The following is a 57,671-nucleotide window of genomic DNA, read 5'->3' as shown; positions in this document are numbered from 1 at the left end:
AACAGCTTTTGGCCTTTTGGCTGTTACTAATTGACAAAGTTTTACAAATTCATCCGGGAGCTGTTGAGAATTATGCATGACACTCCACAACAGTAAACTGCTTTTGTGCCTTGCTAACATAGTTGTCTAAATTGGAGGCGTACTTATTCAGCAAAGCTGATGACAAGTACAATGATTCTACTGTAATTTCTTTTTTACCCAAAAGAGTTGCTTGGGATGAGCGCCCCACTTGAATTTCAATTTTCTTGAGACCTAAAGATCTGGGCAATTCATTACCGAAAGTTTTGTTTCCTCTTTTGCCATCGTAACTAACTGCAAACGCTATCCCTTTTCGATTTAATCCTTCGAGAGATAGTACAAAATCTTCAAAGTTAATTCCAGCGAAATATCTCGAATCTCTCTGACCACATACGCCCTGATAGGGAGGATCTATGTAGACAAAATCACTGTTTACAACTTCAGATAAAACATCCCTATAATCAAGCCGTGTAAATATACAGTTACCCTTTAGAAGTTTAGAGACTCCTTCTATATTTTTTCTCATTTTTTCAGGCTGCGTTCCTTTTCTCCTTTTATCTGGACTTTGATTAAAGAGTCCATCAGAGTTATAGCGAACCGCGCCTTTTACACATCTAGCTAGTAAATATAGAAAAAGACTAGGCTTATTAGTGCGATTAAATTTTTCTCTAATTTGATAGTAGTGTCCTACAGAATCATCATGTTGTTCGTTCCATATATATGTGTATAAATCTGCTATTTCATCTGGATTTTCCACTATCAACTCTAGTAAATCAACTAAAGGTTTGTTTAAATCATTAATCCAAAAAACTTGAGAAATTTGTCTTGCAGAAGCAGCAACACTAATTGCAGCAGTCCCAGCAAATGGTTCCACTAACCTGTTAACTTTATTAGGTATAAACTTGAGGATTTCTGAGGACAGGTTTCTCTTACTTCCTTGATACTGAATTGGGTGCGGAAGACAAGCCATTTTAACTGAACACAAATTATATAAATGATTTTATCAAAAATCTACAGCCGATTCTTAGTCGGGATAACAATCATAGAAAAATAAGGTACTTGCTCCGGATCAACTTCATCCAAGGGGACAATTCTTTGCTGTGCCATTGTTGCCCGCTCAATATATAATGCTCGTGATGCCAACCCTAATTGATGTAAAATATCTCGCACTTTTGTAAAATGGCGCCCCAGTTTCATAATCGCTGCGGCATCGGTTGCTAGTAGGTGCGTAATCAGTTCTTCTGCTGGCATGGGAGCAGGTAGAACAGTCATAATGTCGTTGTAATAAGTGAAAGGTACACTCAAAGCTACCGGACAAGCCATCAGTGAGGAAACTCCTGGTACCACTTCAGTTTTGTATTGTTCAGACAGACGTGTAAAAACATACATAAAAGAGCCGTAAAAAAACGGGTCACCTTCACATAACACCACGACATCCCGCCCGGCTGCTAAATGTTCGGCAATGGGTTCTACTTCTTTGTCATAAATTGCACTTACTGTTTCTGGTTCCAAGGCACGGGGGAGGTGAAATAAGACCTCAATTTGATTGCCTGTGAGATACTGTGAGACGATCGCCCGCGCTATACTTTCTCTATCTACTGCCGATTGATAAGCCACCACAGGTGCCGCTTGTAATAGTCGCAAAGCTTTCAATGTCAATAGTTCTGGATCACCAGGCCCTACACCAATTCCATAGAGACGGCCTTTGGTTTGCATGATTATTCTTCCTCTGTTGCTAGGGCATTAACTGCGGCGGCGGCGATCGCACTCCCACCACGCCGACCATGTAATGTTAAAAATGGTACACCTCTGCTATTGGCTGCCAGGGCTGCTTTAGATTCGGCTGCACCGACAAAACCCACCGGAAAGCCCAAGATAATGGCAGGCCTCGGCACTCGTCCATCTAACATTTCTAGCATTCGGAACAGTGCTGTAGGCGCATTGCCAATGGCTACCACTGCCCCTTCGAGATGCAAGCGCCATAATTCTAGAGCCGCTGCCGATCTTGTATTCCGCAAACGTTTAGCTATTGCTGGTACTTCCGCATCATAAAGGGTGCAGAGAACTTGGTTATTTGCAGGTAATCGGCTTCTGGTAATACCTTCGGCAACCATGCGGCAATCACACAAAATTGGCGCTCCTGCTGCTAGTGCTGCGCGTCCAGATTTTACTGCTGCTGGGGAATACCCTAGGTCAGTGACTATATCCGTCATTCCACAGGCATGAATGAGGCGCACTGCAACTTTGGCGACATCGGGTGGCAGCACATCTAGATTAGCTTCGGCTCGAATAATCGCAAAGGAAGTTTTGTAGATTTCGTTAGCGTCTCGGATGTAGTCAGGCATTGGAGATTAGGGATTGGGGACTGGAGATTAGAAACAAATTTTCTAGCTGTAATTTGAAGAGAATAACTGTTTTAATTGAGCAATTTCATAGCGATTGACAAATTTCCCAAAGGTTTCATCGGGATTTGGGCATTGTATTTTATACACTTGTAGCATCTGCTTGATCAGTCTAGGGAGTTCGGCAATGGTTACATTTTGATAAATTTCCCGTCCAAATTTTTGGTTGCTGTCACCTGCACCAATATAAATGTGATAAGTTTCCACAGTTTTATGATCTGACTCTAGGCTGACACCGACTAAGGTAATATCACTGTTAGTATGCTGGGCGCAGGATTTTTTGCAGCCGCTAAAGTGAATATTAATTGGGTGATTCAGGGTAACTCTAGTTTCGAGGTATTTTGCTAATGTCAACGCATCAGCTTTGGTATCTGTAGCCGCAGCCGCACAACCTTTGTTACCAGAACAGGCTACTAAGGCACTTTTGAGGTTACTGGCTGAGAAATCTAATCCTAAGTTAACTAGTTCACTTTTGACATGAATCAGCCATTGCTGGGGAATATCAGTTAACAGCAAATTCTGCCAAGGTGTCAGTCTGAGAATACCACTGCCGTATTTTTCTGCTAAATCAGCCAAACCTCGGATTTGCTTAGTTTCTAGCCTACCCAGAGGCAGAACTACACCAATATAAAATAAACCTGCTTGACGCTGGGGATGAATACCAAGATGCCCATACTTATTTTCTACTGGCACAGGAGTGAAGTTAGTCTTCAATAAAGGAAAAGACAGTCTTTGTGCAACTTGCTGAAGATAATTTTCACAACCCAAATTATTCACTACTTCTCGTAGACGCTGTTGACGCTGACTATGAGGATCACTATGAGTGAGATAGACTTCAGCTAAAGCTGCCAAAACTGATAAACATTTATCTGGTGATAACAAAATTCCCAGATCAATGGGTGGCTTTCCTTTAGGGCCAATGCTGAGAGCAAGACGAAAGTAAACGCTATCTGCCACTAAGACCGCTGCCAACATGATATCGTTGAGGCGATCGCGCACTGAAACTTTACCACCACCATCAAAACCCACGCTAAATTTGGCCGACAGTCCTGATAACTCTGGATGCTCGACGATGTAATTATCCCAAGCTTGCACAAATGGACGAGTATCAATTAATTCTTGCGAGTCAATACCAGCCGTGGGACTGGTCATAATATTGCGGATATGATCAACAGCAGCATTGCGAGAACCTATACCCATATCCTGTAAATGCTTCAGAACTGCGGCATCGATCCCGGTGCGAATTTCCCTGACTTGTAGGTTAGCACGATTAGTTACATCCACATAGCCACCCCCACACTGATCTGCTATGTCTGCGATGGCATGACACTGTTTACTATCCAGAATCCCACCTGGTATTCTGATGCGAGATAATATCCCATCTTGGGCGCGTGTATCATAAAACAAGCCAGGACAAGTGGCAAAACCGGACAGCAAAACAGCAACTCCTTCCCCGTGCGACGCAGGGAGTAGATATTTATCTAGTGTCTTGAGGACACGGCTGAAGTTGGCATTCTGACTTGGAAAGTAAAAAAGGGAATTTTCTGCTTTTGCCTTACCATTACAGCTGCGGCACAGTCCCGGAATCTCACCGGACTTTCCCAACTCTCAGCTTTTGTAATTTAACATGAGTAGGCGTTGAGACTAATTCGTAATTCGTAATTCGTAATTCGTAATTTAGACAGTAAATTCTATGTCAGGGAAGTGGCTTTCTGTTGTGGGTGTTGGTGAAGATGGGTTACAGGGTTTAAGTGCGATCGCTCGTTTGCTTATCGATCAAGCAGAAGCGATTTTCGGAGGCCATCGCCATTTAGCTATGTTATCCCCACATGACCAACGCCAAAAAATAGCCTGGACATCTCCCCTCAGCACTTCCATTGCCGACATTATCCAACGTCGGGGTCAATCAATCTGCGTTTTAGCCAGTGGTGACCCCATGTTTTATGGCATTGGTGTGACTTTAACCCGACAAATTCCCATTGACGAAATCACGATTATCCCTGCACCTTCTACCTCCAGCCTGGCCTGTGGGCGATTGGGATGGTCTTTAACTGAAGTAGAAACCTTAAGTTTGTGCGGTCGTCCAGCCTCGCTGCTTCAGTCTTATATTTATCCTGGAGCCAAACTATTAATTTTGAGTGAGGGTCAAGATACGCCGACAATTGTGGCTGAGATATTGACAAATCACGGTTATGGTGATAGTAAAATCACCTTATTAGAACGCATGGGTGGCATTGATGAACGGATAGTCAAAGGTGTTGCTGCAACGTGGAATCAAACAGAAATTGCTCCTTTGAATGCGATCGCAGTTGAATGTATTGCGGCTCCTGGGGTGATACCTTTAGCTAGAGTCCCAGGATTACCAGATCACGCCTATCACCATGATGGACAGTTAACCAAGCGGGAAGTTAGGGCCGTTACCCTGTCAACCTTAGCACCCAACCCAGGACAATTATTGTGGGATGTGGGTGCAGGTTGCGGTTCCATTGGTATTGAATGGATGCGGACTCATCCTCGATGTCGCGCGATCGCCATTGAACAAAATGCTTCTAGAATCAAATACATTGCCGATAATGCCACGGCTTTAGGAACGCCCCATCTGCAAATCATTACGGGGAAAGCACCCCAAATCCTCAAAGACTTGCCCCCACCAGATGCCATATTTATTGGTGGTGGAGTCACAGCCGAGGGACTGCTTGATATCTGTTGGCAAACATTACGTCCAGGTGGAAGATTGGTTGCTAATGTTGTCACCGTAGAAGGCGAGCAAACCTTATTTCAATGGTATGAAAAAGTTGGCGGTCATTTAACTCGCATTGCCATTCAAAGGGCAGAACCCATTGGTAAATTTTTAGGTTGGCGGGCAATGGCTCCTGTTACCCAATGGATAGTCATCAAAGCGTAAGACTTTAGCCAATAAAATTTCCCATAGCATAAGGGGCGAGATCACTGAGTGCATATTGCTGATAAATAGCTCTATCCGAAGTTATCAGCACGATCCGTCCGTAGTTTTGTCGCTTCATAATTGGAAAAGCAGCTTGAGCCAGCCATGTTAGTGACTCTAAATTAATGCTGATGGCGCGCTGTAGAAAAGCAGGCGTCAGTTTTTGCACTGACTGATAGGTGACCAAATCAATCAACTCATACATATCGAATTGTATGCTCATGATGGACAAAGTCTCTTATAAACAGACTGAGTTACCCTTGAATAATGGACAACTGAGTTTAAACCTAGATTTTGGGGGTTAATAACTGCTTATGTTCAACTACAATCCTTTAGAGTGCCTACCTTCATCAGCAGAATTACCAGATTCAGATGATACCCCTGTGGATAACGAACTGCAAATATTAATTCCCAACTTATTGTTAGCCATCTTAGCCGCGATTTGGCAAAACCGCGATGACTGGTTTTTCGGCATTAACATGGGAGTTTACTATACACCCAATATAGGAGCCATAGTTCCTGATGGTTTCTTGAGTTTGGGTGTTGAACGTTTTGTGGGAGAAAATGGACGTTCTAGTTATGTTTTGTGGGAAGAAGAGGGTATTCCGCCAATTTTAGCTTTAGAAGTTGTTTCTCAAACTTACAATGGCGAATATGAACAAAAAAAAATTGATTATGCAGAATTAGGCATTTTGTACTATGTCATTTATGCACCAACACGGCTACGTCGTAAGCGTCAACGTTTAGAAGTTTATCGCTTAATTAATGGTGAATACATTTTACAACCAGGGGCTAAAATTTGGATGCCCGAAATTGGTTTAGGTATTGGAAGGGAACAGGGTACTTATCAAGGAAGAACAAGAGAATGGCTGTTTTGGTATGACGAAAATGGTAACAGATACCAAACTCCAGAAGAACAATTACAAAATTTATTAGCCAGATTACAACAGCAAGGAATTGACCCAAATACACTTTAATTGTGTTGCCGGTGAACAGTTAAATATTATTTACCAAATATTAGGAGTAAATAGCAATGAGAATTAGAGGAGTTAAGCGTGGTAAAACTATAGAATTATTAGAACAAATCAACATTTTTTGCACAAAAGCTTTACCAACACCAAAGTTTACAGCTTCAAACTCCGTGCAAAAGCGATCGCCTGTTCTGGCGTAGTAATTTTTCCTTCGGCTCGTGCTATGGCAATCTCTGTCAGCAATTCGCCCACCACTGGCGATGCCGGAATATTTAATGCTATCATTAGTTCTTTACCACTCACTATTTGAGTGGCATGAGCAACCAGATCATCAGGGTTTAGGTAGCGGCTGATCAACGGTGCGTAGGCGCGTAACAGCCTGTGTCCTGGCATCACCTCTACCAAAATATCATCTACTAAGGCTAAAAGCACTGTAGCCGCAAATACATTCCCTGTCTCTTGAAACAAAAAATACTGTTCTCGAACAGTCATGGTAGTTGATTTTAGCTGCGGTAACAGTTTAAGAGCAGTGGTAACAGCACGAATTTCTGCACGACTATAAGTTAGTGCTTGTAATTCTATTTCTGCAACTTCTGGATTGGGGTGAACCAGACAAGCAAGTTTGGCAATACCCAGCCAAGTGGTTTTCACTGTGTCGCGGACATATTGTTGCAATTCTTGTCCTAGTTGCGGCCAATTTTCTGCCAATAAAGCTGCTGCTGTATCAACGGCCGTTAATTTTTGGAAACTAGGGCGTGTAGCATTTTTGAAGAAAGGTGTAAGTAAATTATCTTCACCAGCTGTTGTTATCCAAGGCGTACCCTGGGGACTTGCCAACATATAACCAATTTCTACTCGTACTCTTTCGGCGGCTACTTGAGTGATTTGTGATGCCAAAGCGCGAATTGTGGTTTGAGTAGTTGACTCAATGGTAAAACCAAGTTGAGCTGCTTGGCGATAAGCTCGTAATAATCGTAAAGGATCATCTTCAAGGTTAGCTGGTGAGATCATTCGCAACAAACCTTGTGCTAAGTCACCATAGCCGTGTAATGGATCGATGATTTCTTGAGTATGGGGATTATAGGCGATCGCATTAATTGTAAAATCTCTTCTATGCAAATCAGTTGTTAAACTATCTCCTTCTTGCTGGGCAAAGTCTGCTGTCGCCTGGGGAAACACCACACGGGCAATTTGTCGTTGGGGATCGAGTAACACAAAACCAGCTTGATAATCACGTGCAATATCTCTGGCCACCTTGACAGCATCAAATGGAATCACAAAATCTAAATCTAAATATTCACGAGTTCTGCCCAGCAATGCATCCCGCACCGCACCACCGACAATATAAGCAGGTTGCGGCAAGTATGCCAAACTAAAGGGCCAATTTTCGGGAACTAAGGTAGGATATATTGAGCCATACATTGTCATAAAAATCAACCCAACAACTAGTGAATAAAAGTTAGGCTTAAGCTAGAGTAACAATAAAGGTTCCTGGAGTTGGTTCTATTATGTGTATTTGCGTGAACTGCCACTATGTAGACCGCTGTGAAACCTACCATGCCGTAGAAGCACAGCACCAACAGCCTCATTTGACTGAAAACCCGAATTTTGATCCTAACGAACCCTCGATCAATGTCAACATCCGTACCCAAGAAGACGTGATTGAAATGGAATGGGATGTTGTCGGTTGTCTCAGCTTTAAACAAGAAACGGGCAAGTGGTCAAAATTACGTCCCGGTGAATTAGTCCCCACTTGACAAGTCAAGCATTTGGTGATTTTGTCTGACCCATCCATCACAACACCTTGGCAATTAAATTTAAGGTGGATCAACACAAATTCAGTATCTGCTGGAAAAACTCCTCGACATTAGTCAGGGGAGTATATCAATTATGTGCTTGAATAGATAAATCCAGTTGACTTAGTTGACTTAATTAACTTTGACCCAGGAACCACAACACCTTGCAGCCACAAAATATGCCTTATCGCTGCACACTACTACTCCCGAACTAGGACTAGCAATTAGTAATTTTGCTGGCGAAACTCGCTCTCAAGTATGGAATTTAGGGCGGGATTTATCCAGTTATGTACATCAATATTTAATTGAATTTATTTCACCCCATACTTGGGCAGACTTGGCATTTATTGCCGTAGCTAAAGGGCCTGGTGGTTTTACGGGTACTCGCATCGGTGTTGTGATTGCCCGCACCTTAGGACAACAGTTAGAGATTCCTGTATTTGGCATATCTACCTTAGAAGCAGTAGCTTGGGCGCAATATATTTTGCCTTCCCCCACCAGTAATTTTGACAAAGACAACGAAAATAAAGATACTCCAGCTATTGCTGTGGAAATGCCGGCACAACGAGGTAAAGTTTTTGTAGCTATTTACCAACCAATATCAGCAGTTACCGGATTCACACCTTTATTGGCAGATACAGTCATGACACCAGAAGCTTGGCAAGAAACTTTAGCTAACTGGAATACAACTTATCAACTCATCACTGCCAAATCAGGGTTAGCTGCAACGGTGACAAATGTTTTAGAACTAGCTATTCTCAAATGGCAACAAGGCAACCATCCTCACTGGACAGAGGCATTGCCGTATTATGGGCAACATCCTGTAGAAACGCCTCCACCTTCAGGATCTGCAACATAGCAATAAAACTTTTACGTGACGCTGATGTTATTAGTTTCAGGGGTTGTGAACCCAAGTTGATTATTAGGCACAAAAAGTTTAAATTTTATCACTGTTGATGCTTATTTACTAACAATTTCTAACTTTTGGTAGTATTCTAAAATGACAAATTAAATTGTCAGTGTTGAGTTTGCAAGAGGATAATTTATGACAAGGACTATTTGGGTAAATGAGCAAATTGATCCGTCTGGGATGATTCATGCTTGCATTGCTTGTTGTGATGAGTCTCAAGCTAAAGATTGTCATGAATCATTTCAAGGCAACTTAACCGATATTCAAAAGTCAGCAGGCTGGGTAGCACAATTGCGGACAGTCAGTTCTTGGGATGAAGTGCCAGTTAATGCTCTCAAACTTGATTAAGTTAGCTTGTTGGCGACATTTCCACGCCCATAGTCTATAATTCGGCGTGGAATGCCAGCCATTAATTTAGGCACATTTATTATGGGTCGAGATACTATTTTTTAGTGATTTACAAATATTGATAATTTACCCATCTCAAAATCTCGAACAAAGCGATATTCGTCCTAGTACTCTTTCAAAATAGATGTTGATTGCAACTGGGCGCTAGGGATATCTGCAATAAAATTATTACCTGTACTGCGATCGCTAAGTTGCATTTTATCGCTTTGGGCTGTCTCTAAAATTACAAGACTTTGGCGATCGCATATATTATAAGTGCAGCGACGTTTCCACAGGCGGAATGGAAAATATACGGTGATTGCTGGAAATTATGGCAAATTCAGATAAATTTCCTGACTTGTTTTTTATCTGTACTATGTCTAACAGAAATGTCTAAGATGTTAAATCCTCAAATCTTGCAATAACTAATTTTTTTACTGGACTTTTGTACATTTTTTTACAGCCAGACTTAATTAGTACAAGTATAGGTTAATAAAAAATAAAAATTAGATTAAAAATTCACAAGTCATGCTTAAAAACTGCGAAAGAACCTAACCTATGGGGGGAAATTAATGATTTTAATGAAGTTTTAAGAGTTATGATAATTACCAAGGGTAAAATGTCAAACTTGCAAAAACCGAATTAATATAGTGAACTATTCCCCAGTTTACATTTCGGAGCAAGGCTGTCCTATTAATTTAGTTGGCGAAACAGGACAAGCGGTGCAAATTTCTATTCATTCGCCCAGTCAGTATATCTGTGCCAACCGCGAACGGATATTACCAGATTGGCAACATCACCCTTATTTATGGGTTGTGATTGTGTTGCAGCAATCACGATATCAATTAGTAAAACATACACCAGCAATTGAGCAAGAGAAAGAACACTTGCGAGAAAAGTTTATGAGGTTTGGCTGTGATCTGGCATTTAAATTGCGCGATCGCGGTTATCTCACAGACCTGATTGACCCCCGCACTGGTTATCCTTTACTCTCTCACCCAGGAGCAATTCCTCACAATGACACCGCAGTTGTCAAAGCCTTACTCAAATATCCAGTAATTAAAAATAAATGTTGTGTATTAGTGCATCCCACTTGGGGTGCGGCAGTTTATCCTAGTGTCATCATATCAGTAGCACCGCCAATTATTATCGAATCTTTCATCAAAGACATTGCACCTCTGCATGGGTGGAAAATGAGGAATAGAGAGTAAGTAGGGAGCTAGTAGTGGAAGTTGCTAATAATCCAGCTTGTTACTTTCCCTTGATGAGTGGGCGCTATGAAGTTAAGCCAGGGATGATGGCTTTTGGTTGTGATTTTGGTAATGGACAAGTTGACCAGCAGGTTTTGCAAATTGATCGTGATTATGCTCATTACCGCCAGAATAAACTTTTAGCTCGTCAAGAAAGGTTGAGTAAATATTACCAGACCTCTAACTATTCTAGGGCTGTGGCAGGTGCGATCGCTCGGTTAATTATTGAACGTCTGACTCAAGAACATCCACAATATTTTGACTCCCAAAAAACAGCCAACACCTGCAAATTTCACAATTATTTGACTCAAGAAACCCTTTACTTAGATGCAGACTGGCAATTACAGCAAGTCAAAACCCCAGTTAATCAAGTTGTTCCTGCTTATGCTTCTACTCTGGATGCTTTAGCTTCCCAGGTGCAAGAAGATGTCACGGTTATTTGTCGTTCTCAAGATGATAGTAATTGGCTGAGTGCAGTACATTTGTGCTATCCCAATCATTGGTCAGCAGAGGAAAAAATTGGCAAAAACTTTGCGGCTATTCATACTCCTGTAGCAGAAATGGCAAAAATCAATCGTCGGGGAAATGCGATCGTTAATACGATGATTGATCAAAGTCCAATGGTACGCTTTGCTTGGGGTTTAAGTACTGACACCCGTCTTAATCACCATCCTGAACCACCTCTTGGTGTATCAGCTAGTCAATGGCAAGGTAGAAGTTTTGACCGCCAATATGGCCAATTATATCTGCGAATTGAACGCCAGGTAATTTGGGGACTGCCAGAATATGCAACTGCACTATTTACGATTCGTACTTATTTCCGAGATTGTAATTTGATTAAACAAGACTCTGTACTGCGGTCTAAACTTTGTGCAGCTATTCAATCTATGACATCAGCATCACTAATATATAAAGGCTTGTTGGCAAGCAAAGCTAGTATTTTGCAGTGGCTGGAACAGATGTGATTAATGTTTGAGTAGTAAGGACTTTTAGTGCTGAGAATATTAAGGACTAAAGTCCTGACTACAAACAATAAGCTGTACGAGTTAGGCTTCGATAACTACCCGGAGATTGCCACGTTTTTTGGCGACGCGACAAGCCGTAGTACTACCAGAACGCTCAAATTCTAAATCTAGAATGGTGGGCCCCACGCGCAAATTGTGTAATGACAGACGATTAATTGATTCTGGCAAAGCAGGGTCAATAATGCGTAAGCAGTTATTTTGCGCGTCGGGGACTAAGTTGACTACCATTTGCAGTAGTTGAAAGATAGTGCCGGTGGCCCAAGCTTGTGGTGTACAAGCAACTGGATACTGTACTGGACTATGATCACCATTGCGTTCGTAACCACAAAAGAGTTCTGGGGGACGTTGATAAGGTTGCTGACTAGTCATGTCGAACAAACCTTGGAAAACTTCTAAAGCTTGATCGATGAGGCCGAGCGATCGCAATCCTACGGTAATGAGAGAATTATCATGAGGCCAAACCGAACCGACATGATAGCCCATAGGATTATAGGCTGGTGATAAGCTACTAAGAGTCCGAATCCCCCAACCATTAAACATATCGGGGGCCCGTAATCTTTCCGCGACACTGTAGGCTTTTTCGGGTGTAAAAATGCCCAAATTTAGACAGTGACCAGGATTGGATGTAATACTTCTAACTTGCTGACCATCTCCATCCAAGGCTAAAGCACAGAAATCTTGGTCTTCTATCCAAAAGTCTTGATTAAAACGAAACTTCAGATTTTTAGCCTCGTCTAGCCAGCGTTCAGCTAAGTCCAGTCGCTTCTTCATCCTCGCAATTTCTGCTAGGCGAATTTTTGCTGCATAAACGTAAGCCTGTACTTCACTCAAAGCAATGGGGCCATTGGCTAGCTCACCCTTATGGTCTACGATACAATCGCCAGAATCTTTCCATCCTTGGTTAGCTAGACCGCGTTTAGATTTACGGTAGTAGGTTAAATATCTACTGTGTTTGAGATGACGATCAATCCACTCCATCGCAGCTAAAGCGTTGGGCCACAGTTTCTCTAGAGTTTCTTGATCATGAGTCCAAGCGTAGTATTCAGCATACAACATCAACCATAACGGAGTAGCATCAACCGTCCCATAGTATGGTGTATGGGGAATTTCCTGACACCGCGCCATTTCCCCGAACCGCAACTCATGTAAAATTTTGCCTGGTTCTTCTTCGCGCCAGTCATCCTCGGTTTTGCCTTGGTATGACGCTAGTATCATTAGGGTTTCTTTGGCAATTTGGGGGTTTAACATCAGGGTTTGGGAGGCTGTAATGAGCGAATCCCTGCCAAATAACGCCGAAAACCAAGGGACACCAGCCGAAACAGTCTTGTATTTGCCAAAAGACTGGCGCAACAAATACATATCCTGTTCAGCCCGCTCAATTACATGATTAAAGATGCTTTTGTCTGATCTAATCTGTGTAATTTGCTGTATCCATTGTTGCTCTTCCATCAACTCAGCCGCTTTGGCTTGGACTAAGGTGAAAGCTGCACTGACAGTGGAACTTGGCTGATTGTTGGTCATCATATTCAGGCGATAACCTAACTTTTGGGTTTCGTGAGAAGCCAACTCCAATTGCCAAATCGCAGTATGACCCTTGAAATGGTCTGGTTGGCGATACTGGAATTGGATGCGAGATTCCATTAATAAGCCATCGACACCTTGATAGGCTAATGTCAAAGATTCTTCTCTATGGGGCGAATGACTTGATACAGGAGAAAGAACATCGTCGATCACAGATTCTCCTGCTTCGGATGCCGATTCTACTAAATGTAAAAGTCTACCCCTTTGTTCTCTCTGAGCGCCCCGGACTTCAAATAAATCTACAAAATCCGCATCAAAGCTGATACTTAATTCAAACCTGACGGTAGTTGTGCTGTAATTAGCTACCTCAATTTCTTCAAATAGTGCCCCATTGAGGACAATTTCCCGGCGAATACCTATAGTTTCAGCTTTTAGGTGTTCGTCAATTCTGGGGTTAGTACACAGAACTGACATGGAAAACCCTCTTTCTGCACTACTGCTGAGGAGAATAGGCGATCGCCCGGCAATTTGCAACTCCAAACGATTGAGAAATCGGGTATCACAGCAAAATAGGCCGACATTGGGGTTACCATCTTCTAGGGAACAACCAGAAATGTTCCCCATCGTATCCGTCACCAAGAATAAATCATCATCTTTAGCCGTCAACGTTGGTTGGGGTTTTTCTCCCACAACACAAGGCCACTCAGAAATAGGTAATTGTGCTGCGGGAATAAAAGTTTTTCCATCTAAGGAAATTTTTTCCGGGGTTGTCAGTGTATCCGGTGTCATTAGCCAAAGTTCCGTGTACAGGTCTAGATCAAGCAATTGGGGATTTTGTTGGGACTTACGTTAGCGAAGCTGACGCAGCAGGGAGATAATTTGGGATTGACCCCAACCATAGGGGAATGGGGTAGACCTAAAAAGTATGACAAATCTTTATAAGAGTATATTTTTTATATCTGAAGTCAAGGCTGAAAAATGGTGATTTTTATCTAATTAATCTGTTTCTCATCCTTATGAGGCACCATGCATTGAGAATACTTAATCAAGATGCCCGAGTCGCTGCTTATTCTCAATGGGGTGAGGGGCGCACCCAGAAATGCTATAAATTTGTTGTCATATGTTGTGATAATTTTTGTATGTAATTAAACAAATTCATTGCCAAAATTGCTTTAATTAAAAAAGTCAAGAAAGCAGCAATAAGTCCTCGATGACAAGATAACAATCAACTTAATTATATCTAGCTTATCAGTAAAATTCTTAGTTCAGTAAGTAAAAATATACAAGTATTTTGCTGGCTGAGTGTCTGAATTATCGTGACTTAGATATTTTTGCAAAAGTTGATAAATTTAATTGACTTGGCATCTTAATTGACCATAGGCAGCATTGTTTTCACCAGCTTATTTTGTGATTATAGGCAATTTCCGCAAAGAAACTTAGGTGTAGGCTAATAACAGAGCTGTCTGTTAAATGTATATTGGGCGTAGTAGCCTATTATTGAAACCTCACGATGCCAGCAAATGGATAAAAAAACTTGGGTGAAAGGCAAAACGTTTCTAGCGTTACGCTACAGCACACCAGGGTGCCACTAATGAATGTACTGCCATTATCACTTTAGACTGGGAAATTTTTCCAGTTTTGCCACCACCTTGGTGGAAAGCGGTGTTTAGAATTCTTTACATATTCCCCCTCTTTGCTGCACATGAGACTCTGTTGTAATTTGTACAATGCAGCTGTGACGCGAATTTTGTCCAGATTGGGCTTCTTTAACGATATTCATGAGCATTTCGACTTCCGTGCTGAGTGATCTGCTACAGTCCATACCCTACCTGCGGCCCCAGCTATATTTCAAAGCTTCACTTACGGCCCTCTCCCACGCGATGGAAGATCAGGTTTTGGCGGCGACTTTAGACCAGCCCTTAGTAATTGCTAGCTTCCAAAGAGAGCGATACTATCGCCAAGAGGCTCATCGCTATCAACGATTAGCTTTACGTAGTAATCAAATATACGTTTTATCCGCACCAGAAACCGATTTCACCAATAGTTCGGAATATTACGAACGCATAGCCTTTGAGCCTGAAGATGCCCTCAGTCAAGAGTGGCATTTGGTAGTCATTGCTGATAACTATGCTACCTGCCTCGTGTGCCGGGAAAGCTTAGGCTCCATTGCCAAAAATAAGCAGCAACCAGATTCCATCCCTGGTCTAGACATGGACACTGCTCGGAGGTTTGAAGGAATTTGGACATCAGAGCGAGGAGTCAGCATTAAAGCAGCCCAACTGCTATTAGACAGGGTTTTAATTTATAGACCAGACCTAGCAAAAAAAATTCAAACAGCACGCCAGAGGTTTGGCATCGGGGGAAGCAGAAACTACTCCCAGACAGCACAACTAACTGAATTTGCTTGTGACATTGATACTGACCCGTTTGTACAGCGCTTAGTGACTTATCTACAAGCTAGCCAATACAAACTGCATAAAGCTTATCGTTCCATTACTGCTCAAGCACGTAAAGAACGCTTAGTCAATTTTATTAGTACAGCAATTAGGCGATCGCTTGATCCCCACGAAGTACTACAAATCGCCGCCCAAGAACTAGGACAGCACTTAGGGGCGAGTCGCTGTTTAATTTACCGCGCCCAAGCTACAGATACTCAAGCTCAAATTAAACACGAGTTTTTGATGCCCGGCATATTATCGATTAGTGGGCAAACCTGGGAACTAGATAACAATCTGTTATTTCAGGAAGTAGTACAAAAAGGTGAAGGCGTCTGTGTCGCTGATACACAAACTGATGCTCGCGTGACTAATTCCGCTCCGCTGTCCTTGATCGCCAAGAAATTCGCCATTCGTTCTTGGTTAATCGAACCAGTATTATTTCAAGGACGATTGTTGGGCATCGTGGAATTGCACTATTGCAGCTTACCACCCCACGAATGGCAACCAGGAGAACTGGATTTAGTAGAGGCGATCGCCACCCAAATGGGAGCAGCTTTAATTCAAGCAGAAGCTTACGCCAATTTAGAAGACCTCAATCAACAGCTAGAAGCCCTCGATCGCACCCGCAGCAACCTGATAGCCATCACCGGACACGAACTCCGCACACCCCTATCAACAATTCAAGTGTGCTTGGAAAGTCTCGCCAGTGAACCAGATATGCCTTTAGAATTGCAGCAGGTAATGCTGAGTACGGCACTGTCTGACTCCGAACGGATGCGGAAATTAGTCCAAGATTTCCTCACCCTGTCAAACCTAGAAAGCGGCAGAGTAGAATGGCATCCAGAATCCCTCACCTTGCAAGAATGTGTTGATCTAGCCCTCAGCCGACTGCGTACGCGTTCTTCAACAGCAGAAATACCGCAAATAAAAACTAAAATTGCCCAAACTCTGCCTTTGGTAAGAGCTGATGGAGATTGGTTGGTGGAAGTCTTAGCAAAATTGATAGATAACGCCTGTAAATTCACACCATCTCCAGGAAAAATCACGATTACAGCCGCCCAAAATCGCAATCAAATGGTTGAAGTGATAGTTGCTGACACAGGACGTGGAATCGAAACTAATCGTCTAGAAATTGTTTTTGACCGCTTCTATCAAGAAGAAGGAGCGCTACGGCGTACAGCTGGCGGTACCGGACTAGGATTGGCAATTTGCCGCCAAATAGTCAATGGCTGGGGTGGTGACATCTGGGCCAAGTCAGCTGGTAAAGACCAGGGTAGTCAGTTTCATTTCACTATTCCCATTGCCCAAATGAGCAATGAGGAAAAACGGACAAAAGTCAAGAGTAAGTAATATTAATTCGTAATTCGTAGTTCGTAATTACGAGTGCAGATGCCATCTAAGTTTCTAGTTGGTCACCAAGAGGAAAAGGCTCGGGGTACACAAGTTTCTTCCCCCGTCTCTCCCCCCTGCACCCTGCCTCTTTCGATCAATCCCCTTCTTCAATGACTAAAAACTGTTACAGTCTATAACGCGATCGCAATATGATGGGGTTAGCGGTGTTAGGATGCCGTAAAAACCGTTGAGAGACTACTTTTTTATGGCAGAAAAACTTTCTGGACAAACCCCGCTTTTTGGTGGTAGTACAGGTGGCTTGCTGAAAAAAGCAGAAGAAGAAGAAAAGTACGCTATCACTTGGACTAGCCCGAAAGAGCAAGTTTTTGAAATGCCTACAGGTGGCGCTGCTACTATGCGGAAAGGCGAAAACCTGCTATACCTATCTCGTAAAGAGTATGGCATCGCTTTGGGCGGTCAACTCCGGAAATTCAAAATCACAGATTACAAAATTTACCGGATTCTACCCTCTGGAGAAACCACTTTCATTCACCCGGCTGATGGTGTCTTCCCAGAAAAAGTTAACGCAGGCCGCGAAAAAGTCCGTTATGTACCGCGCAGCATTGGGGAAAACCCCAGTCCCGCACAACTCAAGTTCAGTGGTAAAGCTACTCACGATGCTTAGAGTTTAGGTACTGGTGATTGGGGACTGGGGGCTAGAGGCGCTGAGGCTAGGGACTAGAGGCTAGAAAGTTTTTTCCCCTGTCTTCCCCATTCCCCACCCTTCGGGAAGCCGCTATTGCGTCTAAATCTCCCTCATTCCCCAATCCCCATTCCCTAATAGATTGATGATGTTCCCTGATTTTTCTGGTTTTTCTCAACTAGCGTTACAAGGCAATTTCGTTCCGGTGTATCAAGAATGGGTAGCTGACCTAGATACGCCTGTTTCTGCTTGGTATAAGGTTTGCGCGGGTCAGCCCTATAGCTTTTTGTTGGAATCAGTGGAAGGCGGGGAAAAAATCGGACGTTATAGTTTGCTGGGTTGTGATCCAGTATGGACTTTGGAAGCAAGGGGTGAACTGACAACCCAAACACATCGTGATGGTTCGCAAGTGGTGTTTGCCGGTGACCCTTTTACAGCCTTAGCTGATTGCTTGGCACCTTATAAGCCAGTGAATTTACCACAACTACCGCCAGGAATTGGGGGATTGTTTGGTTTTTGGGGCTATGAATTAATTCGCTGGATAGAACCACGTGTGCCTATTCATCCACAAGATGAGCGTAATATCCCCGACGGATTGTGGATGCAGGTAGACCATTTGTTAATTTTTGACCAGGTAAAGCGAAAAATTTGGGCGATCGCCTATGCTGATTTACGTGATCCAGAAGTAAATTTGCCAGCAGCTTATGACCAAGCGTGCGATCGCGTGACGCAAATGTTGTGTAAATTATCTTTACCGCTATCACCACAAAAAACTATCTTAGATTGGACTCCTCCAGGTAGCACAAATTTAGGAGGAGTAGAGGACTACACCAGTAATTTCACTCGCCCAGAATTTTGCACTAGCGTCGAAAAGGCCAAAGAATACATCAAAGCTGGTGATATCTTCCAAGTGGTAATTTCTCAGCAACTCTCCACAGAATACACAGGTGACCCCTTTGCCCTTTATCGCTCCCTGCGTCAAATAAATCCTTCGCCTTACATGGCTTTCTTTAACTTTCAGGATTGGCAAATTATTGGTTCTAGTCCGGAAGTCATGGTTAAAGCCGAACGCGATCCAGATAATGGGATCATCGCCACAGTCCGCCCCATTGCAGGGACACGTCCTAGAGGTAAAACCACCAAGGAAGATGCAGCCTTAGCGGAGGATTTACTGCAAGATCCCAAAGAAACTGCCGAACATGTGATGTTGGTTGATTTAGGACGTAACGATTTAGGGCGGGTTTGTCAAAGCGGTAGCGTCAAAGTTGATGAATTAATGGTGATTGAACGTTATTCCCATGTGATGCACATTGTCAGTAATGTGGTGGGTAAATTAACACCCGATAAAACTGCTTGGGATTTACTCAAAGCTTGCTTTCCGGCGGGTACAGTTAGCGGCGCACCCAAAATTCGGGCCATGGAAATTATCCACGAATTAGAACCGAGCCGCCGGGGTGTTTATTCTGGTGTTTATGGTTATTACGATTTTGAAGGACAATTAAATAGTGCGATCGCCATTCGCACAATGGTATTGCATGATAATACCGTTACGGTACAAGCTGGTGCAGGTTTAGTGGCTGATTCTGAACCGGAAAAAGAATACGAAGAGACTTTGAATAAAGCTAGAGGGTTGTTAATAGCGATTAGTTGTTTACAGTGATGGGAACAGGGGAAACAGGCAAAATAAACGTCCTTGCCAAAGAAACTGTCTCTATGTACACCCGTGATGGAGTACGCTTAGATGCAGATATCTACCGCCCCGATGCAGAGGGTAAATTTCCCATCTTGTTAATGCGACAACCTTATGGACGAGCGATCGCCTCTACGGTTGTTTATGCTCATCCTACTTGGTATGCTGCCCACGGTTACATTGTCGTTATTCAAGATGTGCGGGGACGAGGTTCTTCCCAAGGTGAATTTAGGTTATTTGCCCATGAAATCGCCGACGGTGAAGATACTGTTGATTGGGTAGCAAATTTACCAGGTAGCAATGGCAAAGTCGGGATGTATGGCTTTTCCTATCAGGGAATGACTCAACTTTATGCCGCAGCCGCTAAACCACCAGCCTTAACAGCAATTTGCCCGGCCATGATTGGCTATGATTTGTATGCAGATTGGGCTTATGAAGGAGGTGCATTCTGTTTACAAACTAACCTGGCTTGGGCAATACAATTAGCTACAGAAACCGCCCGATTACGAAAAGATAAAACAGCTTATACAGCTTTATTAGCAGCTGCCCAAAATCTACCTTTGTATAATCCAGAAATTCTTCAGCAACTCGCTCCAGAATCTTTTTATCATCATTGGCTGCAACACTTCCCAAAAGATGCATATTGGCAAGAACTTTCGCCTAAAGTTCACTTACAAAATGTCGATTTGCCTATGTTTCATATTGGGGGATGGTTTGATACTTATCTGCGAGGAACTCTGAATTTATATAAAGATATTACAGCTCGTAGTACCACACCCCAACATTTGTTAGTTGGCCCTTGGGCGCATTTACCTTGGGGGCGTAAAGTTGGTGACATGGACTTTGGTATTAAGGCAACGAGTCCTGTAGATCAAATGCAAATTCGCTGGTTTGATCAGTTTCTCAAAGATGTAGATACAGGTTTACTACAAGAACAACCTGTTTGTCTGTTTGAAATGGGAAGTAATATTTGGCGCAGTTTTCCCAATTTACCGACAGATAATCAGAAATCTTATTTTTTGTCAACTACCGGACTGGCTAGCATCCGCGAAGATTCGGGTACCCTCATTGCCAATCCCCAAGCGCCTATCCCCGATTCATTTGATGTGCTGGTGCATGACCCCTGGCGACCTGTTCCTGCTGTGGGTGGACATGCAGCAATACCAGCTGGTGTATTTGAGCGATCACCTGTTGATTCCCGTGCGGATGTTTTAACCTATACTAGTGCGCCCCTGGATCAAGATTTGCATTTAGCCGGGAATGTAGTAGTAGAAATATTCAGCAGTGCTGACCAACCCAGCTATGATTTGTGTGCAGTGTTGTCACAAGTGTATCCTGATGGGCGCGTATACAATTTGACCCAAGGTTATATCCGTTGCCAACAAGGAACACCACACATACCTATACAAATTCAACTACAAGCGACATGTGCGCGAATTGCTCAAGGAAGTGCTTGGCGTTTAAGTTTGAGTGCAGCGTGTTTTCCAGCCTATGCCATGAACTCAGGTAATGGCGCAGTTATGAATCACCAAGATTTAATGAATGCTCAAATCATGACCATCACAATTAGGTGTGGAGATACTTTCCCATCTCAAGTTTTGCTTCCCGTCGTTACTTCTGAATTTAATTCAAAGTCTCTCTCCTGCGAAGAGAGAGATTTAGAGAAAGGTTTTCTAGAAATTAATTCATATCGACTAAATTCATAATTTCCATGATTTTTTCAAACTGGAAGTTATGAGCTAAATCTGTCAAATATTGGTTGAGTAAACTATTTTCTCTAGGAATTTGCTCCATTAATTGGATAATTAAATCGTCACTACATTGAGCCGCAGCATTATATATTTGTGCTACCCATTCAGGTGACATTTGCGATATCAAAGGCAGTAAATCATCATTTGTTACAGCATTTTCGGAAGCCTGGAGACTACCTCCCAAGAGTAGATTACTATCGGCTTGATAAATATACTTAACTCCCAGATATTGGCTGATTTTTTCTAGTACTTGTTCCTCGCGGAAAGGCTTATTCAGTAAATCATCACAACCTGCTGTCATGATTGCCTCTTTTTGTTCCGTGAAAGCATGAGCAGTTAAGGCAATAATAATTGTCTCAATAGAAGGCAAATTTTCTTGATCATGCCCAATATTTCTATTTTTAATAACTTTTGTGGCTTCATAACCATCCATCACAGGCATTCGCATATCCATGAAAATCAGGTGTGGTTGCCATTCTATCCATTGAGCGATCGCTTCTTCACCATTTTTGGCTTCTCGCACCACGAAACCAATGGCTGTCAGCAGTTTCACAATCACCAAACGACTTTCCATCACATCATCAACTACCAAAATTCGATATTCTGGCTGTTCTGGCGCTAAACCAACGACTTGGCGTTGAATTGTTTGTGGGGGAATTTCCTCAGACAAAGCTAAAGCAATCTGAATATTAAAAGTAAATGTGCTACCTCTCCCCAAGGTGCTGCTAACGCTAATATCACCTCCCATGAGTTGGACATATTTGCGACTAATTGCCAAACCCAATCCTGTACCCTGCTGTGATTTTCTCCCTGTTTCAGTTTGTCCAAAAGCTGCAAACAGCATATCAAGTTCTTCTGGAGAAATACCAGCACCAGTGTCTATTACCTCAAAGTTGAGAAATTGGACAGAAGCAGCAGGGGAACTGAGGGCTGGGGACTGAGTTTTCCCATCTCCCCACACCCGCAAAATCACACTCCCACTACTGGTAAATTTGATCGCATTACCTAAGAGATTGAGTAAGACTTGACGCAATTTGCTTTCATCGGTTTGCACATATTGAGGAATATCGGCAGCATGTTCAAATATCAGTTCTAAGCCTTTAGAAACAGCACGAAAACGCAACATTTCTTCTAGGTTTTTTAACAGATGTATTAAATCAAAACAACCATCATTTAATGTGGTTCTACCTGCTTCAATTTTCGACATTTCTAGGATGTCGTTGATTAAGTTCAGCAGATGTTCTCCAGCACGATTGATGATGGCTAAGTTTTGATGTTGTTCTCTAGATAAAGATGTGTCATGGTTCATGACTTGGGTAAAGCCTAGAATGGCATTTAGTGGAGTCCGCAGTTCATGACTCATATTGGCGAGAAATTCACTTTTGGCACGGTTGGCGGCATCCGCAGCTATCACAGATGCTTGCAATGCTTGTGACTGGCTTTGTGTTTGTGCCAGTAATTGTGCCTGTTGCAAAGCCACTCCTAACTGATTGCCAATTTGCACTACAACATTGATTTCTTCAGATTTCCACTGACGCGGGCCGGAATTTTGATAACTTGCTAATAATCCCCAAAGTTGATTACCGCAAAAAATAGGGACGATAATATAAGCTTGTGCTTGAAAATGCTCCAATAAATTAATGTAACAAGGGTCAAATCCGGTTTTATAGATGTCTGAGACACAGCAAAAACTAGCATCTTGGCTATAAATACTGCTGTTGTTTATTTTCAAATCAGTACTTTGCATACCCAAAATTTTGGAAATGCAACTATCATTTTCTAAAGCAAAGTCTGTGAGATGAGGATGATTTTTTTGTGCTTCTATGAGTGAAATCCAGGCGTTACTCACCGATTCTGAAACAAACTCACCACTCCAATCAGGATGGAAACGATAAACAACCACGCGATCGCAGTTTAGCACTTGTCGTAATTCTTGGGTTGTGGCGGTAAATATAGTCTCTAAATCGAGGGTTTGGCGCATTCTTTGAATTACTTGAGCGATAGCTTTTTCTCGTTCAGCACTTTCGCGCAAGGCTTCTTCTGCTAGTTTTCTGTCGGTAATATCTGTAATTGTGCCCACATAGCCAATAGCTTCTTGATTTACATTCAGTTCTGGTACTGCTTGACAAATTACCCAGACAACTCCACCATCAGGGCGTAAGAAGCGATGCTCGCATTTATACAGAGATTTAGTTGCTCTTGCTTGATTCCAGGTGCTATATACGCGCTGAACATCATCTGGATGTAAGGCTTTTGCCCAGCCTTGTCCCAACGCATCTGGGTAAGATACCCCAGTAATTTCACACCAGCGCCGATTAAAATAAAAACAATTACCTGAAGCATCAGCATGGTATATGCCCACAGGAGAGGCTTCTGCCAATGTTTGATAGCGTTGTCTACCTTCTTGTAAAGCTAATTCCGCTTGTTTGAGATTGCTAATTTCTACCATGACTGTACCCACACTAGAGGGGCAATCATCTTCATCGACAATGGGAAAAATAGACATGAGGAAGTGGCGCACAATATCTGGTTGCTGGGGTAATGCAGTACTAATTTCTCGATGGAGAATTGGTTGACCAGTCAATAGCACCTGTTCATATAATGGTTTTACCAAGGGTGCAACTTCGGGTAATATCTCATCGATAGTCTTGCCAATATGGTCGTGTGCAGGTTTTCCGTTAATATCTGCCAGCAATTGGTTGATTTGCACAAACCGCAATTGCTTATCGACAATATTCATGTAGACTGGAGCGCTACTAAAAAAAGCATTGAGGTGGGCTTCTCTAAGTGCTAATTCTCGTTCTAAGGTTTTGCGCTGAATCAATCCCCCTAATTGGGCGGCCACAGCACCCACCAGTAACAGTAAACGCTTATCTAATGCCATTGCACTGCGTTTAAAAAATACTAAAATAGCCAAGACTTCTCTACCAGCTAAAATAGGCACGCCAAAACCAGCTTTTAATCCAGCCTTTGCAGCTTGTGGCGATCGCAAAAAAGTCGGTTCCATGACATGAGAAACATCTTCTATCCATTCTGGTTGGCTAGCCTGCCACACACGTCCTGGTAGTCCGACACCGGGGGGAAATTGCGCGTTTTGGCTTTGGCGATAAAATTCTCCTAAGCTGTCTTCGTCTGCATACCAAACTAAGCTATGATTTAACGCCGTCCCATCTTCACTGGGTATCCAGGCTTCACTAAAATCCCAGCCAATAGTATGACAAATTAAACGTAAAACTACTTTTAAAGCATTATCTACGTCAACGGCGCGAGTAATTGCTTGAGATGTTAACAGTAGCAATCGACTTTCATTTTCTGCTTGCTTGCGCTCTGTAATATCTTTAGCAGTTCCTAGCAAGTATTCTTGCCCATCAATCTCAATAATTTCTGCACTGAATAATGCCGTCTTGATTTCTCCATTAGCAGTGCAAAAGTCTATTTCATGGTTACGAATAGCTTTTGTTTGTTGCAGAACTTGGTTAATAAAAGCACATTCTCCAGGATTTATCCAAATATTTAGTTCTCTGTGGCTATAACCAATAACTTGAGAACGAGAATAACCAAAAAGCTGAGAAAAACTATTGTTAATTTCGACATAGCGTATTTCTGGGAAAGTTAAAAGAAAAATAGGATCAGGAGATGATCTAAAAGCTGATGCTAACTTTTTTTCTGAAGCCCGCCGGGCTGCTTCTGCGCGTTGGCGTTCCCGTGCTTCTAATGCCAAAGAAATTAAATTACCTAGGGAACGAGCAAAGTTTTCGTCTTCTAAAGTCCATTGATGAATAACTCCCACTGCCTCTAAACATAAAACTCCTACGGTTTTTCCAGCCAATCGGATAGGTGTATCCAACATAGAAGTAATATTCAATGGCATTAAGTAAGACTGAGAAAATTCTTTGGTTCGTGGATCAGTATGGGCATCATCTGCGGCAATCAATTCTTCTTGTTGTAAAGCTTGAAAATAAGCGGGATAGTCTGTCGCTAATAAGCAAAATCCTTCGCTGGAGTGGTGTTGATTGCGACTTTTTTCAAATAAAATAAAACATTGAATCTGAGTAGCTGTTTCGTCATACAGCCAAATACTCGCTCGTTCCACACCTATATTTTTGGCACCTGCGGCTGTGATTTGCCGAAAAACCGCTTGCAAGTCGCCTTGATACAGGACTTGGTTTTTTGCAAGTTGCGTTAACACTAGGTTATAGTTGCACAACTTAATTGTATTGGTTTGCAGAGATTGTGCTTCTAGGTTTGGCAGTTTTGCTTGTGCTAAAGCCATTCCTATGGGGGCGGCGATAGACTCTATGAGTTCAATTTCTGCTTGTGTCCACTGGCGTTTGGTATTACATTGATGCAAACAAATCAGCCCATTAGGTTGGCCTTGATAAGAAGTGCGTACTGCCAATATGGACTTGATACCTAATTGCTCATATGTATCCCGGTAATTTTCTAAGCGTGGTTCCATAGCAATATCGTTGCAGGCGATCGCCTTTGGCGCTGCACTGCGCGCAATCGCTTGGTCTTGCGATAATATTTGCTCAATGTGCAGATTACCCTGAACAGACAAATCAAAATGCCTCAGAGGAATTAAATCGGGTTCTGAATATTCTCCCAAAGTGTAAATTTTAGGATTTGGTAAGTTTTTTTTATATATATAAATAAAGGCACGACTAACACCCAGTGCTTCACCTATTTGGATGGTAACCGTCTCTAAAATTGATTGCGTATTTTGTGGTGAATTAATTGTTTGAAAAATTTTTCTAAGCAGGTCAGTTATATTAATTTCCCTTGGTATTTTTTGACCAATGAGTTGAGTTTTTACCCGTACTAAAATCTCTTCATAACACAATGGTTTAGTAATATAATCAATAATACCTAATTGAAATAATTTAAATCTTTCCGACAATTTATCCGCATCAAGAAGCAAAATAATAGGAATTTGTTGAGTTCTGACATCAGATTTTAAATATTGACAAATTTTATATAAACTATGATCACAAGTCACACTATCAAGTAATAATAAATCTGGTAATAGCTCTAACGCTTTATTAATTATTTGTTTTTCAAAAATGACTCTTTTAACTTGATAACCTTGACCCACAAGTGTACTAGATAAAAAAATAAAGTCTTTTAAATTATTATCAAGTAATAAAATTTTTTGAGTAATCATTATTATCTCAAATTTTAAATTTATTTTTTGTGACTTTAACTAAATTTATGGAAACATAAGCTAACTTATTGAACTAGCTAGTATATTATTTATTTTTAATAAATAATTTGAATATTTAATATAAATAAAATTTACTACTTAACAAAAAAAATGGCACTATTTTTTGATCAGTTTTACATAAATATAGCGTACATCTAAATATTTATCTATATTTTGATGATTTCCTTATTTGAGGGAAGTTGATTTATAAAGTTATCGTCATCAGATACCAAAAGTTACGCCTTTTTTCTGGTTTATATGACCAGTAGGGCAATCTTCACAAGTTCCTTATATTTTGGCTTTAAAATTTTGGTAAATCAAGTGGATGCCCTGACGATAGCACGGTTGTTAATGTCATCTTAACCACATCCTTTGTGACATTAGCAGACATTGTGGCTATTGAACTCGATGCTATTTCGTCAAATCAATTGCAGCCAGTCAAACAGACTGTAGCGACAATTGAATGACCGGATATTTTCGTGGGCGTTGAGCAATTCCCACAGGAATATTTAGTTTAATTTGCTATCTAAACATAAGGATTCAGATGGAACATAAGCCAACAGAACCATCACCAGCACTCATAGAAATTCCTTCTGGCTATCTGAACATCATGGGTTACGTTGATGAGTCAGAAGTTAATGGCCCTGGTTGTCGTGCTGTCATTTGGGTACAAGGTTGTCCGCGTGAATGTCCTGGCTGTTTTAATCCTGATTCTTGGTCATTTGAAGCCAACCAACTGATTTCTGTGGAAACTCTGGCCGCAAAAATTCTCAGCAAACCTCGCAATCAAGGCGTGACATTTTCTGGTGGAGAACCTTTTTGGCAAGCCACTGCACTAGCATCTCTGGCTAGTAAACTCAAAGCGGCTGGGTTAAATGTCATGTCTTTCACTGGGTTTACCCTGAAGCAATTACAGTCAAAATCGGCGCCGCCAGATTCCCAAGCCTTATTAGCACAACTAGATATTTTGATTGATGGGCCTTATGTTGAGTCTCTGGCGATTAATTCTCCCAATTCACCTGTATCTTCGAGTAATCAACAGGTGAATGTCTTTAACCCCGACTTAGCTGACCAAATCACTTGGGCCAGTGACCAGATAGAAGTCCACATCTTCAAGGATGGTAGCCGGCTTGTGACTGGCTATCAAGGTGGGTTGACTTTGAATTGATATAGCAGAGATGGGGAGATATCAATATTGCTTATTGTCAGGACTTACGTAACCAACCACGTATGATTTTCGTAGCGAGTGCGTAAGTCCTAATTGTATTTTTCCCACTCAAACAATTGTTTAAACCTCGCCCATCGTCAAAAGAAGAGTTATTGTCATTGCGACTTCAAGAAGCAATCTCACAATTTTGACTGCAAACTACAGTTTTCAAGGTAGACAAGGTTTATCTTCGTTTCCACCAAATAATAGCCGCAGTTATTAATCCCATGAGAGGTAATATCAACAAAGATGACAATGTTAAAAGATTAGCTTGGGCAATTGTCAAGTTAATGCGGCGGTTATTTGGTTCTTTTGGGCGAATTGAAAGGGGTTGTTGGTCTTGTTGACTCAGCCATGTAATTGAATTGAGGAAAACATCTCCATTTAGTTGTTGTTGAAATAGTCCATCGGTGGCGAAATCTGAATCTCCTATAATCACCAACCGTGACTCGATAATGGGTTGTTCAGATTTTTCTTCAGTTGGGGGTGATGGTTGCGGTGAAGCTTGGGGAGTGGGGGTAGCTTCGGCTTCGGTTGTCGGTTGAGGTATTGTTCTTGTCAAGGCCACACCCAAAGTTAGAGGCCCTGGTAAATCTGTTTCAGGATTGAACTCTAAATTGTCGCTTTCTAAGTCGCTTTCAGCCCAACTATCGGGATAAGGTTTGGTTTGCAGCAGGGGAGTAGACTGAATACCAGATACAGGGGTAATTTCTATTGGTCTTGCCAATCGATAAAAAGATATACCATTACCAAAATCTTGAGTAATGGGGTGTTGTCCATACTCTGTGACTATGGGAACAGCTGGGCCTAGTCCCACACCTGAACCAGAGACATCAACGGCTAATCGATTATCTAAACGCACGCCCCATTCTTGTAGCAAGTTGTCGAGATTGGGATTGGTATTGGGGTCAATCATCAAGAGTGCATTACCTCCACGATTGAGATAAGCTTGCAAAGCTTTGACCTCACCGTCAAATAATTCTTGTTTGGGGCCAGCTACAACTACTACAGCAGCATCTTCCGGAATTTGTGCTTTTTCTACTAGATTGAGGGGTGAGGCAGGGTAGTTTTTATCACCTAATCTTTGAACTGCTTGAGAAATTCCCCCTTGCTCAGATGTAATCGCTTGTTCGCCGTGACCTTGGAGAAAGTAAACTGGAACTGTGGTTCCACTAGTCAATTGTTGCAGACGATTAGTTAGCCTGATTTCTGATAGACGCTCGTTGACACTGACAGTTTGCACTAATTGGCGGTTATCTCCAGATTCTAAGTAAACTTCCCCATAATCTTTAACACCAAACTTGTTTGCTAGTCCTGGTCTAGCTTGCGGGTCAACGTACTCAAATTGAAAATTTGCACTTTGTCGCCGATAGTTTTCTAGCAATTCCCTGTCTTGGGCATTCCTATTCACGTCAAACACCCACACTTTTACTGGTTGTGGTAACGTACGCACTAATTCTTGGGATTGGGGGGCTAAGGTAAATAACTGGGCTTCAGTTAAGTCTTTTCGCAGATTATAGCGAGTACTTAAAAAGTTAATTAAGCCCAAAATTACCAACACAGCTACAATCGCCACCAAGGCATTCGTTCCCACTTGAGTAGAACGACGATTCCACCATTTATTTTGCTGACTTTGCCAAACGAACCATATGCCAATGACGACTGTTCCTGCAATTAAAAATGCTAAGGGAATTAGTCCCCAGCTTCCCGAAATTAGCCCAGAGGTTAAACCTACAGCAAGTAGGAATGGGCCTAGCCAAAATAAATATTTTACCAGTTGGTTTTTTTTTACAATCTTCATTTTATTAGTCATTAGTCATTAGTCATAGGAAAATTTATTCCCCTCACTCCCCACTCTCATCCTCTATTGACGCTGAAAGCGCAGGGCATCAATTGACTGGGCTGTGAGAAAGATCCCCAGAAAAATGTAACTAGCAAATAAAATCACAGCGCTAGTATCAAAAATTCCTTGAATTAGGGTATTGTAATGTTTTAATAATGACAAATGACCCAAGATTTCACCTGCTGGGCCACCTATACTTCTGGCAATTACATCGACAAATAATAGTAATAAAACCAGGGCGAAGGTAAGGACAGCAGATAAGATGGTGCTGTCTGTCAGTGAAGAAATAAACATTCCCAAGGATAAAATTGCTGCGGCTAGTAAGATTAATCCCAAATGACCTAGTAAGGGAATTGTTAGTGACATGGGTGGATTTGATGCACTAAGAGCGATCGCCTGAAATAAAAACAAGGGTACAATCAAGGTGGTAAAAAATGTAAGTACCCCTAATAACTTACCCACGGCTACGGCCCAGTTAGTGACCGGAGATGTGGCTAAAAGTTCCAAAGTCCCACGTTTGCGTTCTTCGGCATAAAGTCCCATCGAGAGAATTGGCAAGATAAATAACAATAGCCAACCGAGTCGATCTAAAAATGCCCGGACAAATTCGTAAGGCACATCTATTGGTGGGATGGGTATGCCTAGTTGGGGGCCTTGTGCATCTAATTGTGCTACTGCTGGTAAAATGCCATCTGGCCCTACCAAAATTGTCACCATGAATAACCCAGCAATAAACCAGAATACACTAGCGATCGCATAAGCTAAGGGTGAGACAAAATAACTCTGTAATTCTCGGCGATAAATGGCAATAATATTACTCAGTACTATACCCATTTATGCTGCTTCTCCTTCTTTCGTTTCTGTATCTGCAAGGGATTCTAAGTTTTTCTCGGCTGTAGTCAGTTGTAAAAATACATCTTCTAGGGTAGCGCTGACACGCCGCATTTCATGTAATCCAAATCCTGAACGTACTAAGGCTGTGGCAATATCTCTTCCCGGTTCGATTCCGGGTTGCGATATCACCCGCAAGTAAGCACGGTTGTCTCTGGAGAGGTGATTACTAGGAACAGATTCTACCAGACTTACACCAGCAACGTTTTGCAGGACTTGTTTTGCTAAACCAGTGTCGCCCTCAAGTTCAATTTCATATCCTGACCCACCTGCCAACTGAGTCATTAAATTTTCTGGTGTATTAGTTGCTACAACTTTGCCACGATTGATAATAGCGACGCGGCTACAAGTCATACTCACTTCTGGCAAAATGTGGGTAGACAAAATAATTGTATGTGTACCAGCGAGACTTTTAATTAAATTGCGTACCTCAATAATTTGTCGAGGATCAAGTCCTACAGTGGGTTCATCTAAAATAATCGCTGGTGGGTCATGAACGATCGCTTGAGCAATACCAACTCTTTGGCGATATCCTTTAGATAGTTTGCGGATAATGACTTTACTTTTATCTTCTAAGTTGCAACGGGCGATGGCTGCGGTGACTTTACTGGCGCGATCGCCTGCGGAGATACCTTTAATTCGTGCTACAAAATGTAAAAACCCCTCCACCGTCATGTCTGGATATAACGGCGGTGTTTCTGGTAAATAGCCAATGCGTTGGCGGACAGCGAGGGAATCATCATTGACATCAAAGCCAGCTATTCTCGCTTTACCATTGGTGGCTGGGAGATAACCGGCTAAAATCCTCATGGTTGTAGTTTTACCGGCACCATTGGGCCCCAAAAACCCTAAAATTTCCCCTGGTTCGACGCTAAAGGTCACATCAGTAATCGCAGGGGTAGAACCGTAGGTTTTACTCAGGTGTTCTACTTCAATCATTTTTTGATTAGGCGATCGTTCAGATATACAATACCCAATCATCTTAGATCATGAAGGCATTAGGTCTGGGGTTAAGCAAAATTGCTTTTCGTTCATTTCGTTGATTGCGTTCATTTCGCATAAACATTATGATATATGAATAAGTGAGGCATAAAATTTGATATCAAAACCATCACAGGCGAATATTTATGGCTCTGAATCCTCACCAAACATTAGAATTTGTTGTACCCACTGAAGAAGAAGCGACTTTGGCACAAGCGAGTAGTCAGGCGTTGGCATCATATATAGAGAATCTTCAAACAGGGCATACAATCAAAGTTGTTGTGGATGAAGGCACGAGTAAGACAATCAAGATACCAGCATCTGCATTACATCTACTCGTTGATATTTTGACGCAAATGGCCAAGGGAAATGCGGTGACACTAATTCCTGTTAAAAAAGAACTCACTACCCAAGAATCTGCCGATATTCTCAATGTTTCCCGCCCTTATTTAGTAGATTTATTGGAATCTGGAAAAATTCCCTTTCGCAAAGTTGGGACACGGCGGCGAGTGCGTTACCAAGATGTCATAGATTACAAAAACCAAATTGATGCTCAACGAATGCAGATTCTTAAAGAACTGGCTGCACAAGCTCAAGAACTCAATATGGAATATGAATAATATCTTGTGAGTGTCGTGTCTAAGTTGACTGTTATTTATGATGCTTGCGTTCTATATCCAGCACCTGTGAGAGATTTTTTGATGTGGCTGGCGCTTACTGATACATTTAAAACGCGATGGACAGATGAAATTCATGAGGAGTGGATACGAAATGTTCTCAAGGAACTCTCTGATTTAACAATTACACAACTCACCAGAACCAAAAATCTGATGAATACCCATGTTCGGGATTGTCTCATGACAGATTATCAAGAATTAATTCCCAACCTAGAAACAACTACTTTTATAGAGGATGTAGATTATGAACCTTGCACCAACAGAACAAGAAATGTGGGAAAAAGTACCTTCTAGAAAATACATTAGAATGTCTGATGCTGAGATAAATGAAAAGTATGAATCTGGGGAACAAAGAATACTGACTGAAATGAATCGTGAAAAGCTACCAAGCTTTGTTGAAGCCTTAAAAAAACCTGGATATATGGATGTGCGTCCTTTTTATCAAAGAAGAACTCGGTGGAATAAAAAGATGCAATCAAGACTAATCGAGTCATTTTTGATTAATATTCCAGTTCCCCCAATTGTTCTTTATGAGAAAGAGTTTAACTGTTATGAAGTCATGGATGGTCAACAAAGAATTACTGCTCTGCATGACTTTTATGATAACCGGTTAAAATTGACAGGACTAGAACTTTGGCCAGAACTCAACGGAAGAACCTATGCTAATCTTCCTGCCAAAATTAGAGCAGGGATTGATCGTCGCTCCATATCATCCATAGTTTTGATTACAGAGTCAGCGTCAAATCCCGAAGAAGCTTTGCTATTAAAGCAACTTGCCTTTGAAAGACTAAATACAGGTGGTGTTGCTTTAAGTCGTCAGGAAATACGCAACTGTCTGTATTATGGTAAGTTTAATCAACTCTTACTTGAACTAGCAAATAATTCTATCTTTGCCAATGCTTGGGGAATTCCAATTGATAATGAGAAAGAACTGAATGAGAACAATCTATATAAAAAGATGGAAGATGCCGAATTAGTTCTTCGTTTTTTTGCTTTACGCCATGTAGGAGATTTCCGTAGGGGCATGGAAGGATTTATGGATATATATATGATTAAAAGTCTCAATTTTTCTGATGAAGATATCGATGTACTCAAAAATATTTTTCTACAAACTATAAATTTAGCACATCAAATATATTCCAATAATTTATTTAAGCCCTTTGATACTAGTTCTGAAACATGGAAGGAAAATGCTTATAAAGCTTATTATGATGCAGTCATGGTGGGATTCAGTAGACATTTGGTAAATGCAGATATTTTAGTGGAAAGAAAATTAATAGTAATTGAAAATACAAAAAGACTGTTTAGAGAAGATAAATCAAAGCTATTTACAGGTGGAGGTCGAACTCAGTCTGATATTAAAGATAGAATCAGATTATTTGATGAAATGCTATCCCAAGTCATCGCAGGTTAAATAGCGATGTTTCAGGATATTTTAATGACAGTAAAAGTTAATATTAATACTGTACGTTCTATTATTACAACTAATGATAGACTGATGAAAATTGCGTTTGCTTCGGGTTCTATAATTAAGACAGGAATATGCAAAGAAACAGACGCCATCCTCAGTCAGCTTTTCCAAGATATACCGAAATCGAGAGAATGGAGAGTTTACGATCACTGTGCTGTAATCACACGTTTGTATGCAATTTATGAGCGTTTTGTAGAAGAATTAATTAGTGATTGGTTAATACTTTTGCCAGGATTATATCCACATTATTCAGATTTAGAGGAAACAATCAGAAATACTCACCAGGTAGGAGTAGGAAGATTACTGATTGAATTGAACAAAAGCAGATACGAACACCTTTCCTCTGAGAAAGTTATGCAAGGTTTATTTTATGGGAATACTGGTGAAAAAGAGTACGAATTGCTGCCAGATGCATTTCTTATTCATGAACAAAACTTACGCCGGGAAACTTTAGTCAGATTATTTGCCAATGCTGGCATATCAAACGCTTGGATGTGGATTGAAAAACATAGATCTATCAAATATTTTTTAGAAGAGATTAGAGGCAATCAGAACACTGCGGAAGGAGAACTTAATGAATTTATTAGCTATCGTAATGATGCAGCACACGGTTTTCCTGATAATGTTCTAGGGGCTAGTGCATTATTAGAATTATGTGACTTTGTAGATGCTGTGTCCCAAGCACTTGCTGAATTAGTAACTTATCAGGTTATTAAACGAAAGGAATCAATAGGACAGATTAGGGAAATTGGCAAAATTACCGAATGGTTTAAGAAGCCTAATGCTGGAGTTGCACGAGTTGAAGAAATTAAGTTATCCGTTGGCAACAAACTTTTCTTAGTCAGTGAAGAGACATCTTGCTGCTATTTGGTTGCTATCAACAGTATTCAAATTGATGGTAGTTCAGTGAATGATTTACAAACAGATACTGTGATGGAAGTTGGGTTAAAGTTTGACTTGAGTGCTAAAGAAGGGTTGCGTCTCTATCAATTAGAATTTGAATAACTAAACTTTCTCTCAACCTTAACTTGTGACAAATGAAGGCCGCCGCTCCTCTACAGACGATTATGATTAATGTGTTGGAAAGAGTTTTGAATTGGGATGACGGCTGGTCAAGTAGCTTGAGAAAAATTATCCACTGGTACTATTAGCCATGCGGGAAGGTAGAAAGCCAGGATAGCATTCTTGCCGACGTTTATTGCGTTGTTCAATGAGTCTTTCCAAACCTTGGAGACGATTCTGCAAGCTTCTCAGAACAGCAATGGCGCGATGGTCTTGAAAACTATTTTCACCAAAATCTGTAAACGCCTTAGGATCGCGCTTGGTACCAATCCCCGCTATGAGGTTGACTTGAGTAAAGGTTGCAGCAACACCAGGTAAAAAACTAGTCAAGCTATTCTCATCTTGAATGATACCTTTAATAGTGGGAATGGGCTGATAAATTGCTCCAGGCATATTCGGCATAAAAGCCATATATTGATATTGAATCCAGGCAATAGCTGAGTGTTGCGGGCCAGCAGTAAAAATGATTTGGGTGAGTAAATCAATCAATTGGTCACGGGTGGTAAGTTGCGATGGTAGGGAAACTACACCAAAGCCTTGTTCACTGATGGGTTTACGTAAAGTTTGTAACCAATTTTGGAGTTCAAAATCCTCACGGACATCTCGATTGGATCTATAGTAAATGCCAATATATTGACTCACATAATCTTCTAAAGCTTTCCAAATTAGCAACCCGTCATCACGATAAGGAAACTCTCGCAATCCAGAACGTTCATCTACACCACGCTGGCGTAAATTGTTAGGCAGAGCAAAACTGCTAAAGTTGTGGAAAATATCAGCAACACCCTGATTAGCAAGATTCCTTGAGCTTTCTAGGGTACCTCCGAGAATTATCTCTACGAAGCCTCCAGGATTGATAAGTACCTGATCACCAACAGCATTAATGGCCATTGTGAATTCAAAGTGAGGCTTGAGTAGCACATTGACGGGATGACGCGCTGCTAATTCTCGAACGCTTGCTAAGGCTATGGGTTCTAAAACAAGATGAGTTTGACCCAGATGACGTACCAATTCATGGACATAAAAATCAGCCATTTGGGTAATTATTTTCGCCAAAGTCCAGTCCACACCATCCAGAGGTGTACATAGTAGACTGACTCCAGGAATTTGTCCGAGTTGGATAGCTATGGGGATTAATTGCCAATTTCCCCGGACGCGATCGCCATAATAAAGCGCTATGGGTGCGGTAAGATATTGATTGGGTTTGGCGGTAATGTTATCGCTAGCGAGTAAATCATAATCGGTAACGAATAGACGGCCTTTTTGCGTAGCACTGTGAATAGTTTCGCTAATGTGTCTACCTCTATGTAGAGATCTCAACACAGTTTGAAAAATCTCATCTGTGATTCCCAGTTTTTGGGTGAGAGGATAATTCAGAGCTAAAACATTAGTCAATTCCATCGGATTGGGGCCAGAAAGCCGCTGTTGGGCGAACGTAGCATCATTCCGGAAGGTTTTAGCAATCTCTGGTACAGGTAGGACGGGAAAGACGCTAGCGTAGTCGTCTAGCCTGAGAAAAGACTGGGGGTTCTGGAAAAATGCTTGTTGATTCGCTACTATTTTCTCTGTTTGGATGTCACGGTTTTGGTTATATCCCTCAGAAAACAACTCTGGGATAGGTAAAGTTGCTACCCGCACAGAATTTGGTAGTCGCTGTGCAACCTGATATTCTTGACGTACCTGTTGTAACTGTTGTTGACGCTCTTGCTGGGTTGTCAGTGAATCATGCTGCGGTAAAGTGGGAATTTGCGGATTAGCTGGAGGTCTTGGTCTTGGTGGTTGAGTGTCCCCAACTCTCAAGCTTTCTAATCCAGGCGCACAAACAAAACCTAATAAGGCCAACATAGTCCGGCGCGACAGTACATATTGCTCGATTAATCTTTGGTGTCGTTGCTGTTGATTTGGTGAACGCATTACCTATTCTCCTCCACCTAAATTCAGACTTTACGCCAAGAGAAATCATACGACTTTTGCCGATTTTTCTGTAATTTACGACACTTATCTTTAAAATTAAATATTGCTGAAAATCAAATATGCCTTACCCAAAAAATTTGTAGAAACTTGGTAATACAACATTTCTAGATTCTTTTTTGAGATAGCTATTGATTTTTATTATTGTTGCGTTACCTTATATATTGCTTCATATTACTTTGTATATTTTGTCGCTCAATTCTTTTGCCTGCCTATCTATGCGGTTATTTGCATCATGTCCAACCAACGCACAATTCAAAGCATATACACTGATGGCGCTTGCACTGGTAACCCGGGCCCTGGCGGTTGGGGTGTTGTAGTGTATTTTCACGATGGCTCAATTCATGAAATGGGTGATGCTGCCAGCTATACCACCAATAATAAAATGGAGATGCAAGCTGCCATCGCCGCCCTCAAATTCCTGGAAACATCAGGACAATCTCAACCCATTACCCTTTACACCGATAGTGAATACGTAATTAACTGCATTACCAAGTGGATACAAGGGTGGAAAAAAAAAGGCTGGAAAAAAACAGATGGTAAACCGGTGCAAAACCAAGACCTGTTAGAAACCCTCGATGAACTTAATAGCCGACTTGTAAAATGGCAACACGTGCGGGGACATTCTGGTAACATAGGTAACGAACGTTGTGATGTGATTGCTCGCTCTTTTGCTAGCGGACAAATTCCATCTCTACAACAGTTATCCTCTACTGAATATGACAATTCTTTACTTCCAGTAAGTGAAGTAAATGTAGCAAAAGTAGCTGATTTTGATTCTAACTCTACAATTCTTAACAAAAGTACACAAAAAAATAGTACTTCTGAATCAGATATAAACGCTATGGAACCATACACCGCACACGCTGCGGCCGCGAATGAAGAAAAACTGCCTGCAACAAGAATCGAACAACTCCGCAACTTGGTTGAAACTCTACGAATAGCGGAAGAAATTTCTGAAAACGGCTACTTAATTACTAGTTCTGAATTAGCAGACTTGATGGATGTTCACGCCAGTGCTGTCACCAGTCGAGGAGATCAATGGCGTTGGCGCAACTGGATTGTGTCACGGGTAAGACGCGAAGGTAATCAAATTCTCTGGGAATTGGAACGGGGCGATCGCTTGGCTACCGACGATGAGTCTTGACACTCTCCGGTCTAAAGACACGGAGATTCTTGGTTCAACGAGTCCACTTAGATTAGACCCCTTGCGGTATCTAACCCAGAGGTGGTTCTCTCCTCAAGCGTTAACTTTCCGAGTGCCCCTCGGTAGTTGGATTACTCCAAAAATTTGTTTGGTTAAATTCTGTGTCGTCTAGTTCCCATGAAGATTTTACCTATTCCTGGAAAAGAAACTAGAACTATGGTACAGATTGCTGTTAAGCAGTGTAGGGTTTTTAATGTGGTTAATTACCCCTCCACATTCTAAATTTTACCATATTGCATCACGGCTGGGTTTACCCTGTATCGTGGTTTTCATCCCCGGTCTCAACCACGAAAATTGCAACTACGTTGCTCTTTTTCCTGGGTTTTCAACCTACACCTTATAATCTCTGCAAGCGATTATTTATCAGTTATCTTCTCCAATGGAACGCCCAATTTTATATGTAGCCATTACTAACCACGGCTTTGGTCATGCAACTCGCACTGCATCTGTGGTGGCGACAATTCAAAAGTTATGCCCAGAGGTATTAATCATTATGGCGACCACAGCCCCACGGTGGTTGCTAGAGTGCTACATAGAAGGTGATTTTATCCATCGTCCCCGCGCCTTTGATTTGGGTGTGGTGCAGTCAGATAGCTTGACAATGGATAAGGTAGCCACACGGAAAAAGTTACTGGAGATTCAAAAACAGCAAAATTCCTTAATTGCTTCCGAGGTGAATTTTCTGTGCCAAAATCGGGTGAATTTAATCTTGGCAGATATTCCTTTTTTGGCTCCTTTGTTTGGCAAAGCGGCAAATATCCCTTGTTGGATGATGAGTAATTTTGGCTGGGACTTGATCTACAGAGATTGGGGCGGCGAATTTATAGCCATTGCTGATTGGATTAGTGAATGTTACTCCCAATGTAGTCGTTTGTTTCGGTTGCCATTTCATGAATCAATGGATGGTTTTAGTAACATTACTGATGTAGGTTTAACTGGTGGTAATCCTCGTTACTCGGCAGCTGACCTACGGGCTACTTGGGGGATCACTGCACCACAAGAAAAAACGATTTTGCTAACTTTTGGTGGTTTGGGTTTACAGCAAATTCCTTATAAAAATCTCCAGCATCTTCCCCATTGGCAATTTATTGTTTTTGATAAATCTGCTCCTGATTTACCTAATTTAGTCAAAGTTAGCGATCGCCAATACCGTCCAGTGGATTTTATGCCCATTTGTGGGCGTGTGGTTTCTAAACCAGGTTACGGCACTTTTTCGGAAGCGGCAAAACTGGATATTCCTTTGGTGACTATTCCCCGTGATGACTTTGCTGAAGCTGCTTTTTTGTTACAAGGTATTATTAATCACCATCAACATCAAATTATAACGCCCACAGAATTTTTTCAAGGTAGTTGGAATTTTCTGCATCAAGCACCCCAAGCCCCAAAGTTATCTCAGCCTCTAGCTAAAGATGGGAATGAAGCGATCGCTCAGGCTGTGGTGGAATATTTACGGGGTTTATAAACACAGTTTACTCAGTGCTTCTACTAATACTTGGTTTTGTTCATCTGTACCAATAGAGATGCGTAATTTATTATCTAGACCTGGCTGGGGGAAGTAACGCACTAAAATATTCTGTGCTTTGAGCTGTTGATAAAGATATTGAGCGTTGTCTTGGGGAGGCTGTACTAACAAGAAATTGGTTTGAGAATCCCAGACTTGGAAATTTAATTGTTTTAAGTCTATGGCTAATTGTGTCCGCGATGCTTTGACCTTGGCTACACCAGCATTTTTATACTCTTGGTCGATGATAGCAGCCGTACCCACAGCGCAGGCGATCGCATCAATGTTATAGCTATCCTTGACCTTAAACAAGTTATGCAGCAGTTTGGGGTTGGCTATTCCAAAACCCAAGCGTAATCCTGCCAATGAGTAGCCTTTAGAAAGCGTCCGCATGACAATTACATTTTCGTATTCTTTGACTAATGAGAGTGCATTTTCTTCAGCAAAATCTACATATGCTTCATCAATAACTAAAACCCCAGATAACTGGCTGGCTAGTTTCCGCAAGTCATTTGTTGGTACTACATGACCCGATGGACTATTGGGTGTAGCAATAAATGTGACTGCACCATTAGCTGCAATTAGTTCTGCTATGGGTAAACTGTAGTCTTCACTGTAAGGAATCTCCACAATTTCCGCAGCTTGCATCTGAGTTAAAGTTACATATAGTACGTAAGTGGGCATGGGATAGACTACCTTTTTCCCAGGTTCCGCACAGGCGCGAACTACTAAGTTCAATAATTCATCACTGCCATTACCAACAATTATCCAATCACTGGGAACTCCTAAGACTTTACTTGCAGCTTGGCGAAACTCTCCCCCAAAAGGTTCTGGATAACGGCGCAACCACTCTCCATCGATATTGCGTAGCACAGCTAAAGCCTGTGGTGAGGGAGGATAAGGATTTTCGTTGCTATTGAGTTTAATAATGGGCGTATCCCGTGGTGGTTGTTCACCAGGGATGTAGCTAGCCATTGCATTAACGTTGGCGCGGAAGTAGTTGGTCATGGCTGACGAGCTGACAAATGAAAGTCAACGAATATATTAAACTGTTGCCCATCTAGTTTGCACATTGACACAGCAGAGGAGCAGAGATAATGTCAGCTACTCTCTATTCCCTCCTCCCGGTATATGAGTATACAGTCCTTCTCCTTGAGTATCATAGATAAACAACGGTAGATTCGCATTATCACCAATTACTGAGAGCGCTGTTTGTAAAGTTTGCCAATGATTAGCAATATCAAATACTGGACTAGAGTTTTCGCTATCGGCTTCAGATAAGGTATTTTGTAGGACTTGTTCGTAGTCAGGGGTGAGTGAGACAACAATACTGTTGTCGTTGATCATAAAAGTACAAATCCGCATGTCACTATTACAGATTTTATCTAAATCAGTACGGGTTTGTTGCCACATACTAGCAATTTGTAGTTTTTCTTGTGCTTGTTGGAGGGCTGATGAATAAGGTGCAATCAGTCTCTGAGATTGACCGTAGTAAAAACTATCTCGAGGAATTTGCTGGGCATTCTGCAAAGCTTGATCCCAGTATGTAACCGCTATTTGCCATTGATTTTTTTGCTCATAGGTTTTGGCTTGATTGGCTGTGTTGACTGCTTGTTGGTAGCTTCTGGCTGCTATTTGTTCTAAGGTGGCGCGATCGCGTGTCCTTGCTAGTTGGGGTCTATACTCTAGTAACAGTTGTTGGGCTTGATGATATGCTGGGCTGCTGGGCGGAATAATATTCAAAGCGTTAATGACTATTTGCCAAGTAGATTGGGCTTTTTGCCATTCACTCAAGGATTTGGCGGTGTCGGCTCGCTTGGCGGCTACATTAGCTACGGCTTTGGCATCTTTGAGTTTTTTCAGCCATTTGTCTTGGGCTAGTAATTGCTGATTAATATTTTGTAAACTGACACGATACTTAATTAATTTTGGTTGCACAAGCTTGTAGAGTTCACTACTAGGGCCGATGCTTTCTAAGGGTGCGATCGCCTGTCGCCATAAATGTTGTGTGGCTTGTAATTCCTCGAAGCTAGTCGCAGTTGTGGAACTTTGTTGTTCTGCCGCAGATGCCGCTTTTAACGCTGTCACCACCTGGTTAATTTTTTCCGCCTGTCCAGACAAGTTGGCTTTTAGTTCCTCAACTTGTGACGCACGCGGTGACCAATGGGGAATTTTGGTTAAATCGGCGCTGGCTATCTCTAGTTGCTGTTGCAGTAAGACTAATTCGTTTTCTGACTTAGCACGACGCATTAATTGTCTAGATTCTAAGTTGAGTCGCTGGGCTGTCTGGAGTTCTTGACACTCAGACATCACACAAGGACGAGTTAGGAGATAAACCCCGCTACCAAATACACCAATTCCCATCACAGCAAGACCCAATAACAGAGATTTGACTGGGCGTGGTGACTGGGTGGTCAATAAATCTGGTTCATCTTCTACCCAATGTTCAAATTCCTCTTCATCATTCTCGACATTAGGTGGAAAATAGGTCAGAGAAGATGAAGGCGGTATTACTTTCTCTGATTCTCTATTCTCCTTCTGCTTCATCATTAAGGAATGTGTCGCATAAGGGCGTTTTTCTCCAACTACCCGCAGAAAGCATTGGACTCGCTGTTCCCTAGCGGTTGGTAAGGACTGGAGTGTTGTTTCCAGTACGGCAAATATATGTTGAGTATCAACTGTGACACCAACTGGATGTTGAGTTAAAATCATCAACTCGTCTTTTTGGACAGCACACTTAACTTGGAAGACTTCACCAGAGGGGACTTCTGCCATAACTTCAGCTTGCAAAGTTTTGGCTAAAATCTGTAAATCTTCTTGCTGGACTGCTACTTTCATAGAGCGTTCCTGCGGAATTTATATATTGTTTTGTTTATCTTGGAAGGGATGAAATCAGGGAATGACGTTTGTTGAATGCAAATGCACAGTTGAACCCACCACAGCCAAAGAATTAAATAGAACAACTTTTTAACACAAATTCTGATTTTTGAGTAAAATTTATCACCGTAAATACCTTTTTTTGCAGAAGTCGCAGATGTGGACTTCTCAGTATTTATCAGTAATTCACCCACCAAGTTAAATTACCAATAAAAAATGGGCATAATATAATTTGTGGGCGTTGAAAAATCTCGGTAATGCCAAAATTTGATGACCAACTCGAAAGTATTTATGCCAGCGATCGCATTTCTTGGCGGGAGTGGTTATTCAACAATCATCTTACTTCGCCTGGTATATGGTTGATTTACTACAAAATCAAAAGCGGTCAACCAAGTATTAAATACAGCGAAGCAGTCAAAGAAGCTTTGTGCTTTGGTTGGATTGACAGTAAAGTCAAATCACTCGATGAAGACCGTTATCAGCAAATTTTCACTCCTCGAAAAACGAAAAGCGTATGGTCAAAATTAAATAAGCAATACATTGAAGAGCTAATTGAACAAGGCTTGATAACTCAGGTAGGTCTGGAAAAAATTGAAGTAGCAAAACAAGACGGCTCATGGAACTCGTTAGATGCAATTGAAGCATTGACTATTCCGATAGACTTGAAGCAAGCCTTGGACGCAAACTCTCTAGCCAATCTTAATTTCCAGGCGTTCAGTAATTCATGGAAGAAGAACATTCTATTTTGGATTGACAGTGCAAAACGTCCAGAAACTAGGTTGAAGAGAATTGAGCAAACCATAATGGAAGCAGCACATAACAGAAATCCATTGAACCGATGAATTGATTACACTTTTTGAGAATTTAGTCTAATGCTGGACAGGACTATTTGCCAAATCTGATGCTCTTTGACATTAATGCTGGTTTTGTTATATGCTGGCAAATTCACTGACTATATTAATTACTTATAGTCATGACAGTAACTAAAAGTATTTTGAAATACAAATTTGCCTCTTTGACTGAATTAGATAAAACTAAGCAGTAAAAAATAAACTATCATAGACTCACGAAGCTTGATGATGCAATTATAGTGCTATAAAAAGTAGAAAACAGCACCAAATAAATGCTTTTGGAAGTGTAAATACCAGGTGCAAAACAATGGATTTATTGGAGTATCAAGTAAAAGAATGGTTTGGAAAAATAGGCATTCCCGTATTGCCTTCCCAACGCATTGACCATCCCACAGATTTGAAACGTTTAAAAATTCGCTACCCGATTGTACTGAAGTCGCAGGTATATGCTGGTGAAAGAGCAAAAGCCGGTGGAGTCAGAATTGCAGACACCACAATTGATGCGATCGCAGCGGCTCAAACTATCTTTAATTTACCAATTTGGGGCGAGTTACCGGAAGTTTTACTAGCAGAATCTAAGTATATTGGGAAACAGGAATTTTATCTAGCAGTAGTTTTAGATACCGCTGTGGGTCGCCCAGTGCTTTTAGGCTGTAAAGAAGCTGATATCGATTGGGAATCAGCAGGCGAGAAAATGCACCATGTTGTAGTTGAACAAGAATTTTCTCCTTTTTATGCGCGGCGACTGGCTTTAAAAATGGGTCTGCAAGGCACATTAATGCAGTCGGTTAGCTCAGTTGTAGAAAAAATGTACCAGTTATTTGTCCAAAAAGATTTAGATTTAATAGAAATTAATCCTTTAGCTGTGAATGCTGCGGGACAAGTCATGGCTCTCAATGGTAAAGTCAGCATCAACGAACGAGCCATTGGACGGCATCCAGAACTAGCCGATATAGCGGTAAAAATAGCTAACCGTCATAGCAACTTGAGAAAAAGTCATCTTGGCAACTGGGATGGTGTAGAGTTACATGGCAAAATCGGTATTTTAGGTAATGGTACTGGTTCAATGATGGCAACTTTAGATTTAGTTACCAGTGCTGGTGGTAAGCCGGGTATTTGCTTGAATCTACGCCATGCTTTACTGACTGACATCTCACCCACAACCTTTTGCGATCGCCTCGCTAAAGCATTAAATATCTTAGCCGCTGACAAAAGCATTCAAGTCATACTACTTAACTTTTTAGGTAGTGTACCTCAAGCTGATGAAGTCATAGAAATCATTACTAACTTTGTAGAAAACCACAAAAAGGACACTAAATCGCAGAATGGACGCTCTAGTAGTACTAAAAGTCGACGAGACTCTTGTTTTCCGCGCTTAGTTATCCGTATTGCTGGCTCTGAGTTCAATATGGCTAAAGATGGTTTAGACAAATTACAACAAGAAAGTGATGCTCTAACCGTGGTGGAAAATTTAGATGAAGCAGTTGCAGAAGCTGTTCGTCTGGCCAAGCCAATTGCTTACAAAAAAGTTTGATACAATTTTGCATATTTACCGCAAAAAGCTGTAGTTTTTCATGAAAACATTAGAAGCAAGTCAGCTTCAAAAAACTTTTCGTCAAAGCAAACAAATTATTACAGCCGTCAAAGATGTTTCCTTAAATATTTATCCTCAAGAAGTATTGGCTTTTCTTGGCCCCAATGGTGCAGGTAAGACTACCAGTATTAAGATGATTGCTGGATTAATTCAACCTGATGCGGGTTGGGTGAAAATTGCTGGTAGTGATCCCTATCGTAACCCCGCAGCACTACAAAATTTAGGCGCTGTACTAGAAGGAAATCGTAACCTTTACTGGCGATTAACTCCCCAAGAGAATTTGGAATATTTTGGCGTATTAAAAGGAATGAGCCGTCGAGAAGCGAGGAAATCGGGTTTAGCACTTTTAGATAGATTTGGCCTAATGTCTAAACGCCAGACAGCAGTGGAAAATCTTTCACGGGGAATGCAGCAGAAGTTAGCATTTGCTGTGGCCTTAGTTCATAAACCCCAACTATTATTATTAGATGAACCCACTTTAGGGCTGGATGTAGAAGCCACAGAAGATGTCAAAATTTTAGTCAAAGAAATTGCTGCTGCTGGTTGTGCTATCTTACTAACTACTCATCAACTCAGCATTGCAGAAGAACTTGCAGATAGAGTCGCCATTATTCAATCAGGGGAAATTATCACAGAATTATCAACCAGTGAATTGATTCGCAAATTTTCGGGAACTGGTTACAAAATTGAGGTAGAAACTGTACTTGATAAGTCACGGATTACAGCTTTAGAAAATCTGGGTGCAGTAGTTCAAGGCACACAAATTATTCATTTATCCCAGCCAGAATTACTTTACAAACTTCTCGATATTATCAAACCTCTGCCTATATCATCTCTGGAAAAAGAGCAAGCGAACCTCACCCAAATCTTTTTGCAGATAGTGAGAAAAGGCAGAAATCAAGATGCTTAAATTATTTTTAGCTGAATTGCGCCGTAGTTGGATTATGTCCATTCGTTATCCTGTACAGTCAATAGGCAGGATTTTTGTGTTTGCTTCCATATTTTATGGATTATTCTTAAGTTCTCGTTATGTTGCTGGTGATGCTTTTCAATTAGGCGATCGCCTCGACTCGATTATTATTGGCTATGTGCTTTGGACTTTAACGTCATTCATTCTGGCTAGTCTGGCGGGAGAGTTGCAAATAGAGGCACAAACTGGTACTTTAGAACAACTTTTTCTCTCGCGCTATGGTGCGACTAAGGTTTTTTTAATGCGAATGTTGGCTGATTTGAGTTTGCAGATAGTTCAAATATTCACCATTCTTGTAATCATTATGATACTAACAGGTAGCCGGCTCAACTTTCCTCCTACATTGCTTTTACCTTTTGTTACCGTGGTCTTAGGGGCTAATGGTTTTGCTTTTGCATTGGGGTCTTTATCCTTAATCTTTAAACGTTTGCAGGAACTTTTAGGTGTGACTCAATTTCCGTTATTATTTTTGCTGACCATACCCACCGAAAATTGGATAGGATCAGCCAGAATTTTAGCAGCATTGCTTCCCATGACTCCTGGTGCTGAATTACTACGTGATGTGATGGCTAGAGGTGAAAGTTTGAATTTAACCAAGTTATTAATCGCTTTCATCAATGGCACAGTATATTTTGCCGTAGGATTATGGATATTTCGTCAAGCTGAAGGCAAAGCCAAGCAACAAGGAATATTAAGAGGATACTAATTCCAACAAGTAATAATAAACTTATTCTCTAATTTGCTAAATCTACCAAAACGTTTTATGAACTTAACACCAGACAGCAAAGTATTAATCCAAGGCTTTTCTGAATTTATCACAGCAACTCATGTTGCTCAAATGAAAGCTTATGGGACAAATTTGGTTGCTGGTGTAAATCCCGGATGTGGTGGACAGCAACTTTACGGTCTACCAGTCTTCGATTTAGTAGAAGAAGTAGTAGAGAAATTTGGCGCTATCGACACCGCGATTATCTGTGTACACCCGTACCAGGTGTTAGATGCAGCATTAGAAGCGATCGCCTCTAATATCGGACAGATTATTATTATCTCTGCTGGCGTACCACCATTAGATATGGTGCAATTACTCCGCAAAACCGAAGCACATGAAACCTTGATAGTAGGGCCCAATAGTCCCGGAATAATTGTTCCAGGGAAGATTCTTTTAGGGACTCAGCCCAGCGAATTGTATACACCAGGATCAGTAGGGATCGTCAGTCGTAGTAGCACCCTCACCTACGAAGTTGCGTGGGAATTAACCAAAGCTGGTTTAGGGCAATCAATTAGTGTCAGTATTGGCAGTGATGCGATCGTTGGTTCATCATTTTTGCAATGGCTACAAATTCTCGACGAAGACGAAACCACAGAAGCGATCGTTTTAGTCGGTCAACCTGGTGGCGGTAGTGAAGAAGCCGCAGCGGGGTATATTACTGAAGCCATTGATAAACCAGTCATCGCCTACATTGCAGGTAGACACGCACCACTAACAAAAAATTGGCGCCAAGGAGGGACTTTAGCCGCAGTTATCGGCCGTGACCCTAACTTTGGCACAGCACAAAGTAAATTAGCTGCTTTTAAAGAAGCACAAGTTTCTGTGGCGGAACGTCCTTCTCTAATTCCCCAACTGGTAAGAAAGGGAATGAATTAATGTGAGTTCGATGAACCTCTCCCCAACCCCTCTCCGACGCGGAAAGGGGCTTAAAGATCTATAGTTTTGGCTTGTACGTCGAAGCAACATGCAACTCTTTGAGCTGCTTAGTATCTACACCCGCAGGTGCATCTGTCAGTAAACAACGTGCTTGTTGTGTCTTGGGAAAAGCAATCACATCTCGAATGGATTCTTCCCCAGCTAGCAACATCACCAAACGATCTAAACCGTAGGCGATACCACCATGAGGCGGTGTACCATATTCAAAAGCCTCTAAGAGAAAGCCAAATTTGTTATGGGCTTCTTCTGGAGACAAACCAATGGCTTCAAACACCTGCTGTTGGATATCCCCTTGATAAATCCGCAGACTTCCACCACCAATTTCTAACCCATTTAACACCAAATCATAAGCTTGGGCGCGAGCAGTTTTTAAATCGTTGATATCTTCAGGATGAGGTGCTGTAAAGGGGTGATGCAGTGCTTCTAGGCGTTTTTCATCAGCATTCCACTCAAACATGGGGAAATCTGTAATCCACAGCAAATTGATTTTTTCTGGATCAATTAATTTAAACTCCCTAGCCACAACTTGCCGTAATCTGTCTAAAGTTTTATTTACGGTAGCAGTATCACCAGCCCCAAATAATAATAAGTGACCGGCTTTAGCACCTGTACGCTGTAAAATCTCTTGTTTTTGGGCTTCGCTGAGGTTGTCTTTAATGGCGCCAATGGTATCGATTTCGCCATTTTCTCTCACCCGGATGTAAGCCAAACCTTTAGCCCCGGCTTCGCTGGCTTCTTTAAATAAGTCACCACCTGGCTTAATACGGACATTAGAAATGGCATCGTTACCGTTGGGAATCGGCAGAATTTTCACGATACCACCATGAGCGATCGCATCTCGAAAAACTTTGAATCCAGAGTCTTTTAAGACATCGGAAACATTGACTAATTCTAAGCCATAGCGAGTATCTGGTTTATCGCTACCATAGCGTTCCATCGCATCAGCATAAGTGAGGCGGGGAAATGGCAAGTTTAACTCAATACCTTTGACTGTTTGGAAAATATGAGCAACTAACTTTTCGTTCAACCCGATAATTTCTTCTTGCGACATGAAACTCATTTCCATGTCCAACTGTGTAAATTCTGGTTGTCTGTCGGCGCGTAAGTCTTCATCACGGAAGCAACGGGCAATCTGATAATATCTATCCATGCCAGATACCATGAGGATCTGTTTGAATAGTTGGGGTGATTGTGGCAAAGCAAACCATTCACCAGCGTTGACGCGACTCGGTAAGATATAATCCCTCGCACCTTCTGGGGTGGAACGGGTTAAAATGGGAGTCTCCACTTCAATGAAACCTTCCAAATCTTCTAAGTAGCGCCGCATGGCTTTAACTACTTGATGACGCAATTGCATATTCTGCGCCATGCGTTCTCGCCGCAAATCCAAATAACGATACTTCAACCGTAAGTCTTCTCGCACAGTTTCGGTATCAGCCGTGGAAACTTGAAATGGTAACTGTTTACGAACGCCGTTGAGCAGTTGAATATGATCAGCGTAGATTTCCACCTCGCCTGTAGGGATGCGGGGATTTAAAGATTCGTCGGGACGTTGTGTTACCCTGCCAGTAATAGCAACAACGTATTCATTTCGTAGAGAGTTTGCCTGTTCGTAGGAATCTGGGGTGCGTTGGGGATCACTGACAATTTGGACAATGCCAGAGCGATCGCGTAAATCTAAGAATATCACGCCCCCATGATCGCGGCGACGGTCTACCCATCCGTACAAGGTAACAGTTTCTCCAATATCTTTTTGTCGGAGTGCGCCGCAATAGTGAGTTCGCATAGGTGTTAGTTTTATTCTGTCGGGCTAGATGGGTGAGTAAAATGTCAAAGCTTTCCCATTATCTAGCATCAATAGTAATTGTAGTAGTTTCAGTTCAAGAAAAAAAATTTAGATTACCTCCAACCTCAAACCCCGGTTTTTTCCCAGCGACAATTGCCCACTTACTGATACTTTCTGCCCCGCCACTCCCGTGGAGTGTGAAATGCAGATAAGAAAATCCGTAGTACTGCTAGGGGGTCAGTTAAAGGAGACAGCCAGAATAACCAGCCACCTTTGGCACTTTTACGATCATATGAAGGTGCGATCGCTAATAGCATCGCAAAGCGAATCACCAACAGAAATACGTTGAGTCCCAATAAGAAGATGTGGGGGGATGGGATGATGGGGGGATGGGGGAAAAACAGCAGGTAAGTTAAGACAATTGGTAAAGGTAGACCTTGAACGGCTGATAGTAGCCATAAGTCTCCCCAGATTTGCGCTGATGGCGATGCGTCTTTGAGGTCGAGGCTGCGTCCCCACTCTTTCCAGGTTTCTATGGCTCCTTCGTACATCCGTACTTTTAACACCTTAGCGCCATCTAAAAAGCCCACTTTAAACCCTTGGGCTGCAATGTGTCGCGCTAATGTGACATCATCACAAAAAGAATTACTGGCACTGATATAACCACCCACAGCAGCTAAAACTGAGCGTCGACATAAAAAGCATTGCCCATTAGCCATGACCCGTTCTGGCTGGTCGGTATTGATCCCCGCCGGGTCAAATCTGTAAAGCAGTGTCATCAATAATGCTGGTTGCAGCAAGCATTCTCCTGGATACTGAAGGATAAATTGAGGTGAAAGGGAAACCAAATCATATCCTTGTGCTTCGGCTGTCTTCACCAAACTTGCTACTAAACCCGGATGCGGCTGGGTATCAGCATCCATTCCCAGAAACCACTGACTTGCTTCTGAGCTATGCAAAAAGCCGTTATGCAAAGCCCAAGGACGACCCACCCAATTAGCAGGTAAGGGGTCATCGGTCATTAAGCGAAAACGGGGGTCTTGCTGCTGTGCAGTTTTCACTAAGTCGGGGGTACCGTCTTGGGAATTACTGTCTACCACAATAATTTCCCGCACTTCGTAGCTTTGACGACTCAAACCAGATAACAGAGGACTAATACGAAGCGCCTCGTTTAACGTGGGAACGACGACACTGACATTACCCAAAATTTCTGGTGTAGGCTGTTGTGGTTGAATGGGCGGATGGCGTCTAGGCCCTTTGACCAGCCGTGAAAGTAAAATCGCTGTTGCTGGTAGTTGGATAAGTAGCAATAGAAAAGATATGACGCTTCCTACTGTTAAAGCGTTGTCCACAGTTAAAATATTTTGCAATTAATGTTGTGGGAAAAAGAAGAGGCTAGGGGCTAGAGGCTAGGGAGATGAGGAAGTATTTTCAGGTTTTTACCTAGTTCCTAATCCCCAGTCCCTATTTCCTAAATTTATTTCAACGCGACTTTAACACTGGCCACGGAAACTTTGTTATTTGTTGCTTCAACGTTAACTAGGTCAGATGCGGCTGTCCCTTTTAACCAAAATCCTACAGCCGGGGTTACACCTAGCACTAAGCCCAATAGCACAGGAATGGAAAATCCAGCGGCTATGCTCATCACTGTGGCGAAACCAAAGTTGCTTAAATAAACGATTAAGGGTAAATTAAGCTGCGATCGCTCGAATTTAATCGGGTTATTTTTCCATAGCAAGGCGGCTACAGTCATAAATACTATTCCTGTACCTAACCAACCTGCAAAGTTTTGGTAAGGCATTCCGAAGAAAGCTCCTGGTTGTTGCCAATACCAGAACGGCAAAGAAGTTTGACTCATGGCCGGGTCAAGAACAAAATCCCAACAGGTGAGCAACAAAGAACCCAACACAATCGCGCCTGTATGACGCCACCAGCTAGGTTTGGTATCCACTGATAAACCAGCACGCGCCAGCAGGTAAGCCGCGCATCCTACATAAAACCATGACAAGGGAATGGTAAACGGCACTAAGCCTCCAATTTTATAACCCAACCCACTCAGGTAGCTGTAATGACCAAAGGGAAATCCTGTACTTGTTCCTAATAATTCACTGGTTAAGGAAATAAATATTGCAGGTAGCATAAATGCCAAAATTCGACCCAAACCCAAAGTCCGCAAACCATACAAAAATACAGCTGCTGCGCCCAAGATGATATAAACTACACCGCCGCCTGCCATACTCCACTGCATGGCGGTCTGCCCAACTTCGGATAGATGTAAAATTACTTCGGCATTAGGTATAACTAGTAGTATGCCTACCAATCCAAACACCATCGACACGATATGACCAATCAGGCATACGCGTTCAGCTATAACAAGTTGTTTCATGATAAGTCCTTAACAAGATGTGACACGTGGCTACTCGGCTGCTAATAGTTTACAAATGTTTACGAAAATATTTAACTAGTTTGTCCTGTAATTCTCTGTAAAGTGGTTAGGTTTTTTGGCGAAAGTATCAAAGCCTATTGATAGAATCTAGAAAAAATAGGATGATAAACTTATAGTCTAAGCCATTGCAGTCAAAATCTATCTAACTGAATATAGTGTTGTGCTAGTTAGCATGAGCGTTTGCACCTACAATTTACCAGCCTCTTGCTATACAGAGATATATTTTAGGGGAGATAAGATTTAAAGTAAAACCAAGATTTTGCTGACACTGCTTGTTCAATGACAGCTTGATTTATTCAGGGCGACACTGACCCATGTCAATTGTAAAAAGACTTCCCTGGATATCCTTAGTACTAGTACTGCTAAGTTACAGTACATTGGGTTGGGTATTATCTGAAACGCAAGCGCCTTTGTTTGTATGGATTGTGTTCATGCTGACTATTTTACTGTTAGTTGGCTGCTTGACTATTCCTTGGACAACAATGGCTAAATACTCTACTGTATTATTGCAATCCAACCTCAGATCTTTTGCTGCTACTATTTTTTGCGCCTTTTTATTTTTTCTAATGCTTGCTTGGTTCCGCATATTTTTGGATACTTTGCTAATTATTTCTGCGGTTGTCTTGGCGAAAATTGACTTTCAAGCAGCTGGTTTTAGAAAAGGTCAGGCTTTTTTGATTACGTCTATATTTTCATTAGCAGGTTTAGCCCTGGGAAAAATTCTGCATGTGGGATTTTCACAGCAGCTATGGTAATTATTTTTTTAATTCAGTTATGAGGTATGAGGGTGGGCAATACCCACCCCAATTATCTACACAGCTACTGCTTCAACTGTTGCTGCAACTGGGTAAACACTAATTTTTTTGCGGGTTTTACCTTTTCTTTCAAAGGTCACTACACCGTCAACTAAGGCAAACAAAGTGTCATCGTTGCCAATCCCAACATTGTTACCAGGGTGAAATTTAGTTCCGCGCTGACGTACAAGAATGTTTCCTGCACGTACAGTTTGACCGCCGTAACGTTTCACACCCAACCGCTGGGCATTAGAGTCACGACCGTTACGCGTACTACCTGTTCCTTTCTTATGAGCCATAATTTCCTCTTGTGTTGCTTTTTTTTAATTATTCAGCAGTATCTTCTACAGGGGAATTGTCGGTGACTGGAGGTTCAGCAGTTACGCCTTCTTCAGCAGCGAACACCTGACCATTTAGGGTGATGGAATTAATCATAAGTCTAGTGATTTCCTGGCGATGCCCCCGTTTTTTGCGGGTTTTCTTTTTCGGCTTCATTTTATACACCAGGACTTTGCGACCTCTAAGATTACGTAACACAGTCCCTTCTACAGTCGCCCCTGCAACTAACGGCTGACCAATTGTGACTTCGCCGTCGTGTTGTACTAGTAATACAGATTCTATTGTAACTTTTTCGTCCGCTTCCACATGGAGCAGTTCAACGTCGTAAAAGCGGCCTGGCTCAACTTTAAATTGCTTACCGCCAGTTTCAATAATTGCGTAGGTCATGAATGAAATTGTCCTTGAAATTGCCGTACAGGTAGCTGGCTTTCTCTTGTAGAGATGCGATTGATCTAACTTTGATGAATCGCTGTTGCTAGCTTTTGTGATATGTCTACCTGATCCGAGCAGGAATTAGACAGACAATCTATAATTATATGTTATTAAATGGATTTCGGTCAATCCCAACATGACTTGATATTTTGGCTCAAACTGAGTTTGCTGATTTGGCGGAATTGCGGTAACTAGCGATGTAGTTACTAGAGACACAGAACAGCACTAACACATCTGGGTAACAACATGCGTTGCTCAGATTTTTTCTTGATGATATATAGATAGAGCACATTCAAAAATATTCCCGAGGATTCATTCTGAGTCAACACAACAATAGCGACTACAAATAGTAAGCTTCCCCGGTCTAAAGTTATCCATAATTCATAAATAATCTTACACAACAACAACTAAGATTAAATCTCAAACCTCATAACCTAATCCGAACCAGTAAATGTTACATCTAGTAACGTTGAGCGATAAAAAACCAACGTGAAAGCACAGGTATTTAGAGGCGTTAATCAACTGTCATACGAAGATATCCCTGTACCGAATCTGGAAGCAGATGAAGTGCTGGTACAAGTGGGTGTAGTGGGATTATGTCAGTCAGATATTAAAAAAATTCGTTATCCCTTGTATGAACCTCCACGCATATTCGGCCATGAAACAGCTGGTACGATCGCAGCGATAGGTTCTCAGGTACAAGGTTGGCAAGTGGGACAACGGGTGGCGGTGATGCATCACATTCCTTGTATGCGTTGCGCTTACTGCCTAAATGATAATTTTTCCATGTGCGATGTCTATAAAAATATCTCTACCACAGCCGGATTTAACGCTAGTGGTGGCGGTTTTGCGGAGTATGTCAAGGTTCCCGGACATATTGTGCAGAATGGGGGGTTAATTCCCATTCCTGATGACATCAGCTTTGAAGAGGCGAGTTTTGTAGAACCAACTAACTGCTGTCTCAAAGCCGTGAAAAAAGCCCAAATTGCTCCAGGACAAACTGTTTTAGTGACTGGTGCAGGGCCAATTGGCTTAATGTTTGTGATGTTAATTAAGTACTTCGGAGCGAAAGCCATCGCTACTGATTTACTACCATCTAGAATTGAAAAAGCCTTGAATGTCGGAGCAGAAGCGGCTTTTGATGCTCGTGACCCTGATTTACCTGGGAAAATTCAGGCTTTGACTGGGGGGATGGGTGTTGATGTAACTCTGCTAGCTGTTCCCAGCGACAAAGCTTTCTTCCAAGCCCTGGAATGTACCCGCAAAGGCGGTAAAATTTTGTTTTTCGCCGAATTCCCCGATGAGTTGGAAATTCCCGTGAACCCAAATATTCTTTACCGTCGGGAAATTGACTTAATGGGTAGTTACAGTTCGTCTTATCGACTTCAGGGTTTATCGGCAGAGATCGTATTTAATCGCCGGATCGATGTCACAGCCTTGATTAGCGATCGCTATCCATTACAAGATTTATCACAAGCCGTAGACCAAGCGATCGCCCCAAATCCCGAAACATACAAAATCTTAATTTATCCGTAGTCCGGGCAAACAAGATAACAGTAGAAAATATTTATAGCGCTTCTCTAGATTTTGCGATAAGTTATCACTTTTCCCTCCTCGGAGAATCGCTATATTGTTTCTTTACATCTACCCAAACAGTCAATGTCCATTACGTTAATTTTAGTTGCCCTACTAGCTTTCTACGTCGCCTGCAACCTTGGCGCTAACGATGTCGCCAACGCTATGGGAACTTCTGTAGGTTCCAAAGCTATCACCCTGAAACAAGCAATCATCATTGCGGGAATTTTAGAGTTTACAGGTGCTGTATTATTTGGACATGAGGTATCGGCAACCTTAGCGACAAAAATTGCCAATCCCCAATTATTTATAGCTACACCCCAAATTTTATTGGCTGGGATGGTGACAGTGTTACTTTCTGCTGGATTGTGGCTGCAAATTGCCACTTCACGGGGTTTGCCTGTATCATCCTCCCATGCCGTTGTCGGTGCGATCGCCGGATTTACTTGGGTGGCTTTGGGAGCCGGTGCAATTAATTGGTCATCCATTGGCTTAATCACCATCGGTTGGATTTTCACACCAATTATGAGTGGGGCCATCGCTGCTGTGTTTTACAGTCAAATCAAGCATTGGATTTTAGATCAACCAAATCAAGTCGCACAACTACAAGAATGGATTCCTTGGTTGAGTGTCATTCTGCTTAGTGTATTTGGCGTAATTGTTCTACCTTCCTTAACCCAACCCCTAACTAATTACTTGAACCAGCAACTTGGTTTAAACATCCCCGCTTACGATATCCCCTTATTCACAGGTGCATTAGCCGCAGTTGGACTCACAGTGTTTAGTTGGCAAAAGTTAGGAAATGAGGGAGAAATAGTACCCAGTACCCAGTACCCAGTACCCATTGAACGCCTCTTCGCTCGCTTCCAAGTCCTCAGTGCTTGCTTTGTAGCTTTCGCTCATGGTTCTAATGATGTGGGTAATGCGATCGCTCCTTTAGCTGCCATCGTTTATATTCATCTGACTGGTAGCGTACCTATCAATAGCATCACTATACCCATTTGGATTTTAATCCTTGGTGGTGCTGGCATTGTGACTGGTTTAGCTATCTGGGGTAGAAAGGTAATTGCTACTATTGGCGAAAATATTATTTCCTTACAACCTAGTAGTGGGTTTTGTGCTGAACTAGCAACCGCTACTACTATTTTATTGGCATCCCGGTTAGGTTTACCTGTCTCCACTTCTCACGCTTTAGTCGGTGGTGTAGTGGGTATTGGTATAGTCCAAAATATCAAGTCAATTAAATTTCAAACTCTTCAAGGTATAGCCGCTGCCTGGATCATTACAGTTCCTATAAGCGCGCTTCTTGGTGCTGCTATCTTTAGCACCGCCCGGATGTTCTTTCTCTAATATTTATCCTTGATGAGTCTTCATGAATTAATATTTTTCTGATTACACCTAAACAACAGACTACTGAAAAACCAAAGCCAGCGGTCGTTTTTGCAGAAAAACAGTTAATTAATTAAAATATAATGTAGGGGATCATCATATGGAAAATTTCTGCGAATAGGTACTTTAATCCCTCTGAGAAATATAAATTGTCACATAAGTTACATTCTGCAAATCCTACATTCCAAGGCTACAACTTTGACCAATCTAATTGTGGGAATAGACGTATTTATCAGCCTTGGATCATGAATGTTGGTAGCGGAAAAAATAAGTATTGATATTGAGTGAGATGTTTTTTTCTAATCAACTCTCACTAGAGAAAAGTTAATTTAAATCAAACTGATCACAGACTCCTCTTTGATGCTGAGGAAAACACAGTATAGTAGGCTGTGAAGCGAAAAAAATATTACTTTGCCAAATTTGTACTCAGCATGACAAAATTACGTTTATATGCGTAATTCCTGTGAAAGTTTTGAGTTTATCTGAAAAATACAGGAAATCAGTATGAGCGCCAAGCAAGTTTACGGGAAGCGGCTTTATCTTCAAGGTGTTAGAGGTTAGAAGCTAATGGGGCGATTTGAGAAGCGACCAGACAACCCGCAAGTCAGAGGCGAGCTATCCAGAGCAGCAGAAACAGCTTTATGGGCTGTTGTAGAAGATTTGGAAAGTCTCCAGCGGAATATGCTCAGATCCTTGCAGGACGAAATCAAACAACTGCAAGCGCAAAAAAACCGTTTATCTGATGACATCCAACAGTTGTTAGAAGAAAAGGAACACCTACAACAGGTACGGCAAATTACTGAGCAACAAGTGTTAATCCGTCAGTTGTCAGAAGCTCTGGCAAAACATATATCTTCACAACTGCAATCGTCGCTGGCAAATTTAACTAGCCAATCCGGCGGAGGTAATTCCCAACTGAAGTCGGTAGGGAATCAAAATGAAAATACCGAACAAATGCTTGGTTCTTTGGATGATACGCTCACCATTACTTTTAACTCTTTACAGCAGGAGATAAAAAACTATCAAACTACTCTTTCCCAACAGTTGTCGCGGATGCAAAGTCAGCAACAACAAGGGGAAGCGATTGTAGAGGAATTGATCAATCACCTACAAGGGGAACTAGTTAAAGCCACCAAAGAAATTTCCCTAAAAGCTACAACATCGCCGCCTACTGTTTTGCAACCGACTGAGCCATCTCAGCCCAGTTCCCCACAAACATATCTACAGGTGGGAGAGATTCAAAGCAGCACAGAAAACTTATCCCAGAGCAACAATACACTGTCGGGAAATGTATTGCCATTTAGCAATCCCAATACTAACGAGCCAACTTCTGTTATCAGCAGGGAAGTTTCACAACCCGATACTGAATCGCCAGAGTCGGACAAAATTATTGAGTCTATTTCCATTTTTCCGGGGAATTTAGCTGAAGACGATCGCCAATCTCCACCACCACCAGAATCAACTTCTGTGATTAATCGCCAAGACTGGGAAGACGATCGCCAATCTCCACAATCACTAGAACCAACTTCTGTGATTAATCGCCAAGACTGGGAAAGCGATCGCCAATCTCCACCACCACCAGAACCAACTTCTGTGATTAATCGCCAAGACTGGGAAGATGATCGCCAATCTCCACAATCACTAGAACCAACTTCTGTGATTAATCGCCAAGACTGGGAAGATGATCGCCAATCTCCACAATCACTAGAACCAACTTCTGTGATTAATCGCCAAGACTGGGAAGATGATCGCCAATCTCCA

Annotated in this window: 47 protein-coding genes and 1 riboswitch (1 of these 48 running past the window's edge); of the genes, 27 read left to right on the top strand and 20 right to left on the bottom strand. The window is 41.8% G+C overall.

Annotated features, from left to right (window positions below; translation table 11 throughout):
* The 5 genes in view from ACM0OT_RS21345 to cobG are tightly spaced (at most 42 nt apart) and all read right to left on the bottom strand, a layout consistent with a single transcriptional unit that may run on beyond the window.
* Positions 1-78, bottom strand: the 5' end (the start) of a protein-coding gene (locus ACM0OT_RS21345; protein ID WP_414566398.1) for an HNH endonuclease. Its footprint begins 657 nt before the window's first position; the window shows 78 of its 735 coding nt (coding positions 1-78); it begins with the start codon at positions 76-78; the stop codon falls past the left edge of the window.
* The gene (locus tag ACM0OT_RS21340; RefSeq protein ID WP_414566397.1) at positions 71-988 is read right to left on the bottom strand and encodes a Dam family site-specific DNA-(adenine-N6)-methyltransferase; all 918 of its coding nucleotides are present in this window, start codon (positions 986-988) and stop codon (positions 71-73) included. Before ACM0OT_RS21340 ends, ACM0OT_RS21345 begins: the two co-directional genes overlap by 8 nt.
* Before the next feature lie 41 nt (positions 989-1,029).
* Positions 1,030-1,734, bottom strand: coding sequence for a precorrin-2 C(20)-methyltransferase (locus ACM0OT_RS21335; protein ID WP_414566396.1), 705 nt, complete (start codon positions 1,732-1,734; stop codon positions 1,030-1,032).
* A 2-nt stretch (positions 1,735-1,736) separates the two neighbouring features.
* On the bottom strand, positions 1,737-2,363 hold the full coding sequence (locus ACM0OT_RS21330) for a precorrin-8X methylmutase (protein ID WP_414566395.1): 627 nt from the start codon (positions 2,361-2,363) through the stop codon (positions 1,737-1,739).
* A gap of 42 nt (positions 2,364-2,405) precedes the next feature.
* Complete coding sequence (gene cobG, locus ACM0OT_RS21325) at positions 2,406-3,857, bottom strand: precorrin-3B synthase (protein WP_414566394.1); 1,452 nt, start codon at positions 3,855-3,857, stop codon at positions 2,406-2,408.
* A gap of 50 nt (positions 3,858-3,907) precedes the next feature.
* A riboswitch (cobalamin riboswitch) is annotated at positions 3,908-4,066 on the bottom strand.
* Positions 4,067-4,113: 47 nt separating this feature from the next.
* Here cobG and cbiE point away from each other — a divergent pair.
* Positions 4,114-5,325, top strand: coding sequence for a precorrin-6y C5,15-methyltransferase (decarboxylating) subunit CbiE (gene cbiE, locus ACM0OT_RS21320; protein WP_414566393.1), 1,212 nt, complete (start codon positions 4,114-4,116; stop codon positions 5,323-5,325).
* A gap of 4 nt (positions 5,326-5,329) precedes the next feature.
* Here cbiE and ACM0OT_RS21315 read toward each other — a convergent pair whose 3' ends face one another.
* Entirely contained in the window at positions 5,330-5,587 is a 258-nt protein-coding gene (locus ACM0OT_RS21315) for an SDR family NAD(P)-dependent oxidoreductase (RefSeq protein ID WP_414566392.1), read from the bottom strand.
* 91 nt (positions 5,588-5,678) lie between these two features.
* On the opposite strand from ACM0OT_RS21315, the gene ACM0OT_RS21310 reads away from it, so the two are divergent.
* Complete coding sequence (locus ACM0OT_RS21310) at positions 5,679-6,341, top strand: Uma2 family endonuclease (protein ID WP_414566391.1); 663 nt, start codon at positions 5,679-5,681, stop codon at positions 6,339-6,341.
* Between the two features lie 147 nt (positions 6,342-6,488).
* On the opposite strand, the gene ACM0OT_RS21305 is transcribed toward ACM0OT_RS21310, so the two are convergent.
* Positions 6,489-7,757 carry a CCA tRNA nucleotidyltransferase gene (locus ACM0OT_RS21305; protein ID WP_414566411.1) on the bottom strand — a complete coding sequence of 423 codons (1,269 nt, stop codon included), beginning with the start codon at positions 7,755-7,757 and terminating at the stop codon, positions 6,489-6,491.
* Between the two features lie 86 nt (positions 7,758-7,843).
* Here ACM0OT_RS21305 and ACM0OT_RS21300 point away from each other — a divergent pair, with 86 nt between their 5' ends.
* From ACM0OT_RS21300 to ACM0OT_RS21280, 5 genes are all read left to right on the top strand, one after another.
* A complete protein-coding gene (locus ACM0OT_RS21300) occupies positions 7,844-8,092 on the top strand; it encodes a Ycf34 family protein (protein ID WP_414566390.1) in 249 nt (82 codons plus the stop codon).
* Between the two features lie 181 nt (positions 8,093-8,273).
* A complete protein-coding gene (tsaB, locus tag ACM0OT_RS21295) occupies positions 8,274-8,990 on the top strand; it encodes a tRNA (adenosine(37)-N6)-threonylcarbamoyltransferase complex dimerization subunit type 1 TsaB (protein ID WP_414566389.1) in 717 nt (238 codons plus the stop codon).
* A 186-nt stretch (positions 8,991-9,176) separates the two neighbouring features.
* Positions 9,177-9,389: a glycogen debranching protein gene (locus tag ACM0OT_RS21290; RefSeq protein WP_414566388.1), complete on the top strand. Its 213-nt coding sequence runs from the start codon at positions 9,177-9,179 to the stop codon at positions 9,387-9,389.
* A gap of 686 nt (positions 9,390-10,075) precedes the next feature.
* Positions 10,076-10,639, top strand: coding sequence for a methylmalonic aciduria and homocystinuria type D protein (locus ACM0OT_RS21285; protein WP_414566410.1), 564 nt, complete (start codon positions 10,076-10,078; stop codon positions 10,637-10,639).
* Positions 10,640-10,692: 53 nt separating this feature from the next.
* Positions 10,693-11,643: a heme-dependent oxidative N-demethylase family protein gene (locus ACM0OT_RS21280; RefSeq protein ID WP_414566409.1), complete on the top strand. Its 951-nt coding sequence runs from the start codon at positions 10,693-10,695 to the stop codon at positions 11,641-11,643.
* Positions 11,644-11,724: 81 nt separating this feature from the next.
* On the opposite strand, the gene ACM0OT_RS21275 is transcribed toward ACM0OT_RS21280, so the two are convergent.
* Positions 11,725-14,013 carry a glycogen debranching N-terminal domain-containing protein gene (locus ACM0OT_RS21275; RefSeq protein ID WP_414566387.1) on the bottom strand — a complete coding sequence of 763 codons (2,289 nt, stop codon included), beginning with the start codon at positions 14,011-14,013 and terminating at the stop codon, positions 11,725-11,727.
* A 989-nt stretch (positions 14,014-15,002) separates the two neighbouring features.
* Here ACM0OT_RS21275 and ACM0OT_RS21270 point away from each other — a divergent pair.
* The 4 genes from ACM0OT_RS21270 (at position 15,003) to ACM0OT_RS21255 (ending at position 21,093) form a co-directional block, all read left to right on the top strand.
* Positions 15,003-17,012 carry a DICT sensory domain-containing protein gene (locus ACM0OT_RS21270; protein ID WP_414566386.1) on the top strand — a complete coding sequence of 670 codons (2,010 nt, stop codon included), beginning with the start codon at positions 15,003-15,005 and terminating at the stop codon, positions 17,010-17,012.
* A gap of 247 nt (positions 17,013-17,259) precedes the next feature.
* Positions 17,260-17,679: a photosystem I reaction center subunit II PsaD gene (locus ACM0OT_RS21265; protein ID WP_414543296.1), complete on the top strand. Its 420-nt coding sequence runs from the start codon at positions 17,260-17,262 to the stop codon at positions 17,677-17,679.
* A gap of 163 nt (positions 17,680-17,842) precedes the next feature.
* Entirely contained in the window at positions 17,843-19,357 is a 1,515-nt protein-coding gene (gene trpE / locus ACM0OT_RS21260; RefSeq protein WP_414566385.1) for an anthranilate synthase component I, read from the top strand.
* 53 nt (positions 19,358-19,410) lie between these two features.
* The gene (locus ACM0OT_RS21255) at positions 19,411-21,093 is read left to right on the top strand and encodes a CocE/NonD family hydrolase (protein WP_414566408.1); all 1,683 of its coding nucleotides are present in this window, start codon (positions 19,411-19,413) and stop codon (positions 21,091-21,093) included.
* On the opposite strand, the gene ACM0OT_RS21250 is transcribed toward ACM0OT_RS21255, so the two are convergent.
* Positions 21,068-26,302: a GAF domain-containing protein gene (locus tag ACM0OT_RS21250; RefSeq protein ID WP_414566384.1), complete on the bottom strand. Its 5,235-nt coding sequence runs from the start codon at positions 26,300-26,302 to the stop codon at positions 21,068-21,070. The two genes, ACM0OT_RS21255 and ACM0OT_RS21250, sit on opposite strands and share 26 nt — an antisense overlap.
* A gap of 583 nt (positions 26,303-26,885) precedes the next feature.
* Between ACM0OT_RS21250 and ACM0OT_RS21245 the strand changes: the two genes are divergently transcribed.
* Positions 26,886-27,509, top strand: a complete 624-nt coding sequence (locus ACM0OT_RS21245; protein ID WP_414566383.1) for a 4Fe-4S single cluster domain-containing protein — start codon at positions 26,886-26,888, stop codon at positions 27,507-27,509.
* Between the two features lie 223 nt (positions 27,510-27,732).
* Here the strand turns inward: ACM0OT_RS21245 and ACM0OT_RS21240 are convergent, their stop codons facing one another.
* The 3 genes from ACM0OT_RS21240 to ACM0OT_RS21230 form a co-directional block, all read right to left on the bottom strand.
* On the bottom strand, positions 27,733-29,349 hold the full coding sequence (locus ACM0OT_RS21240) for a GldG family protein (RefSeq protein WP_414566382.1): 1,617 nt from the start codon (positions 29,347-29,349) through the stop codon (positions 27,733-27,735).
* Between the two features lie 63 nt (positions 29,350-29,412).
* Positions 29,413-30,225, bottom strand: a complete 813-nt coding sequence (locus ACM0OT_RS21235) for an ABC transporter permease (RefSeq protein ID WP_414566381.1) — start codon at positions 30,223-30,225, stop codon at positions 29,413-29,415.
* The gene (locus ACM0OT_RS21230; protein WP_414566407.1) at positions 30,226-31,221 is read right to left on the bottom strand and encodes an ABC transporter ATP-binding protein; all 996 of its coding nucleotides are present in this window, start codon (positions 31,219-31,221) and stop codon (positions 30,226-30,228) included.
* 188 nt (positions 31,222-31,409) lie between these two features.
* Here ACM0OT_RS21230 and ACM0OT_RS21225 point away from each other — a divergent pair, with 188 nt between their 5' ends.
* Genes ACM0OT_RS21225 through ACM0OT_RS21210 form a run of 4 tightly spaced genes read left to right on the top strand, consistent with a single transcriptional unit; the run spans position 31,410 to position 34,416 of the window.
* Complete coding sequence (locus ACM0OT_RS21225; RefSeq protein WP_414566380.1) at positions 31,410-31,883, top strand: helix-turn-helix domain-containing protein; 474 nt, start codon at positions 31,410-31,412, stop codon at positions 31,881-31,883.
* 15 nt (positions 31,884-31,898) lie between these two features.
* Positions 31,899-32,234 carry a hypothetical protein gene (locus tag ACM0OT_RS21220; protein WP_414566379.1) on the top strand — a complete coding sequence of 112 codons (336 nt, stop codon included), beginning with the start codon at positions 31,899-31,901 and terminating at the stop codon, positions 32,232-32,234.
* On the top strand, positions 32,185-33,354 hold the full coding sequence (locus ACM0OT_RS21215) for a DUF262 domain-containing protein (protein WP_414566378.1): 1,170 nt from the start codon (positions 32,185-32,187) through the stop codon (positions 33,352-33,354). Before ACM0OT_RS21220 ends, ACM0OT_RS21215 begins: the two co-directional genes overlap by 50 nt.
* Before the next feature lie 6 nt (positions 33,355-33,360).
* Positions 33,361-34,416 carry an MAE_28990/MAE_18760 family HEPN-like nuclease gene (locus ACM0OT_RS21210; protein ID WP_414566377.1) on the top strand — a complete coding sequence of 352 codons (1,056 nt, stop codon included), beginning with the start codon at positions 33,361-33,363 and terminating at the stop codon, positions 34,414-34,416.
* A 126-nt stretch (positions 34,417-34,542) separates the two neighbouring features.
* Here ACM0OT_RS21210 and ACM0OT_RS21205 read toward each other — a convergent pair whose 3' ends face one another.
* The gene (locus ACM0OT_RS21205; protein WP_414566376.1) at positions 34,543-36,387 is read right to left on the bottom strand and encodes a lipoxygenase family protein; all 1,845 of its coding nucleotides are present in this window, start codon (positions 36,385-36,387) and stop codon (positions 34,543-34,545) included.
* Between the two features lie 292 nt (positions 36,388-36,679).
* Between ACM0OT_RS21205 and rnhA the strand changes: the two genes are divergently transcribed.
* Positions 36,680-37,591, top strand: coding sequence for a ribonuclease HI (gene rnhA / locus ACM0OT_RS21200; RefSeq protein ID WP_414566375.1), 912 nt, complete (start codon positions 36,680-36,682; stop codon positions 37,589-37,591).
* Positions 37,592-38,030: 439 nt separating this feature from the next.
* A complete protein-coding gene (locus ACM0OT_RS21195) occupies positions 38,031-39,113 on the top strand; it encodes a glycosyl transferase (RefSeq protein ID WP_414566374.1) in 1,083 nt (360 codons plus the stop codon).
* Here ACM0OT_RS21195 and hisC read toward each other — a convergent pair.
* Both hisC and ACM0OT_RS21185 read right to left on the bottom strand, forming a co-directional pair.
* Complete coding sequence (hisC, locus tag ACM0OT_RS21190; protein ID WP_414566373.1) at positions 39,108-40,160, bottom strand: histidinol-phosphate transaminase; 1,053 nt, start codon at positions 40,158-40,160, stop codon at positions 39,108-39,110. The two genes, ACM0OT_RS21195 and hisC, sit on opposite strands and share 6 nt — an antisense overlap.
* A 96-nt stretch (positions 40,161-40,256) precedes the next feature.
* Positions 40,257-41,990, bottom strand: coding sequence for a hypothetical protein (locus tag ACM0OT_RS21185; RefSeq protein ID WP_414566372.1), 1,734 nt, complete (start codon positions 41,988-41,990; stop codon positions 40,257-40,259).
* 296 nt (positions 41,991-42,286) lie between these two features.
* Between ACM0OT_RS21185 and ACM0OT_RS21180 the strand changes: the two genes are divergently transcribed.
* The 5 genes from ACM0OT_RS21180 to ACM0OT_RS21160 all read left to right on the top strand — a co-directional run bounded on the left by ACM0OT_RS21180 (position 42,287) and on the right by ACM0OT_RS21160 (position 47,089).
* Complete coding sequence (locus tag ACM0OT_RS21180) at positions 42,287-42,871, top strand: YdeI/OmpD-associated family protein (RefSeq protein ID WP_414566371.1); 585 nt, start codon at positions 42,287-42,289, stop codon at positions 42,869-42,871.
* 316 nt (positions 42,872-43,187) lie between these two features.
* Positions 43,188-44,414: an ATP-grasp domain-containing protein gene (locus tag ACM0OT_RS21175; protein WP_414566370.1), complete on the top strand. Its 1,227-nt coding sequence runs from the start codon at positions 43,188-43,190 to the stop codon at positions 44,412-44,414.
* Between the two features lie 40 nt (positions 44,415-44,454).
* The gene (locus ACM0OT_RS21170) at positions 44,455-45,384 is read left to right on the top strand and encodes an ABC transporter ATP-binding protein (RefSeq protein WP_414566369.1); all 930 of its coding nucleotides are present in this window, start codon (positions 44,455-44,457) and stop codon (positions 45,382-45,384) included.
* On the top strand, positions 45,377-46,150 hold the full coding sequence (locus tag ACM0OT_RS21165) for an ABC transporter permease (protein ID WP_414566368.1): 774 nt from the start codon (positions 45,377-45,379) through the stop codon (positions 46,148-46,150). Before ACM0OT_RS21170 ends, ACM0OT_RS21165 begins: the two co-directional genes overlap by 8 nt.
* A 57-nt stretch (positions 46,151-46,207) precedes the next feature.
* Positions 46,208-47,089, top strand: coding sequence for a succinate--CoA ligase subunit alpha (locus ACM0OT_RS21160; protein ID WP_414566367.1), 882 nt, complete (start codon positions 46,208-46,210; stop codon positions 47,087-47,089).
* Positions 47,090-47,147: 58 nt separating this feature from the next.
* On the opposite strand, the gene aspS is transcribed toward ACM0OT_RS21160, so the two are convergent.
* From aspS to cruF, 3 genes are all read right to left on the bottom strand, one after another.
* A complete protein-coding gene (aspS, locus tag ACM0OT_RS21155; protein ID WP_414566366.1) occupies positions 47,148-48,935 on the bottom strand; it encodes an aspartate--tRNA ligase in 1,788 nt (595 codons plus the stop codon).
* 161 nt (positions 48,936-49,096) lie between these two features.
* Positions 49,097-50,287: a 2'-O-glycosyltransferase CruG gene (gene cruG, locus ACM0OT_RS21150; protein ID WP_414566365.1), complete on the bottom strand. Its 1,191-nt coding sequence runs from the start codon at positions 50,285-50,287 to the stop codon at positions 49,097-49,099.
* Between the two features lie 125 nt (positions 50,288-50,412).
* Positions 50,413-51,321 carry a gamma-carotene 1'-hydroxylase CruF gene (gene cruF, locus ACM0OT_RS21145; RefSeq protein WP_414566364.1) on the bottom strand — a complete coding sequence of 303 codons (909 nt, stop codon included), beginning with the start codon at positions 51,319-51,321 and terminating at the stop codon, positions 50,413-50,415.
* 374 nt (positions 51,322-51,695) lie between these two features.
* Between cruF and ACM0OT_RS21140 the strand changes: the two genes are divergently transcribed.
* Positions 51,696-52,136 carry a hypothetical protein gene (locus ACM0OT_RS21140; protein ID WP_414566363.1) on the top strand — a complete coding sequence of 147 codons (441 nt, stop codon included), beginning with the start codon at positions 51,696-51,698 and terminating at the stop codon, positions 52,134-52,136.
* Positions 52,137-52,192: 56 nt separating this feature from the next.
* Here the strand turns inward: ACM0OT_RS21140 and rpmA are convergent, their stop codons facing one another.
* Both rpmA and rplU read right to left on the bottom strand, forming a co-directional pair.
* Complete coding sequence (rpmA, locus tag ACM0OT_RS21135; protein WP_414543315.1) at positions 52,193-52,474, bottom strand: 50S ribosomal protein L27; 282 nt, start codon at positions 52,472-52,474, stop codon at positions 52,193-52,195.
* 28 nt (positions 52,475-52,502) lie between these two features.
* Positions 52,503-52,901: a 50S ribosomal protein L21 gene (rplU, locus tag ACM0OT_RS21130; protein WP_414566362.1), complete on the bottom strand. Its 399-nt coding sequence runs from the start codon at positions 52,899-52,901 to the stop codon at positions 52,503-52,505.
* A gap of 534 nt (positions 52,902-53,435) precedes the next feature.
* Here rplU and ACM0OT_RS21125 point away from each other — a divergent pair.
* The 3 genes from ACM0OT_RS21125 to ACM0OT_RS21115 all read left to right on the top strand — a co-directional run.
* The gene (locus ACM0OT_RS21125; RefSeq protein WP_414566361.1) at positions 53,436-54,482 is read left to right on the top strand and encodes a zinc-dependent dehydrogenase; all 1,047 of its coding nucleotides are present in this window, start codon (positions 53,436-53,438) and stop codon (positions 54,480-54,482) included.
* A gap of 123 nt (positions 54,483-54,605) precedes the next feature.
* Positions 54,606-55,871, top strand: a complete 1,266-nt coding sequence (locus ACM0OT_RS21120; RefSeq protein WP_414566360.1) for an inorganic phosphate transporter — start codon at positions 54,606-54,608, stop codon at positions 55,869-55,871.
* A 606-nt stretch (positions 55,872-56,477) separates the two neighbouring features.
* Positions 56,478-57,671: coiled-coil domain-containing protein (locus ACM0OT_RS21115; protein ID WP_414566359.1), on the top strand; the 1,194-nt coding region annotated here is incomplete at its 3' end.

Source organism: Anabaena sp. CCY 9613 (assembly GCF_963920895.1).
GTDB lineage: Bacteria > Cyanobacteriota > Cyanobacteriia > Cyanobacteriales > Nostocaceae > Cyanocohniella.
This window is presented reverse-complemented; position numbering and strand designations above follow the sequence as displayed.

Coding starts and splice junctions, on each gene's coding strand:
- ACM0OT_RS21340 (WP_414566397.1), bottom strand. CDS start 988: ATGGCTTGTCTTCCGCACCCAATTCAGTATCAAGGAAGTAAGAGAAAC.
- ACM0OT_RS21335 (WP_414566396.1), bottom strand. CDS start 1,734: ATGCAAACCAAAGGCCGTCTCTATGGAATTGGTGTAGGGCCTGGTGAT.
- ACM0OT_RS21330 (WP_414566395.1), bottom strand. CDS start 2,363: ATGCCTGACTACATCCGAGACGCTAACGAAATCTACAAAACTTCCTTT.
- cbiE (WP_414566393.1), top strand. CDS start 4,114: ATGTCAGGGAAGTGGCTTTCTGTTGTGGGTGTTGGTGAAGATGGGTTA.
- ACM0OT_RS21315 (WP_414566392.1), bottom strand. CDS start 5,587: ATGAGCATACAATTCGATATGTATGAGTTGATTGATTTGGTCACCTAT.
- ACM0OT_RS21310 (WP_414566391.1), top strand. CDS start 5,679: ATGTTCAACTACAATCCTTTAGAGTGCCTACCTTCATCAGCAGAATTA.
- ACM0OT_RS21305 (WP_414566411.1), bottom strand. CDS start 7,757: ATGTATGGCTCAATATATCCTACCTTAGTTCCCGAAAATTGGCCCTTT.
- ACM0OT_RS21300 (WP_414566390.1), top strand. CDS start 7,844: ATGTGTATTTGCGTGAACTGCCACTATGTAGACCGCTGTGAAACCTAC.
- ACM0OT_RS21290 (WP_414566388.1), top strand. CDS start 9,177: ATGACAAGGACTATTTGGGTAAATGAGCAAATTGATCCGTCTGGGATG.
- ACM0OT_RS21280 (WP_414566409.1), top strand. CDS start 10,693: ATGAGTGGGCGCTATGAAGTTAAGCCAGGGATGATGGCTTTTGGTTGT.
- ACM0OT_RS21275 (WP_414566387.1), bottom strand. CDS start 14,013: ATGACACCGGATACACTGACAACCCCGGAAAAAATTTCCTTAGATGGA.
- ACM0OT_RS21270 (WP_414566386.1), top strand. CDS start 15,003: ATGAGCATTTCGACTTCCGTGCTGAGTGATCTGCTACAGTCCATACCC.
- ACM0OT_RS21265 (WP_414543296.1), top strand. CDS start 17,260: ATGGCAGAAAAACTTTCTGGACAAACCCCGCTTTTTGGTGGTAGTACA.
- trpE (WP_414566385.1), top strand. CDS start 17,843: ATGATGTTCCCTGATTTTTCTGGTTTTTCTCAACTAGCGTTACAAGGC.
- ACM0OT_RS21255 (WP_414566408.1), top strand. CDS start 19,411: ATGTACACCCGTGATGGAGTACGCTTAGATGCAGATATCTACCGCCCC.
- ACM0OT_RS21250 (WP_414566384.1), bottom strand. CDS start 26,302: ATGATTACTCAAAAAATTTTATTACTTGATAATAATTTAAAAGACTTT.
- ACM0OT_RS21245 (WP_414566383.1), top strand. CDS start 26,886: ATGGAACATAAGCCAACAGAACCATCACCAGCACTCATAGAAATTCCT.
- ACM0OT_RS21240 (WP_414566382.1), bottom strand. CDS start 29,349: ATGAAGATTGTAAAAAAAAACCAACTGGTAAAATATTTATTTTGGCTA.
- ACM0OT_RS21235 (WP_414566381.1), bottom strand. CDS start 30,225: ATGGGTATAGTACTGAGTAATATTATTGCCATTTATCGCCGAGAATTA.
- ACM0OT_RS21230 (WP_414566407.1), bottom strand. CDS start 31,221: ATGATTGAAGTAGAACACCTGAGTAAAACCTACGGTTCTACCCCTGCG.
- ACM0OT_RS21225 (WP_414566380.1), top strand. CDS start 31,410: ATGGCTCTGAATCCTCACCAAACATTAGAATTTGTTGTACCCACTGAA.
- ACM0OT_RS21215 (WP_414566378.1), top strand. CDS start 32,185: ATGAACCTTGCACCAACAGAACAAGAAATGTGGGAAAAAGTACCTTCT.
- ACM0OT_RS21210 (WP_414566377.1), top strand. CDS start 33,361: ATGTTTCAGGATATTTTAATGACAGTAAAAGTTAATATTAATACTGTA.
- ACM0OT_RS21205 (WP_414566376.1), bottom strand. CDS start 36,387: ATGCGTTCACCAAATCAACAGCAACGACACCAAAGATTAATCGAGCAA.
- rnhA (WP_414566375.1), top strand. CDS start 36,680: ATGTCCAACCAACGCACAATTCAAAGCATATACACTGATGGCGCTTGC.
- ACM0OT_RS21195 (WP_414566374.1), top strand. CDS start 38,031: ATGGAACGCCCAATTTTATATGTAGCCATTACTAACCACGGCTTTGGT.
- hisC (WP_414566373.1), bottom strand. CDS start 40,160: ATGACCAACTACTTCCGCGCCAACGTTAATGCAATGGCTAGCTACATC.
- ACM0OT_RS21185 (WP_414566372.1), bottom strand. CDS start 41,990: ATGAAAGTAGCAGTCCAGCAAGAAGATTTACAGATTTTAGCCAAAACT.
- ACM0OT_RS21180 (WP_414566371.1), top strand. CDS start 42,287: ATGCCAAAATTTGATGACCAACTCGAAAGTATTTATGCCAGCGATCGC.
- ACM0OT_RS21175 (WP_414566370.1), top strand. CDS start 43,188: ATGGATTTATTGGAGTATCAAGTAAAAGAATGGTTTGGAAAAATAGGC.
- ACM0OT_RS21170 (WP_414566369.1), top strand. CDS start 44,455: ATGAAAACATTAGAAGCAAGTCAGCTTCAAAAAACTTTTCGTCAAAGC.
- ACM0OT_RS21165 (WP_414566368.1), top strand. CDS start 45,377: ATGCTTAAATTATTTTTAGCTGAATTGCGCCGTAGTTGGATTATGTCC.
- ACM0OT_RS21160 (WP_414566367.1), top strand. CDS start 46,208: ATGAACTTAACACCAGACAGCAAAGTATTAATCCAAGGCTTTTCTGAA.
- aspS (WP_414566366.1), bottom strand. CDS start 48,935: ATGCGAACTCACTATTGCGGCGCACTCCGACAAAAAGATATTGGAGAA.
- cruF (WP_414566364.1), bottom strand. CDS start 51,321: ATGAAACAACTTGTTATAGCTGAACGCGTATGCCTGATTGGTCATATC.
- ACM0OT_RS21140 (WP_414566363.1), top strand. CDS start 51,696: ATGTCAATTGTAAAAAGACTTCCCTGGATATCCTTAGTACTAGTACTG.
- rpmA (WP_414543315.1), bottom strand. CDS start 52,474: ATGGCTCATAAGAAAGGAACAGGTAGTACGCGTAACGGTCGTGACTCT.
- rplU (WP_414566362.1), bottom strand. CDS start 52,901: ATGACCTACGCAATTATTGAAACTGGCGGTAAGCAATTTAAAGTTGAG.
- ACM0OT_RS21120 (WP_414566360.1), top strand. CDS start 54,606: ATGTCCATTACGTTAATTTTAGTTGCCCTACTAGCTTTCTACGTCGCC.